Source organism: Streptomyces sp. NPDC015171 (genome assembly GCF_043079545.1).
GTDB lineage: Bacteria > Actinomycetota > Actinomycetes > Streptomycetales > Streptomycetaceae > Streptomyces.
The window spans coordinates 21,008-77,681 of record NZ_JBIBUO010000004.1 but is presented as its reverse complement, the minus strand read 5'-3'; the positions used below and the strand labels follow the sequence as shown (position 1 = coordinate 77,681).

52 protein-coding genes and 1 tRNA gene (1 of these 53 only partly in view) are annotated in these 56,674 nt (G+C 71.2%); 28 read left to right on the top strand and 25 right to left on the bottom strand.

Going from position 1 to position 56,674, the window contains the following annotated elements:
- The 3 genes in view from ACF073_RS12530 to ACF073_RS12520 are tightly spaced (each overlapping or abutting the next) and all read left to right on the top strand, a layout consistent with a single transcriptional unit that may run on beyond the window.
- On the top strand, positions 1-692 hold the 3' portion of the coding sequence (locus ACF073_RS12530; protein WP_392069086.1) for an ATP-binding cassette domain-containing protein. The gene continues 82 nt to the left of window position 1, outside the view; the window shows 692 of its 774 coding nt (coding positions 83-774); its start codon lies beyond the left edge, outside the window; the stop codon is at positions 690-692.
- The gene (locus ACF073_RS12525) at positions 689-2,026 is read left to right on the top strand and encodes a hypothetical protein (protein WP_392069084.1); all 1,338 of its coding nucleotides are present in this window, start codon (positions 689-691) and stop codon (positions 2,024-2,026) included. Before ACF073_RS12530 ends, ACF073_RS12525 begins: the two co-directional genes overlap by 4 nt.
- Positions 2,023-2,625, top strand: a complete 603-nt coding sequence (locus tag ACF073_RS12520; RefSeq protein WP_392069082.1) for a hypothetical protein — start codon at positions 2,023-2,025, stop codon at positions 2,623-2,625. The genes ACF073_RS12525 and ACF073_RS12520 overlap by 4 nt, the downstream gene beginning before the upstream one ends.
- Positions 2,626-2,780: 155 nt before the next feature.
- Here ACF073_RS12520 and ACF073_RS12515 read toward each other — a convergent pair whose 3' ends face one another.
- Complete coding sequence (locus tag ACF073_RS12515) at positions 2,781-3,317, bottom strand: HNH endonuclease (protein WP_392069080.1); 537 nt, start codon at positions 3,315-3,317, stop codon at positions 2,781-2,783.
- A gap of 315 nt (positions 3,318-3,632) precedes the next feature.
- Between ACF073_RS12515 and ACF073_RS12510 the strand changes: the two genes are divergently transcribed.
- Positions 3,633-4,742, top strand: coding sequence for a mechanosensitive ion channel family protein (locus ACF073_RS12510; RefSeq protein ID WP_392069078.1), 1,110 nt, complete (start codon positions 3,633-3,635; stop codon positions 4,740-4,742).
- A 97-nt stretch (positions 4,743-4,839) separates the two neighbouring features.
- Here ACF073_RS12510 and ACF073_RS12505 read toward each other — a convergent pair whose 3' ends face one another.
- Entirely contained in the window at positions 4,840-5,526 is a 687-nt protein-coding gene (locus tag ACF073_RS12505; RefSeq protein ID WP_392069076.1) for a hypothetical protein, read from the bottom strand.
- A gap of 328 nt (positions 5,527-5,854) precedes the next feature.
- Between ACF073_RS12505 and ACF073_RS12500 the strand changes: the two genes are divergently transcribed.
- From ACF073_RS12500 to ACF073_RS12435, 14 genes are all read left to right on the top strand, one after another.
- Positions 5,855-6,682 carry a hypothetical protein gene (locus tag ACF073_RS12500; protein WP_392069074.1) on the top strand — a complete coding sequence of 276 codons (828 nt, stop codon included), beginning with the start codon at positions 5,855-5,857 and terminating at the stop codon, positions 6,680-6,682.
- Between the two features lie 236 nt (positions 6,683-6,918).
- Positions 6,919-8,130 (top strand): ROK family protein, encoded by a 1,212-nt coding sequence (locus ACF073_RS12495; RefSeq protein WP_392069071.1) that lies wholly within the window; start codon positions 6,919-6,921, stop codon positions 8,128-8,130.
- Positions 8,131-8,202: 72 nt separating this feature from the next.
- On the top strand, positions 8,203-9,546 hold the full coding sequence (locus tag ACF073_RS12490; protein WP_392069069.1) for an ABC transporter substrate-binding protein: 1,344 nt from the start codon (positions 8,203-8,205) through the stop codon (positions 9,544-9,546).
- Positions 9,546-10,487: a carbohydrate ABC transporter permease gene (locus ACF073_RS12485; protein ID WP_392069067.1), complete on the top strand. Its 942-nt coding sequence runs from the start codon at positions 9,546-9,548 to the stop codon at positions 10,485-10,487. Before ACF073_RS12490 ends, ACF073_RS12485 begins: the two co-directional genes overlap by 1 nt.
- Before the next feature lie 2 nt (positions 10,488-10,489).
- Positions 10,490-11,383: a carbohydrate ABC transporter permease gene (locus ACF073_RS12480; protein WP_392069065.1), complete on the top strand. Its 894-nt coding sequence runs from the start codon at positions 10,490-10,492 to the stop codon at positions 11,381-11,383.
- Between the two features lie 7 nt (positions 11,384-11,390).
- Positions 11,391-12,656 (top strand): 6-phospho-beta-glucosidase, encoded by a 1,266-nt coding sequence (locus tag ACF073_RS12475; protein WP_392069063.1) that lies wholly within the window; start codon positions 11,391-11,393, stop codon positions 12,654-12,656.
- Positions 12,647-13,639 (top strand): N-acetylglucosamine kinase, encoded by a 993-nt coding sequence (locus tag ACF073_RS12470; RefSeq protein ID WP_392069062.1) that lies wholly within the window; start codon positions 12,647-12,649, stop codon positions 13,637-13,639. Before ACF073_RS12475 ends, ACF073_RS12470 begins: the two co-directional genes overlap by 10 nt.
- Positions 13,640-13,816: 177 nt before the next feature.
- Positions 13,817-15,271, top strand: a complete 1,455-nt coding sequence (locus tag ACF073_RS12465; protein ID WP_392069060.1) for a hypothetical protein — start codon at positions 13,817-13,819, stop codon at positions 15,269-15,271.
- A gap of 14 nt (positions 15,272-15,285) precedes the next feature.
- On the top strand, positions 15,286-16,317 hold the full coding sequence (locus tag ACF073_RS12460; protein WP_392069057.1) for a glutamate ABC transporter substrate-binding protein: 1,032 nt from the start codon (positions 15,286-15,288) through the stop codon (positions 16,315-16,317).
- A 41-nt stretch (positions 16,318-16,358) separates the two neighbouring features.
- Positions 16,359-17,639: a hypothetical protein gene (locus ACF073_RS12455; RefSeq protein WP_392069055.1), complete on the top strand. Its 1,281-nt coding sequence runs from the start codon at positions 16,359-16,361 to the stop codon at positions 17,637-17,639.
- The gene (locus ACF073_RS12450; RefSeq protein ID WP_392069053.1) at positions 17,636-20,125 is read left to right on the top strand and encodes a tetratricopeptide repeat protein; all 2,490 of its coding nucleotides are present in this window, start codon (positions 17,636-17,638) and stop codon (positions 20,123-20,125) included. The genes ACF073_RS12455 and ACF073_RS12450 overlap by 4 nt, the downstream gene beginning before the upstream one ends.
- 3 nt (positions 20,126-20,128) lie before the next feature.
- Positions 20,129-21,451 (top strand): PP2C family serine/threonine-protein phosphatase, encoded by a 1,323-nt coding sequence (locus ACF073_RS12445; protein ID WP_392069051.1) that lies wholly within the window; start codon positions 20,129-20,131, stop codon positions 21,449-21,451.
- 121 nt (positions 21,452-21,572) lie between these two features.
- Complete coding sequence (locus tag ACF073_RS12440) at positions 21,573-22,916, top strand: VWA domain-containing protein (RefSeq protein WP_392069049.1); 1,344 nt, start codon at positions 21,573-21,575, stop codon at positions 22,914-22,916.
- Positions 22,917-22,974: 58 nt separating this feature from the next.
- A complete protein-coding gene (locus ACF073_RS12435; RefSeq protein WP_392069046.1) occupies positions 22,975-24,708 on the top strand; it encodes an FHA domain-containing protein in 1,734 nt (577 codons plus the stop codon).
- Positions 24,709-24,746: 38 nt separating this feature from the next.
- Here the strand turns inward: ACF073_RS12435 and ACF073_RS12430 are convergent, their stop codons facing one another.
- Positions 24,747-25,724 carry a methyltransferase domain-containing protein gene (locus ACF073_RS12430; RefSeq protein ID WP_392069045.1) on the bottom strand — a complete coding sequence of 326 codons (978 nt, stop codon included), beginning with the start codon at positions 25,722-25,724 and terminating at the stop codon, positions 24,747-24,749.
- Positions 25,725-25,845: 121 nt separating this feature from the next.
- Here ACF073_RS12430 and ACF073_RS12425 point away from each other — a divergent pair, with 121 nt between their 5' ends.
- Positions 25,846-26,250 (top strand): globin, encoded by a 405-nt coding sequence (locus ACF073_RS12425; protein ID WP_392069043.1) that lies wholly within the window; start codon positions 25,846-25,848, stop codon positions 26,248-26,250.
- 69 nt (positions 26,251-26,319) lie between these two features.
- On the opposite strand, the gene ACF073_RS12420 is transcribed toward ACF073_RS12425, so the two are convergent.
- Genes ACF073_RS12420 through ettA form a run of 3 tightly spaced genes read right to left on the bottom strand, consistent with a single transcriptional unit; the run spans position 26,320 to position 29,081 of the window.
- A complete protein-coding gene (locus ACF073_RS12420) occupies positions 26,320-26,997 on the bottom strand; it encodes a hypothetical protein (protein ID WP_392069041.1) in 678 nt (225 codons plus the stop codon).
- Positions 26,994-27,410 (bottom strand): acyl-CoA thioesterase, encoded by a 417-nt coding sequence (locus ACF073_RS12415; protein WP_392069038.1) that lies wholly within the window; start codon positions 27,408-27,410, stop codon positions 26,994-26,996. Before ACF073_RS12415 ends, ACF073_RS12420 begins: the two co-directional genes overlap by 4 nt.
- Before the next feature lie 6 nt (positions 27,411-27,416).
- Entirely contained in the window at positions 27,417-29,081 is a 1,665-nt protein-coding gene (gene ettA, locus ACF073_RS12410; RefSeq protein WP_392069036.1) for an energy-dependent translational throttle protein EttA, read from the bottom strand.
- A gap of 252 nt (positions 29,082-29,333) precedes the next feature.
- On the opposite strand from ettA, the gene ACF073_RS12405 reads away from it, so the two are divergent.
- The 4 genes from ACF073_RS12405 (at position 29,334) to ACF073_RS12390 (ending at position 32,303) form a co-directional block, all read left to right on the top strand.
- Complete coding sequence (locus ACF073_RS12405; protein ID WP_392069035.1) at positions 29,334-29,723, top strand: hypothetical protein; 390 nt, start codon at positions 29,334-29,336, stop codon at positions 29,721-29,723.
- 268 nt (positions 29,724-29,991) lie between these two features.
- On the top strand, positions 29,992-30,345 hold the full coding sequence (locus ACF073_RS12400; protein ID WP_392069033.1) for a WXG100 family type VII secretion target: 354 nt from the start codon (positions 29,992-29,994) through the stop codon (positions 30,343-30,345).
- Positions 30,342-31,610: an RNase A-like domain-containing protein gene (locus ACF073_RS12395; protein ID WP_392069031.1), complete on the top strand. Its 1,269-nt coding sequence runs from the start codon at positions 30,342-30,344 to the stop codon at positions 31,608-31,610. The genes ACF073_RS12400 and ACF073_RS12395 overlap by 4 nt, the downstream gene beginning before the upstream one ends.
- Positions 31,611-31,631: 21 nt before the next feature.
- A complete protein-coding gene (locus ACF073_RS12390) occupies positions 31,632-32,303 on the top strand; it encodes a contact-dependent growth inhibition system immunity protein (RefSeq protein WP_392069029.1) in 672 nt (223 codons plus the stop codon).
- Between the two features lie 153 nt (positions 32,304-32,456).
- Here ACF073_RS12390 and ACF073_RS12385 read toward each other — a convergent pair whose 3' ends face one another.
- From ACF073_RS12385 to ACF073_RS12370, 4 genes are all read right to left on the bottom strand, one after another.
- The gene (locus tag ACF073_RS12385; protein WP_392069028.1) at positions 32,457-33,893 is read right to left on the bottom strand and encodes a Cys-Gln thioester bond-forming surface protein; all 1,437 of its coding nucleotides are present in this window, start codon (positions 33,891-33,893) and stop codon (positions 32,457-32,459) included.
- 369 nt (positions 33,894-34,262) lie between these two features.
- Positions 34,263-34,739: a single-stranded DNA-binding protein gene (locus tag ACF073_RS12380; RefSeq protein WP_392069026.1), complete on the bottom strand. Its 477-nt coding sequence runs from the start codon at positions 34,737-34,739 to the stop codon at positions 34,263-34,265.
- A gap of 315 nt (positions 34,740-35,054) precedes the next feature.
- Complete coding sequence (locus ACF073_RS12375) at positions 35,055-37,592, bottom strand: GTPase (protein ID WP_392069024.1); 2,538 nt, start codon at positions 37,590-37,592, stop codon at positions 35,055-35,057.
- A 3-nt stretch (positions 37,593-37,595) separates the two neighbouring features.
- On the bottom strand, positions 37,596-39,203 hold the full coding sequence (locus tag ACF073_RS12370; protein WP_392069022.1) for a dynamin family protein: 1,608 nt from the start codon (positions 39,201-39,203) through the stop codon (positions 37,596-37,598).
- 321 nt (positions 39,204-39,524) lie between these two features.
- Between ACF073_RS12370 and ACF073_RS12365 the strand changes: the two genes are divergently transcribed.
- A tRNA-Arg gene (locus ACF073_RS12365) sits at positions 39,525-39,600 on the top strand.
- A 175-nt stretch (positions 39,601-39,775) separates the two neighbouring features.
- Here ACF073_RS12365 and ACF073_RS12360 read toward each other — a convergent pair.
- The 12 genes from ACF073_RS12360 to ACF073_RS12305 all read right to left on the bottom strand — a co-directional run bounded on the left by ACF073_RS12360 (position 39,776) and on the right by ACF073_RS12305 (position 47,389).
- Positions 39,776-41,170, bottom strand: coding sequence for a tyrosine-type recombinase/integrase (locus ACF073_RS12360; RefSeq protein WP_392069019.1), 1,395 nt, complete (start codon positions 41,168-41,170; stop codon positions 39,776-39,778).
- Entirely contained in the window at positions 41,170-41,370 is a 201-nt protein-coding gene (locus ACF073_RS12355) for a helix-turn-helix domain-containing protein (protein WP_356131060.1), read from the bottom strand. Before ACF073_RS12355 ends, ACF073_RS12360 begins: the two co-directional genes overlap by 1 nt.
- Positions 41,367-42,734, bottom strand: coding sequence for a replication initiator protein RepSA (gene repSA, locus ACF073_RS12350; protein ID WP_392069017.1), 1,368 nt, complete (start codon positions 42,732-42,734; stop codon positions 41,367-41,369). The genes ACF073_RS12355 and repSA overlap by 4 nt, the downstream gene beginning before the upstream one ends.
- Positions 42,735-42,861: 127 nt before the next feature.
- Positions 42,862-43,179, bottom strand: a complete 318-nt coding sequence (locus ACF073_RS12345) for a SpdD-like protein (protein WP_392069015.1) — start codon at positions 43,177-43,179, stop codon at positions 42,862-42,864.
- A 24-nt stretch (positions 43,180-43,203) separates the two neighbouring features.
- A complete protein-coding gene (locus ACF073_RS12340) occupies positions 43,204-43,359 on the bottom strand; it encodes a hypothetical protein (protein WP_101417603.1) in 156 nt (51 codons plus the stop codon).
- Between the two features lie 12 nt (positions 43,360-43,371).
- On the bottom strand, positions 43,372-43,563 hold the full coding sequence (locus ACF073_RS12335) for a mobile element transfer protein (protein ID WP_356131067.1): 192 nt from the start codon (positions 43,561-43,563) through the stop codon (positions 43,372-43,374).
- A 1-nt stretch (position 43,564) separates the two neighbouring features.
- A complete protein-coding gene (locus tag ACF073_RS12330; protein ID WP_392069012.1) occupies positions 43,565-43,759 on the bottom strand; it encodes a hypothetical protein in 195 nt (64 codons plus the stop codon).
- 20 nt (positions 43,760-43,779) lie between these two features.
- A complete protein-coding gene (locus ACF073_RS12325; RefSeq protein ID WP_392069011.1) occupies positions 43,780-44,466 on the bottom strand; it encodes a DUF2637 domain-containing protein in 687 nt (228 codons plus the stop codon).
- A complete protein-coding gene (locus ACF073_RS12320; protein ID WP_392069009.1) occupies positions 44,466-44,669 on the bottom strand; it encodes a hypothetical protein in 204 nt (67 codons plus the stop codon). Before ACF073_RS12320 ends, ACF073_RS12325 begins: the two co-directional genes overlap by 1 nt.
- 84 nt (positions 44,670-44,753) lie before the next feature.
- Positions 44,754-46,112: an FtsK/SpoIIIE domain-containing protein gene (locus tag ACF073_RS12315; RefSeq protein WP_392069007.1), complete on the bottom strand. Its 1,359-nt coding sequence runs from the start codon at positions 46,110-46,112 to the stop codon at positions 44,754-44,756.
- A 2-nt stretch (positions 46,113-46,114) separates the two neighbouring features.
- On the bottom strand, positions 46,115-46,471 hold the full coding sequence (locus ACF073_RS12310) for a hypothetical protein (RefSeq protein WP_392069006.1): 357 nt from the start codon (positions 46,469-46,471) through the stop codon (positions 46,115-46,117).
- Between the two features lie 138 nt (positions 46,472-46,609).
- A complete protein-coding gene (locus ACF073_RS12305) occupies positions 46,610-47,389 on the bottom strand; it encodes a GntR family transcriptional regulator (RefSeq protein WP_392069004.1) in 780 nt (259 codons plus the stop codon).
- 18 nt (positions 47,390-47,407) lie between these two features.
- Here ACF073_RS12305 and ACF073_RS12300 point away from each other — a divergent pair, with 18 nt between their 5' ends.
- Positions 47,408-47,872, top strand: coding sequence for an NUDIX hydrolase (locus ACF073_RS12300; protein ID WP_392069002.1), 465 nt, complete (start codon positions 47,408-47,410; stop codon positions 47,870-47,872).
- A gap of 272 nt (positions 47,873-48,144) precedes the next feature.
- Here the strand turns inward: ACF073_RS12300 and ACF073_RS12295 are convergent, their stop codons facing one another.
- From ACF073_RS12295 to ACF073_RS12285, 3 genes are all read right to left on the bottom strand, one after another.
- Complete coding sequence (locus ACF073_RS12295) at positions 48,145-49,803, bottom strand: ATP-dependent endonuclease (protein WP_392069000.1); 1,659 nt, start codon at positions 49,801-49,803, stop codon at positions 48,145-48,147.
- Positions 49,804-50,046: 243 nt separating this feature from the next.
- Positions 50,047-50,409: a DUF5958 family protein gene (locus ACF073_RS12290; protein WP_392068998.1), complete on the bottom strand. Its 363-nt coding sequence runs from the start codon at positions 50,407-50,409 to the stop codon at positions 50,047-50,049.
- 232 nt (positions 50,410-50,641) lie between these two features.
- Positions 50,642-52,681, bottom strand: coding sequence for a TerD family protein (locus tag ACF073_RS12285; RefSeq protein ID WP_392068997.1), 2,040 nt, complete (start codon positions 52,679-52,681; stop codon positions 50,642-50,644).
- A gap of 292 nt (positions 52,682-52,973) precedes the next feature.
- On the opposite strand from ACF073_RS12285, the gene ACF073_RS12280 reads away from it, so the two are divergent.
- The 3 genes from ACF073_RS12280 to ACF073_RS12270 form a co-directional block, all read left to right on the top strand.
- The gene (locus ACF073_RS12280) at positions 52,974-53,477 is read left to right on the top strand and encodes a hypothetical protein (RefSeq protein WP_392068995.1); all 504 of its coding nucleotides are present in this window, start codon (positions 52,974-52,976) and stop codon (positions 53,475-53,477) included.
- A gap of 353 nt (positions 53,478-53,830) precedes the next feature.
- Positions 53,831-54,250, top strand: coding sequence for a hypothetical protein (locus ACF073_RS12275; RefSeq protein WP_392068993.1), 420 nt, complete (start codon positions 53,831-53,833; stop codon positions 54,248-54,250).
- Positions 54,247-56,674, top strand: a 2,428-nt coding sequence (locus tag ACF073_RS12270) for a tetratricopeptide repeat protein (RefSeq protein WP_392068991.1), incomplete at its 3' end; no start/stop codon positions are given. The genes ACF073_RS12275 and ACF073_RS12270, both read left to right, overlap by 4 nt.

The following is a 56,674-nucleotide window of genomic DNA, read 5'->3' as shown; positions in this document are numbered from 1 at the left end:
CCGGTGTGCACGGGCTGCTCGGTCCGAACGGCGCCGGGAAGACCTCGCTGATCCGGGTGCTGGCCACGGTGGCGCGGCCGGACGCCGGCCGGGTGGAACTGCTCGGCGAGGACACCGCGGGCCACCGCGGCCTGGCCGACGTGCGGCGCCGGCTGGGCTATCTGCCGCAGGAGTTCGGCTACTACCCGGGATTCACCGTGCGGGAGTTCGTGGCGTACGTGGCCTGGCTGAAGGAGATGCCGGCCGCGCTGGTGCCGGCGGCCGTGGAGCGGGCGGTGGCCCGGGTCGGCCTCGCGGACCGTATCGACGCGAAGGTCCGGACGCTGTCCGGCGGCATGGTCCGCCGCGTCGGCATCGCGCAGGCCGTCGTCAACGACCCCGCCGTGCTGCTGCTGGACGAGCCGACCGCCGGACTCGACCCCGAGCAGCGGGTGGAGTTCCGCGAGCTGCTGCGCGAGCTGGGCGCCTCGGCGACCGTGGTGGTCTCCACCCACCTGGTGGAGGACGTGGCCGCCGCCTGCACGGAGGTCACGCTGCTGGACGTGGGCCGGATCGCCTACCGGGGCACGCCCGAGACGCTCACCCTGCTCGGCGAGGGGTCCGACGGGCCCGGCGACCACCCGATCGAGCGCGGGTACACGGCGGCGCTGCGGGCGCACCGCGGGCGGCGTGCGGGGACGGTGGCGCGATGAGCCCCGTGACCGGGAGGAAGGCGACCGCGCGTGCGCCGCACCCGCTGCGGGCCGAGGCCGTACGCGGATTCGCGCCCTGGGCCGGCGCGGCGGTGCTGCTGACGCTCGGCGTGACGCTGGCCGCGACGGCGGACCGCTGGCAGGGCGGCTGGGCGGAGACCGCGGCCGAGCTGCACACCACCCTGCTGATCGCCTTCCCGCTGGCGCTGGCGGCGGGCTGCTGGCAAGGCGGCCGGGAGCGGCGGCGGCGCACCGCTGAGCTGTGGGGGACGACCGTACGGCCGCCGCTGACCCGGCTGCTGGTCCCGGCCCTGCCCGTCGCGCTCTGGGTGAGCGCGGGCTATCTGGTCACGGTGGCCGCGGCCCTGCTCGCCACCTGGCCCTACGCCCAGGGCGACGTCCCCCGCCCGGTCCTGCTGCCGGGGGACACGGTGGCACTGGGCGCCGGCGCGCTGGCCGGGCACGTGGTGGGGCGGATCGTGCCCTCGCGGCTGGCGGCCCCGCTGCTGGCGATGGCCGGCTATCTGGGGCTCGGCACCCTGGCGGCCGACGGCGGGCCGTCCGTCGCGCGCCCGCTGAGCCCCGCCGCGCTGGTGCAGGCCGGCGAGGTGCCGGTGTGGTGGCAGCCCTGGGCGATGGCGGCGTGGACCGCCGGCCTCGCCTGCGCCGCCGCCCTGGGGTACGCGGCCCGGCGCCGGGTGACGGCCGTGCTGCCCCTGGCCGCCGCGCTGGCCGCGGGCACGCTGCTGGCGCAGACCGGGGACGGGCTCTGGCACGCCGACCCGCTCGCCCGCCGCCAGGTGTGCGACACCTCGACCACCCCGGCGGTGTGCGTCAACGCCCGGTACGCGGGGATGCTCCCGCAGGTCAGGGATGCCCTGTCCGGGGTGACGGGCAAACTGCGGGGGGTACGGAACCTGCCGGCGCGGTGGGAGGACCGGGAAGGGGGCTCCCGCCCGGACGAGGCCCAGCTGCCGATGCTGACGCCGATCGGCTGGACGGCGGTGCGGGGCCGGCTGACCGATCCGGCGGAGTTCGCGTGGGAGGCCGTGGGGGCGCTGCGACTGCGCGGCGACTGTCCCGACGAGCGGCTGACCGACCGGGTGCTGCGGGCGGACGAGGTGGTGGCGCACTACCTCGCGCCGATGCCCGGGCAGCAGGAGCACGACGAGGCGTACGCCCGGGGCGACGCCGCCCACCGCGCCGAGCTGCGCGCGCGCCGCGCCGCGGCGGCCCGGTTCGCGGCGCTGACCGGGAAGGAGCGCAGGGCATGGCTTTCGGCCTACTTCGGGGCCCGCGACCGCTGCGACGACAAGGGGGTGCCTGCCCTGTGACCGGGATCCTCCTGTACGCCCGCTCCCGCGCGCTCCCCGCGACCCTGGCCGCGCTCGCCGGCACGGCGGCCTTCGCCGTGTGGGCGGCGGGGCGGCTGGACGCCTGGCTCGACCCCGACCGCCGGGTGCCGATCGTCGCCCTCGCGCCGCTGCTGGCCGCGGCGGTGATCGGGACGAGCCTGTACAGCGCCTCGGACGAGCTGGACCGTACGGCCGTACGACCGTGGTGGCCGCGCCGGCTGGCGCAGCCGGCCGGTCTCGCCGTCCTGGCGGCGCTGCTGCTGTCCGTGGCCGTGCTCGGCCACGCGGAGACCTTCGGGCCGCCGGCCATGATCCGCAACACGCTGGGCTGTACGGGCCTCACCGCCGCGGCGGCCGTCCTGCTGGGCGCCCGGCTGAGCTGGCTGCCCGCGTTCGGCTATGTGACCGCCGTGTACCTGGGCTCCGCCGCGCCGCACGGCCGCGCGGAGACGGTGTGGGCGTGGCCGATGCAGCCGGGCGGACAGCCGGGCGCGTGGGCGGCGGCGCTGGCGGCGTTCACGCTGGGCACGGCGCTGTACGCGGTACGCGGCGCCCGCCCGGAGGGGCCGCGCGGCTGAGTCCCGGGCGGGTCCTGCGCTCCCTGTCGTGACACGAGTCCCGTGGCACTGGTCACGTGGTACTGAAGCCATGGCGCGAAGCCGTGGAAACAGATGCCTTGGAAACAGCTGCCGTGGAAACAGCTGCCGTGGGCACGAAACACACAAGCCCGGATCTAGGCGGAGACGCCGTCGATCCGGGCCAGAGCATCGTCCGCGCCGAACGGCTGCAAGTACGGCAGCCAGCGCGGATCCCTATGCCCGGTGCCGATGATGCGCCAGGCGAGCCCCGAGGGCGGAGCCGGTTTGTGCCGCAGCCGCCAGCCCAGCTCCACCAGGTGGCGGTCGGCCTTGACGTGGTTGCAGCGGCGGCAGGAGGCCACCACGTTGTCCCAGCGGTGCTGTCCCCCGCGGCTGCGCGGGATGACGTGGTCGACGCTGGTTGCGATGCCACCGCAGTACATGCACCGGCCCCCGTCCCGGGCGAAGAGCGCCCTGCGGGTCAGAGGAACGGGCCCCCGGTAGGGAACCCGGACGAATCGCTTGAGCCGGACCACGCTGGGTGCGGGGACTGTGACGGTCGCGCTGTGCATAAAGGCGCCGGATTCCTCGAGGGAGACGGCCTTGTTCTCCAGGACGAGGACGAGCGCGCGGCGGAGCGGTACGACGCCGAGCGGCTCGTACGACGCGTTGAGGACCAGGACATGCGGCACGGGGGCCTCCTTGGGCGTCGGCGGCGCGTGGCTCGCGCCGGGACGATCTGCAGTCAGTCTCCCCTCATGCCTGGTGGAAGCGCCACCATGTCCCGGTAACGGGCTGGGAGTGTTTTCGACCACACCTGATTCATCCCCCGGCGCACCGCCTGTTCAAGCCCGCGTGAGTCGTGTCTCTCCTGACCGTCTCCTGTGCGGAACCGCGGAGGGCACACACAATGCCCCGTTAGTGTGGTTGTCCTGTCCGCCCGGTGACCTTTTCGTGACCTTGACCGCCCGCCGGTGCGGACCGCGCAGCACCTGGAGGTACCTGCCGTGTCGTCCTCGCCCGCCGCCCTCCTGGCCGCCGGTGCATCGCCGTCCCCGTCGCCCTCGCCGTCGGAGTCGACTCCGGCCGTGCCGAGCCTCCAGGACGCCCAGGAGAGCGCGACGAACGCGGCGAGCTGGGTCGAGCAGAACTGGTCGACGTGGCTCGCGATGGGTCTGCAGATCCTGCTGGTCGTGGTCGTGGCGGTGGCGCTCAGAGCGGTCGTGCGGCGGGCGATCACCAAGCTGATCGAGCGGATGAACCGCACCGTGCAGTCCGCGGACGGCGGCGCGCTGGGCGGCCTGCTGGTCAACGTCGAGCGCCGGCGGCAGCGGGCGGCGGCGATCGGCTCGGTGCTGCGGTCGGTGGCGAGCTTCCTGATCCTCGGCACGGCCGCGCTGATGGTGCTCTCCACCTTCAAGATCAACCTGGCGCCGCTGCTGGCGTCGGCCGGTGTCGCCGGTGTGGCGATCGGTTTCGGCGCGCGCAACCTCGTCACGGACTTCCTGTCCGGCGTGTTCATGATCCTCGAGGACCAGTACGGCGTCGGTGACGTCATCGACGCGGGTGTGGCCACCGGCGAGGTGATCGAGGTCGGGCTGCGCGTGACCAAGCTGCGCGGTGACAACGGCGAGATCTGGTACGTCCGCAACGGCGAGGTCAAGCGGATCGGCAACCTGTCGCAGGGCTGGGCGACGGCCGGGGTCGACGTGACCGTGCGGGCCCATGAGGACCTGGACAAGGTGAAGGCCACGCTGGACGAGGTCGCCGAGCGGATGGGCAAGGAAGAGCCCTGGAACGAGCTGCTGTGGAGCCCGATCGAGGTCCTCGGCCTCGACTCGGTCCTGATCGACTCCATGGTGGTCCGCGTCACGGCCAAGACGATGCCGGGCAAGGCGCTGACGGTGGAGCGGGAGCTGCGCTGGCGCATCAAGCGGGCGTTCGACGCGGCGGACATCCGCATCGTGGGCGGTGAGACGACCCCGGAGGCCATGTCCGCGGCCGCCGATCCCACGGCCGCGGTCGCCGCCCCCTCGGCCTTCGCCAACGCGGATTCCCCGCAGACGAGGGCGACGGCTCCGATAGTCCCGCAGCAGCCGGTGCCGCCGGTCAAGTAGCCGAGCGGGCGGCGCGGCGGTCCGGCACGCGCGTCCGCCCCGCCGCGCACCGGCCGGTGCGCCTCACCGGCCGGGGTTCCTCACCGGCCGGGGTTCCTCACCGGCCGGTGAGCGGACCGCAGGCCAGCCGGTACGCCTCGCGGAGCCACGGCTCCTTCCCGGGGTCCGTGCCGCAGGCCAGGCTGTCGCCGTGGACGGGCCCGAGCCAGGTGGTGACGCTGCCGTAGTGGTCGCCGTCCGGGCAGGTGACGGTGAAGCTCGCGTCCACGGTCCGCACGGCCTCGGCGGTGGCGAAGCGGCCGGCGCCGTGGAAGCGGGTGCGCTCGGGGGGCCGGGCATGGCGGGCGGTGTCCTCGCCCGGAGCCGTCAGGTCGTCCGTGTCGTAGCCGAGGTGCCGCGCGAGCGAGGCCAGCACCCGCCGTTGCGCGAGGTGCGTCCCGCTCGTGCGGACGCGGGCGACGACCGAGCGCACGGGAACGTCCCGGAAGGTGGTCCATCCGTCGTCCTCGCCGAGCGCCACCACCGGGGAGAGACCGGTCAGCTGGGTCCGCTGCCGCACCGCGCCCCAGCGGAGGGCGCCGGAACCGCAGGAAGGCGGCACGGAGGAGGGCGAGGCCGAGGACGGCACGGAGGGCGAGGCCGAAGGCGCGGCGGAGGGCGAGGCGGAGCGCGTGCCCGGCGCCGCCGCCCGGACCTGGCGCGGCTGCGCCGTCATGCACGCCACCCCCACCACGGCCGCCACCAGCAGCGTCCCCAGCACCGGCGCCGCCGGACGTCTTCTCACTTCGGCTCTCCCAGTCTCGCCGTCCGGCACAGCGCCACGCACGCGCCCGCCCCGCGCTGCCCCGGCATACCGGTCAGCCCCTCGTCCGCGTGGAGCCGTCCGCCCCCGTGCCGCCCGTCCGGCCCGTCCATGGAGTTGTGAATGTAGGCCCTGTGACCAGCCGGAACCACCTCCGTGACGCACTCGTGACGCGCCCGCCGGCCCTGCTCGTCTTCACAGGAACCCCGCGTTTCCTCCGCACCCCGTGATCCTCTAAGGTCACCTGCACAACGGGCCCTTGCTCTGGAGCGCGACATCGCCCGGGGGCCCGTCTCGAATGTGGGGAAACATGCGCAAGCTCGCCATAGGCACCGCCCTGTCCGGTGCCCTGGCCCTCGCCGGCCTCGCCGCGCCCGCCGCGTCCGCGGCCGGCACGCCCGACCTCAAGTTCTCCGGCGTCACCGTGAACAACGGCAAGCCCGTCGTGGTCGGCGCCACCAAGGCGGTGAGCGTGCCGGTGTCGTACACCCTGACCCGGCCGAAGAACCTGGTCATCGACCAGGAGAAGACCCTGCAGGCGGTGATGCTGTACCGCGGCACCCTGCGGTCGCTCGACAACGACCTGGGCCCGGACACCCCGCCCACCTGCAAGACGACCGCCACGACGGACACCACGGTCACCGAGAGCTGCACCGAGAAGATCGCCGCCGCTCCGGACCAGTCGCTGTACGAGGCCGCCGACGCCGGCACCTGGAAGGCCGCGGGCGTCTTCGCGCACAGCGACGGCAGCGTCTCCGACGACTACCTGCACAGCGAGAACGACGTCACCATGTGGGGCAACCTCGCCTCGGTGAAGGTGCAGCGCGCCGCCCAGCTGACCGCGGACGCCGCCCCGGAGCCGGTGAAGAAGGGCAGGACGCTCACCGTCAGGGGCAAGCTGACCCGCGCGGACTGGGCGACCGGCCGGAACACCGGCTACAAGGGCCAGAAGGCCGTGCTGCAGTTCAAGGCGGACGGCGGCGCGTACACGAACGTCAAGACGCTCACCTCCGGTACCGGGGGCGCCCTGTCCACCACGGTGAAGGCGGCGAAGAGCGGCACCTACCGCTTCGTCTTCGCCGGTACGGCCACCACGGCGGCGAAGACGTCCGCCGGTGACCACGTGACGGTCAAGTAGCCGCCGACGCGGTCGGCGAGGGCCGCGCGCGCCCTCGTCCCCACGCCCCCGAGGTAACGAGTCTGTTGCCTCGGGGGCGTTGTCTATTGACGCCCCCTTCGTCCTCGGCTTACGTTCCTCCCACCCGAATAGGAAACTTTCCTAACAGTGATCTTCGGGCGCCCGGTGATCAAGACTGGACGTCATGCCCAGGTCGCTGAAAAGCTGAGTGGCTGGAAAGGCAGGTGTCGACCCCCATGGCAGGAACCGCCGGTACGCCGGGCACCCCGCGCGTCCTGCGCGCCATGAACGACCGCGCCGCCCTGGACCTGCTGCTGGAGCACGGCCCGCTGTCCCGCACCCGGATCGGCAAGCTCACCGGCCTGTCCAAGCCCACCGCCTCCCAGCTGCTGGCGCGACTGGAGGCGGCCGGACTCGTCCGGGTCACCGGCACCAGCGAGGGCCGGCCGGGCCCCAACGCCCAGCTGTACGCGGTCAACCCCGGTGCCGCCTACGCCGCCGGGCTCGACGTCACCCCGCACCGCATCCGCGCCGCCGTCGCCGACATCACCGGCCGCACGGTCGGCGAGTACGAGCTGCCCACCCCCGGCCGCCGTCCGGCCCAGCCCGTCGTCCAGCAGGTCACCGACGCCCTCGACGGCGCCGTCAAGGCGGCCGGACTCGCCCGCTCCGATGTGCACCGGCTGGTCATCGGCACCCCCGGCGCCTTCGACCCGGGCACCGGGCGGCTGCGCTACGCCTCCCACCTGCCCGGCTGGCACACCCCCGCGCTGCTCGACGAGTTGGCGGCGGCGCTGCCGGCACCGGTCGAGTACGAGAACGACGTCAACCTCGTCGCCCTCGCCGAACAGCGGCTCGGGGCGGCCCGCGGCCACGCGGACTTCGTGCTGCTGTGGAACCAGGAGGGCATCGGCGCCGCCCTGGTCCTCGGCGGCCGGCTGCACCGCGGCTGGACCGGCGGCGCCGGCGAGGTCGGCTTCCTGCCGGTGCCCGGCACCCCGCTGGTGCGGCAGGTCACCAAGGCCAACAGCGGCGGCTACCAGGAGCTGGCCGGCTCCCAGGCGCTGCCGAGGCTGGCCCGTGAACTCGGCGTCCCGGACGTGCCGTCGGGGCCGTACACCGAGGCCGCCGCGGAACTCCTGGCCCGCGCCGCCGACCACGCGGGCGGCCCCCACCGGGAGCTGCTGCGGGCCTACGCCACCCGGCTGGCCATCGGTCTCGCCTCGCTCGTCTCCGTCCTCGACCCCGAACTCGTCGTCCTCAGCGGCTCCGCCCTGACGCCCGGCGGCGAGGTGCTGCGCGGCCTCGTCCAGGCCGAGCTGGAGGAGCTGGCCGCGGCCCGGCCGCGCCTCGTCGTCGGCGACGTCCGCGAACACCCCGTTCTGCGCGGCGCGCTGGAGTCCGCGCTCGCCGCCACCCGCGACGAGATCTTCGACACCTCGCGCTGAGCCCCGCCGCACCCCGGCAGCACGGCCCCGCTTCCACCCCGTTCCGTCCACCCGTCCCTGGGAGACCTCGCCATGCCCGAAGTCATACCATCGCTCGCCCGAAAGACGGCTTTTGCCCTGACCGCGTCGCTGGCCCTGCTCACCACCGCCTGTACCGGCCAGTCCGGCTCCGGCGCCACGGACGACGCCTCGCGGGACACCACGATCAACTTCTGGCACGCCTGGAGCGCGCCGAACGAGGTCCAGGCGGTCAAGTCGCTGGTCGCCGGCTTCCAGAAGACGCACCCCAACATCCACGTGAACATCGTCGGCAACATGACCGACGACAAGATCAACCAGGCGCTGCGGGCCGGCGGCGACAAGGCCCCGGACGTGATCTCGTCCTTCACCACCAACAACGTGGGCAAGTTCTGCTCCTCGGGCGCGCTGGTGGACCTGAACCCCTTCTTCGAGAAGTCCGGGATCGACCCCGAGACGACGTTCCCGAAGCCGATGAACGAATACACCCGGTTCGACGGCAACCGCTGCACGGCTCCGCTGCTCGGCGACGCGTACGGGCTCTACTACAACAAGACGGCGTTCGAGAAGGCCGGCATCAAGCGCCCGCCGAAGACCTGGTCCGAATTCACCGCCGACGCGAAGAAGCTGACGATCTCCCAGGGCGACGGCTACCGGCAGCTCGGGTTCATGCCGAACTACCACGGCTGGGAATCCACCACCGAGCACCTCTTCGCCCAGTTCTCGCCGACGTACTTCGGCAAGGACGGCAAGTCGAGCCTGGCCTCGGACCCCGCCTTCGAGAAGGGGTTCACGCTCCAGAAGAAGCTCGTGGACGAACTCGGCGGATTCCGGCGGCTGGAGAAGTTCCGGGCCACGCTCGGCGACGAGTGGGGCGCACGGCACCCCTTCCACACCGGCCAGGTCGCCATGCAGCTCGACGGCGAGTGGCGGCTCGGCATGGCCGAGGAGGCCAAGCCGAAGTTCGAGATCGGGGTCGCCCCGCTGCCCGTCCCGGACGACCAGGCCGACCAGTACGGCAAGGGCTACATCACCGGCACCATCACGGGCATCGCCGCCACCAGCCACAAGCAGAACGCGGCCTGGGAGCTGGTGAAGTACATGACCACGGACACCGACGCGGTGGTCGGCTTCGCCAACGACATCCACAACGTGCCCTCGACGCTGGCCGCGCTGAAGTCCCCGAAGCTGAAGTACGACCCGCGCTTCAAGACCTTCCTGGACATCGCCGCCAACCCGCACTCGACCACGACCCCCGCCTCGATCAACGGCGGTGTCTACCTGGTGACGATCCAGCAGTTCGGCTACGACTACGAGAGCGGCAAGGCCACCGACCTCGGGGCCGGGCTGAAGAAGACGGCCGCGCAGATCGACACGGACATCGCGCAGGCGCAGTGATGAGCACCGTCACCCTCGCGGCCAAGCGCCGGCGCTCGGCGCTGCGCACGCTCGCCTTCATGTCCCCGTGGCTGATCGGCTTCGCGGTCTTCTTCGCCTACCCGCTGATCTCCACGGCCTACTTCTCCTTCATGCACTACGACGGTTTCCGGCCGCCCGAGTGGAGCGGCGGGAAGAACTGGACGTACGTCTTCGCGCACTACCCGCTCTTCTGGCCCGCCCTGCGCAACACGCTGTGGCTGGTCGTGATCATGGTGAGCCTCCGGGTGCTCTTCGGGCTCGGCGTCGGCCTGCTCATCACGAAGATCAAGACCGCCACGGGCGTCTTCCGCACCCTGTTCTACCTGCCGTACCTGGCCCCGCCGGTCGCGGCGACGATGGCCTTCGCGTTCCTGCTCAACCCCGGCACCGGACCGGTCAACTCCCTGCTGGAGAAGACCGGTCTGCCGGCGCCGGGCTGGTTCAACGACCCCGCCTGGTCCAAGCCGGCGCTGACCCTGCTGGCCCTGTGGGGCGTCGGCGACCTGATGGTGATCTTCATGGCCGCGCTGCTCGACGTGCCGGCGGAGCAGTACGAGGCGGCGGAGCTGGACGGCGCCTCGGCCTGGCAGCGCTTCCGGTACGTGACCCTGCCGAACATCTCCCCGATCGTGATGTTCGCCGTCGTCACCGGCGTGATCCAGACCATGCAGTACTACACCCAGCCGCTGATCGCCGGGAAGGTCGCCTCCGGGGTGATCCAGGGCGCCGGCACCCAGTTCGAGCCCGGCTACCCCGACAAGTCCACGCTCACCCTTCCCCAGCTCGTCTACAACCTCGGCTTCCAGCGTTTCGACTACGGCTCGGCCTGCGTGGTGGCGCTCGTGCTGTTCGCCCTGTCGATGGCGTTCACGGCCCTGCTGATGCGGCGCCGGGGCGGACTGATCCAGGCAGGTGACTGACCATGACCCAGGTACTGGACCGGCCCGTGAAGCCGGCGCCGCCCCTCTCCGCCGCCGAGCACACCGCCCGCCGCAAGGCGCTGCTGGAGTGGATCGCGGTCCACGCGCTCGGCGTCGCCGCCGCGCTGTTCTTCACGCTGCCGTTCGTGTTCGTGTTCCTGACCTCGCTGATGAGCGACAGCCAGGCACTCAGCCGGGACCTGATCCCGCACACCTGGGAGTGGGGCAACTACCGCAAGGTCTTCGCCACTCCCGGCTTCCTGACCTGGTGGAAGAACACGCTGATCTACGCCGGCCTGGGCACCGTGCTGACCGTGGTGTCCTCGGTCCCGGTGGCGTACGCGCTCGCCAAGTTCCGCTTCCGGGGCCGCAATCTCTCGCTCATGCTGGTCATCTCGATGATGATGCTGCCGCCGCAGGTGGTCGTCATCCCGATGTACCTGTTCTGGGCGAAGCAGCTCGGCCTGTCCGGCACGCTGTGGCCGCTGATCGTCCCGATGGCGTTCGGGGACGCGTTCTCCATCTTCCTGCTGCGCCAGTTCCTGATGACGATCCCGAACGAGTACCTGGACGCGGCGCGGGTCGACGGCTGCGGCGACCTCAGGACCCTGCTGCGGGTCGTGCTGCCCATGGCCAGGCCCGGCATCGCCGCCGTCGCCCTGTTCCAGTTCTTCTACGCCTGGAACGACTACTTCGGCCCGCAGATCTACGCGTCCGAGAGCCCCGGCGCCTGGACCCTGTCCTACGGCCTCGAGTCCTTCAAGGGCGCCCACCACACCGACTGGAACCTCACCATGGCCGCGACGGTACTGGTCATGGCCCCCGTGATCCTCGTGTTCTTCTTCGCCCAGAAGGCGTTCGTCGAGGGCGTCACTCTCACCGGAGTAAAGGGTTGATCTGGCTATGAAACTCACCGTGGTCGGCGGAGGTTCGACCTACACCCCCGAACTCATCGACGGCTTCGCGCGGCTGCGGGACACCCTGCCCATCGAGGAACTCGTCCTCGTCGACCCGGCCGCCGACCGCCTGGAGCTGGTCGGCGGCCTGGCCCGCCGGATCTTCGCCAGGCAGGGCCACCCCGGCCGCGTCGTCACCACCTCCGACCTGGACGCGGGGGTCGACGGCGCCGACGCGGTCCTCCTGCAGCTGCGCGTCGGCGGCCAGGCGGCCCGGGAGCAGGACGAGACGTGGCCGCTGGAGTGCGGCTGCATCGGCCAGGAGACCACCGGCGCCGGCGGCCTGGCGAAGGCCCTGCGCACGGTCCCCGTGGTGCTCGACATCGCCGAGCGGGTGCGCCGCGCCAACCCCCGTGCCTGGATCATCGACTTCACCAACCCGGTCGGCATCGTCACCCGCGCCCTGCTCCAGGCCGGACACCGGGCGGTCGGCCTGTGCAACGTGGCGATCGGCTTCCAGCGGAAGTTCGCGGCCCTGCTGGGCACCACCCCCGCGCACGTGCATCTGAACCATGTGGGCCTGAACCACCTCACCTGGGAAACAGGTGTGCGCCTGGGCGGTCCGGAAGGCGAGAACGTGCTCCCCGGGCTGCTGGCCGAGCACGGCGACGCGATCGCCGACGACGTCCGCCTCCCGCGCCCGCTGCTGGACCGCCTCGGCGTCGTCCCCTCGTACTACCTGCGCTACTACTACGCGCACGACGAGGTCGTGCAGGAGCTGCGCACCAAGCCCTCCCGCGCCTCCGAGGTGGCCGCCATGGAGCGGGAACTGCTGGCGATGTACGGCGACCCGGCCCTGGACGAGAAGCCGGCCCTGCTGGCCAAGCGGGGCGGCGCCTTCTACTCGGAGGCGGCCGTGGACCTGGCGGCGGCGCTGCTGGGCGGCGGGGGAAGCCCGTACCAGGTGGTGAACGCGCTCAACAAGGGCACGCTGCCCTTCCTGCCCGACGACGCGGTGATCGAGGTGCAGGCCGCGGTCGGCCCGGCGGGCCCGGTCCCGCTGCCCGTCCCGGAGCTGGACCCGCTCTTCGCGGGGCTGATCGCGAACGTGACGGCGTACGAGGACCTGGCCCTGGAGGCGGCGCTGCGCGGCGGCCGGGACCGCGTCTTCCGGGCGCTGCTGGCGCACCCCCTGATCGGCCAGTACGCGTACGCCGACGCCCTCACCGACCAGCTGGTCGCACACAACCGGGAGCACCTCGCGTGGGCCTGACCGCACCTGGATCCCTGACGGTCCTCGCCATCGACGCGGGCAACAGCAAGACCGACGTGGCCGTGGTCACCGCCGCGGGCGAGGTGCTGGCCACGGCACGCGGCGGCGGCTTCCGCCCGCCCGCCGTGGGGGTCGCCGCGGCGCTGGACGCGCTGGCGGACCCGGTGGCCCGGGCGTTCGCGGACGCCGGGGTCGACACGGTCACCCATGTCTCGGCCTGCCTCGCCAACGCCGATCTCCCGGTGGAGGAGGAGCAGTTGGCGACCGCGCTGCACGCGCGCGCGTGGGGCACGTCCGTGGCGGTCCGCAACGACACCTTCGCGATCCTGCGGGCCGGTGTCGCCGAGCCGCGCGGGGTGGCGGTGGTGTGCGGGGCCGGCATCAACTGCGTGGGCATGCGCCCGGACGGCCGCACCGCCCGCTTCCCGGCCATCGGCCGCATCTCCGGTGACTGGGGCGGCGGCTGGGGGCTCGCGGAGGAGGCCCTGTGGTACGCGGCCCGCGCGGAGGACGGCCGCGGCGAGCCGACCGCCCTCGCCCGCGCCCTGCCCGGGCACTTCGGCCTGCCGACCATGTACGCCCTCATCGAGGCCCTGCACCTGGAGCACATCGACCACGACCGCCGGCACGAGCTGGCCCCGGTCCTGTTCGCGACGGCGGCGGACGGCGACCCGGTGTCCCGCGCGCTCGTCACCCGGCTCGCCGAGGAGGTCGCGGTGATGGCCACGGTCGCCCTGACCCGGCTCGACCTCCTCGCCGAGCAGACCCCGGTGCTGCTCGGCGGCAGCGTCCTCACCGCGGGCCACCCGCTGCTGAACGACACCGTCCACACCCTCCTCGCGGCCCGGGCCCCCAAGGCCGACGTCCGCCTGGTGAGGGCGAGCCCGGTGCTGGGCTCGGCCCTGCTCGGCCTCGACCGGCTGGAAGCGGGGGCCGGGGCCCAGGCGCGGGCCCGGGCGTACTGGGAGGACGGGACGCCCTGACCGGCACCGGGGAACCGATCCCCCGTCACCAGCGTGTTCCTTCACAGGGGGTGGTGCGCCCGCAGCCACGCGCCCCCGGACGCGCTGCGATCCGATCAAGATCCAGCGAAGGCCGGTGCGGATGTCAGTGCGGGCGGTGATACTGGGCGGCGAACGGATGACCATGGGGGAGGTCGAGTGACACACCCGCCGAAGAGCAGCACGGCGCCACCGGCCGGGTCCGCCGGTGCCCCCGGCATCCCCGCCGGGCCCGGCATCCCCGCCCAGCCCGGCGTGCCCGCCCGGCCCGGGGCCGCGGGCGCCGCCGTGCCGCCCGCGCGCCGGACCGCCTTCGCCGAGGGCGTGGAGCGGGTGCGGGCCGCCGCCACGACCGAGCCGGGGCGGCTGCGGATCATCGGGGCCGTGCTGGCGCTGCTGGTCATCGCGTTCGGGGCGGTCACCGCCTGGCAGACCAGCGCGCGCTCGGCCGCCGCCGACGACGTGCTGCACAGCAGCCAGCCGCTCAGCTCGGGCGCGGCCGGCATCTACCGGTCGCTGGCCGACGCCAACACCGCCTCCTCCAGCGGATTCCTGGCGGGCGGCCAGGAGAACGCGGCCTCCCGCGACCGGTACGAGAAGGACATCCGCACCGCCGCCTCCGGCCTCGTCACCGCCGCCGCCAACGCCGAGCCCGGTTCGGCCTCCGAGGCGACCATCGCCAGGCTGAACCGGCTGCTGCCCGAGTACAAGGGCCTCATCGAGCGGGCCCGGACGTACAACCGGCAGGGCTATCCGGTCGGCGGCGCCTATCTGCGGTACGCCAACGAGAAGATGCAGAAGGAGATGCTCCCGGCGGCGGAGGACCTCTACACCACGGAGAACCGGCGGCTCGACGCCGACTACGCGGACGCGACCCCGTACCCGTGGGCGGCGATCGCGCTCGGGCTGCTCGCCCTCGCCGGGCTCGGCTGGGCCCAGCACCGCACGTACCGGCGCACCCACCGCGTCCTGAACCACGGCCTGGTCGCCGCCTCCGCCGCGACCACCGTCGCCCTGCTCTGGCTGGTCGTGGGCCACGCGGTCGCCCGGTCCGGGCTCGACGGCTCCTACGACCACGGGATCCGTTCGCTCAACGTGCTGCACGACGCCCGGATCGCCTCCCTGAAGGCGCGCGGCAACGAGAACCTGAGCCTGGTGGCGCGCGGCGCGGAGACCGTCACGGTCGACGGCGAGCCCTACGACGCCTACTACTACGACTTCGACAAGGACATGTCCGTGCTCGGCAAGGGCCTGACCGAGGCGGCCCGGCTCGCCGACGACCAGGGGGGCACCGCACCGGTCAAGGCGGCCCAGGGCAACATGGCCGTGTGGAGACAGCGCCACGCCTCGGCGAGGGCCGAGGACGAGAACGGCAACTACCAGCAAGCGCTGGACAAGGTGATCGGGGCGAAGGGCGCGACCGGCGAGTGCTTCGACAGCGTCGACCGCAATCTCGCCCGGGCCATCGACCATGAGCAGGCCGAGTTCCAGCGGGCGGCAGGTGACGGGCGGGGCGCCATGACCGGACTGTCCGTGGGCGCGGCGGTCCTCGCCGTGCTGGCCGCGGCCGGCGCCGTCGCCGGTATCGGCCGCAGACTTTCGGAGTACCGGTGACAGGGGGCAAGGCGATGTACGTGAACCGTGCACGGACCTCCCTGCGGGGCTGGGGCGGAGTCGCCGCGATGGCGGTGCTGTGCGCGCTGGCGCTGGCCTGTGTCCTGCTGCTGCCGTACACCCAGCGCAGCCCGGCCGGCCCGGACCGGGCGGCGCAGAGGGCCGCCACCGGCGTCCAGGTGCGCGCCGACGCGTGCCAGGACGCCGAGGCGCACCAGCGGACGCTGGCGCCGTCCGGTGCCGACGGCCCGACCATCGACGCCATCAAGGCCCGTACGGGCGCCAAGCGCAAGCTGATCGTCGGCGTCGACCAGAACAGCTACCGCTGGGGCTACCGCAACCCGAACACCGAGGGCGCCCGCCTTGAGGGCTTCGACATCGACCTGGTCCACCGCATCGCCGAGGACATCCTCGGCGACCCGGACGCGGTGCAGTTCAAGGCGATCCCGACCAGCCAGCGCATCCCGGCGATCGAGGACGGGCGCGTCGACATGGTCGTCCGGACCATGACGATCACCTGCGACCGGCTGCGCCAGGTCGCCTTCTCCGCGCCCTACTTCAAGACCGGGCAGCAGGTCCTCGCGCCCAAGTCGTCCCCGGTCACCGGCTACAACGGCACGCTGGCGCACAAGAAGGTCTGCACGGCCGCCGGTTCGACCGCGTACGCCAAGCTGGACGCCGACCGCAAGGCCGGGCGGCTGCCCGCCTCCACCGACCTGTCCACCACCGTGGCGAACCAGCTCGACTGCCTGGTCCGGCTGCAACTCGGCGAGGTCGACGCGGTGGTGACCGACGGCGCGCTCGCCGCGAGCCAGGCCGCCCAGGACCCGACGGTCGAGCTGAAGGGCGAGGCGTTCACGACCGAGTACTACGGCGTGGCGATGAAGAAGGACGCCGACGATCTGGTACGCCGGGTCAACCGTGTTCTGGTGGACTACCGCGCACACGGCTGGCAGAAGTCGTACGACGACTGGCTGTCGGCCACACTGGGCGAGGACGCGGCCGCCTCGAAGCCGCCCGCACCGCAGTACCTGCGCGGCAGTTGAGCCGTACCCGACCGGAACAGACAGCAAGCGAGAGGTGATCGATGGGCGTCACGGACCCCGCCGGGCCGGTGATGGACCGGGACGAGGTGGACCGTGCGCTGGCGCGGCTCGGCCAGGAGCACGAGGCGATCGAGACCTCGCTGCTGGCCCTCCAGGACCACGCGGGCCGCAGACTCCTCGAAGGTGCCGAGCTGACCGGCGTGACCGGGCAGCGCTGGCAGACCACGGAGACCCGGATCACCCTGCTGTGGGCGTACTTCGACGCGTACACCGCCGCGCTGCGCGGCGCCCGCGAGATCCGCGCCCGGCGCCGCTGGTCCAGCCGCGAGGACCTGGCGGAGCTGACCGAGCTGCTGCGCGGCGAGTCCGTGACCGTCGCCGGCGGCGACAGCGGTCGGCTGAGCGAGACGTTCTCGCTGTCCGCGCTGGTGGACCGGATGAACGAGCTGTACGCGACCAGCCTGGACCTGATCGTCGCCGCCGACGCGGTGTGGTCGGCGCTGCCCGCCCGGATCGATTTACTCGCCGCGGAACTCCAGCGCACCCGGGGCCTCGCGCACTCCGTCGGGGTGCGTCCCGGCGAGCACCCGGCCGGCGACGACCTGGAGCGGATCACCCGCACGCTGACCAGGCTGCGCGCGGACGTCGTCTCCGACCCGATCGCCTTCTGGGTGCCGGCCGAGGGCAGTTCGGCGCCCGGCGGCGGACGTCCGGACACGGCGGTCTACGACCGTGAGGCGCGCGCCCTGGAGGACGTGCGCCGGGAGATCGACGCCGTGCTGACGGTGCGCCAGGACGCGGAGGCGCGGCTGATCCGGCTGCGGGACGTCCTCTCGCGCGCGGACCGCACCCTCGCCGAGGCCCGCACCGCGCGCGGCGAGGTGCTGGCGAAGATCGCCGCGACCGAGGTGCCGGTGGTGAGCGGGCCGCCGACCGCGCTGCAGGAGCAGCTGGCCACCGCCGCCGAGTACCGCAGGCAGGCCCAGTGGCACCGGCTCTCCCCGCTGCTGGAGTCGCTGGAGCGCAAGGCGGAGGACGAACTGCTGCGCGCCCGCGAGTCACTGACCGCGGTCACCGCGCCGCTCGCGGTCCGCGCCGAGCTGCGCGGCCGGCTCGACGCCTACCGGGCGAAGGTCGCCCGGCACGGCCTCGCCGAGGACCCGCTGCTGGTCGAGCGGTACGACGCGGCCCGCCGCATGCTGTGGAGCGCGCCCTGCGACCTGCGCGTGGCCGAACAGGCCGTGCTGCGCTACCAGCGGGCGGCGGCCGAGGCGCTCGGCGGCGCGAGCGCGCCCGAGGACCGTAAGGGGGACCAGTCATGAGTCAGGCGGGGCAGACCTGTCAGCGGCCGGGCTGCGAGGGCGCCTACGAGGACGTCGGCGGCGGCGAGCTGTACTGCGACACCTGCGGTCTGGCGCCCGTCGTCGCGGCCGGGGGTCCCCCCGCCGGCGGCGGCGCGGTGGGTTCGCTGCCCACCGGGGTCACCAAGGGCTCGGCGGACGCCGGCAGTTCCCGCAGCTCGCGCAGTTCCCGTACGTCCTCGCAGTCGTCGAAGTCGCGCCGCTCGGTCTCCGGGCGGCTCTCCCGGTCGGCGTCGGGCAGGTCCACGGGCCGCTCGGTGTCGGTGCGCAGCTCGGGTTCCTCCTCCGGCACCTCCACGCGCGGCCGGCTGGGCGCCGGCCTGGTCTCCGTGCCGCAGGTGCCGCGGCCCGACCCGCGCGCGATGGTGCTGGAGAACCCGGAGGTGCCCGAGCGCAAGCGGTTCTGCTCGCGGTCGGACTGCGGGGCGCCGGTGGGCCGCGCCCGGGGCGACCGGCCGGGCCGCACGGAGGGCTTCTGCACCAAGTGCGGGCACCCGTACTCCTTCGTGCCCAAGCTGCGCGCCGGGGACATCGTGCACGGCCAGTACGAGGTCGCGGGCTGCCTCGCGCACGGCGGCCTCGGCTGGGTCTACCTCGCCGTCGACCGGGCCGTCTCCGACCGCTGGGTGGTGCTCAAGGGCCTGCTGGACACCGGCGACCAGGACGCGATGGCCGCCGCGATCTCCGAGCGGCGCTTCCTCGCGGAGATCGAGCACGCCAACATCGTGCGGATCTACAACTTCGTGGAGCACCTCGACCCGCGCACCGGCTCCCTCGACGGCTACATCGTCATGGAGTACGTCGGCGGCAAGTCCCTGAAGGAGATCGCCAACGCCCGCCGGGCGGCCGACGGCCGGCGCGACCCGCTGCCGGTGGAGCAGGCGTGCGCGTACGGCATCGAGGCCCTGGAGGCGCTCGGCCATCTGCACAGCCGCAACCTGCTGTACTGCGACTTCAAGGTCGACAACGCCATCCAGACCGAGGACCAGCTGAAGCTGATCGACATGGGCGCCGTGCGCCGGATGGACGACGAGGAGTCGGCCATCTACGGCACGGTCGGCTACCAGGCGCCGGAGGTCGCCGAGACCGGCCCCTCGGTGGCCAGCGACCTGTACACGGTGGGCCGCACCCTCGCGGTGCTGGCCTTCGACTTCCAGGGCTACACGACGGTCTACGCCGACTCCCTGCCCGACCCCGACACCATCGACGTCTTCCACCGCTACGAGTCCTTCTACCGGCTCCTGGTGCGGGCCACCGACCCCGACCCGGCCCGCAGGTTCGCCTCCGCTCAGGAGATGGCCGAGCAGCTGACGGGTGTGCTGCGGGAGGTCGTCTCGCTGCAGACCGGGCAGGCGCGGCCGGCGCTGTCGACGCTGTTCGGGCCCGAGGTGAAGGTCACCGACACCGAGCTGTTCCCGCTGCTGGACGGGGACGTGTCGCTGCTGGGCGCGCGGCAGCCGCGCAAGGGCGGCCGGCCGGCCGCTCCGGCGCCCCTCCCGCAGTCCCTGGTCAGGCCGGTCGGCACGGCCGCGGCGGCGCTCGCCCTGCCGGTCCCGCTGGTCGACCCGGGCGACCCGGGCGCCGGCTTCCTGGCGGGTCTGCTGGCCTCCGCGCCGGCCGAGCTGATGAGCGCGCTGGCGGCGGCGCCCGAGCAGACCGTGGAGACCCGGCTGCGGCAGATCCGCGCCCTGCTGGAGAGCGGCGACCACGGGTCCGCGCTGATGTCCCTGGCCGAGCTGGACGAGGAACGGCCCGACGACTGGCGGGTGGTGTGGTACCGGGGCGTGGCCGCCCTGGTGACCGGCGACTTCGAGGGCGCCGCGCTCGCCTTCGACGCGATCTACGACGCCTTCCCCGGGGAGGCGGCGCCCAAGCTGGCGCTCGGCGTGTGCGCGGAGGTGCTGGGCCAGCTGGACAACGCGGCCGAGTACTACCGGCTGGTGTGGACGACCGACCCCAGCTTCGTGAGCACCGCGTTCGGGCTGGCCCGGGTGCAGCTCGCGGCCGGCGACCGCAGCGGCGCCGTACGGACGCTGGAGTCGGTGCCGGAGGCATCCATCCACTACACGGCCGCCCGGGTCGCCGCCGTCCGGGCCCGGCTCAGACAGCGCACGGCGAGCGCGGGTGACGTACCGTTCCTGGACGACCTGACGGCCGCCGCCGGTCAGGTCGAGGCACTCCAGGCGTACGGTCTGGATCCGGCACGGCGCGAGCTGCTGTCGGCGGAGGTGCTCGGCTGCGCGCTGGACTGGATACTCTCCGGGGGTCAGGGCACCGGGCCCGCCGCCGGAGGGCGGGTGCTGCTGGGCAGCGGTCTGGACGAGCGGGGTCTGCGCTTCGGCCTGGAGCGCGCCTATCGCACGCTGGCCCGGCTGGCGCCCGGCGGCGATGAGAGGATCGAGCTGGTGGAACGGGCCAACCGTTACCGCCCCCGAACGTGGGTGTAATCGATGTCGCAGATGCCCCAGCAGGCCGCACTCCCCAAGTGCCCGAGCTGCGCGGAGCCCGTGGAGTCGGGTGATCTGTTCTGCGGAGCGTGCGGATACGACCTTTCGGTGGTGCCCGCGCCGCCGCAGGACCATCCGACGCTCACCATGAACGGCTCCGACGCGCCCGGGGACGGCGTGGCCTGGCCCGCCCCCGAGCCGGCCGGCTCCGGCGCCGCGCCCGCGGCGCATCTGCCGGCGGACCTGCCCGGCACCGACTCGGGCGGCTCGCCGCTGCACGGGCACGAGCCGGGCCCCGAGGCGTCCGCCGGTTCCGGGGTGCGCTTCGACCGCCCGTCGGAGCCCGACGAGTACCCGCTGCAGGCACCGGACCCGCGGCTGGCCGCCGGTGCCGGCGCCCCGGCCGGGCCGGCGCAGGTCTGTGTGGCCTGCCGGGCGGGCCGGGTGGACGGCGACGGCTACTGCGAGAACTGCGGGCACGCCCAGCCGCGCGAACGCGACCATGTGGAGCGGGAGACGGGCCCGGTCGCCGCGGTCAGCGACCGCGGGCTGCGCCACCATCGCAACGAGGACGCCTTCTCCGTCGGCCACACCGCGCTGCCCGACGGCACCCCGGCGGCGCTGGCGATCGTCTGCGACGGCGTGTCCTCCGCGACCCGCCCCGACGACGCCTCGCTCGCCGCCTCCCAGGCGGCCGGCGACACCCTGCTGGCCGCGCTGCCGCGCGGCACGCATCCGCAGCAGGCGATGCACGAGGCGATCGTCGCCGCGGCGCAGGCCGTCAACGCGCTCGCCGAGGAGCCCGCCACGGCCCGCGAGCACGCCCCGCACCAGAACGCGCCGGCCTGCACGATCGTCGGCGCGGTGGTCACTCCGGGGCTGCTGGTCGTCGGCTGGGTCGGCGACAGCCGGGTCTACTGGGTGCCCACGGACCGCACCGCGCCGCCCGCCCGGCTGACCGAGGACGACTCCTGGGCCGCGCAGATGGTCGCCGCGGGGCTGATGAGCGAGGCCGAGGCGTACGCCGACGAGCGCGCCCACGCGATCACCGGCTGGCTCGGCGCCGACGCCTACGAACTGGAGCCGCACACCGCTTCCTTCAAGCCGGACCGGCCCGGCGCGGTGGTGGTGTGCACCGACGGGCTGTGGAACTACGCCGAGACGGCCGAGGAGTTGGGCGAGATCGTCCCGCCGGACGCGGCGGCCCGCCCGCTGCACAGCGCCCGGGTACTGGTCGGGCACGCCCTGGACGGCGGGGGCCACGACAACGTAACAGTGGCGGTCCTGCCGTTCCCGGCGCCGTCGCAGGGGGCAGGATCGGCCTGAGAGCCGTACCCCGCGGGGACGGGGATACGGAACGGGGAAGCGGTGGCGGACCGGTGGGGACCGGTCCGCCCACAGTCATCGCCTCGCTTCGGCGGGGTGTCCGAGGGGGATGCGATCAAGCATGGCCAATTTCGCGAAGCCGAACGTGCCGCGGTTCTCGGTGGACGTCTACCAGAACGAATACCTGCCCGAGGGCGGCAGCGAGGTCAACGCCGTCGTCACGGTGACCGCGACCGGCGGCGGCACCCTCGGCAGCGCGGTCTCCGCGCCCGGATACGCGGCCGGGGGCCCGCCCTCCGCGGCGGTGGCGCTCATGGTCGACTGCTCGGGCTCCATGGACTACCCGCCGACCAAGATGCGCAACGCCCGCGACGCCACGGCCGCCGCGATCGACACCCTGCGTGACGGCACCCACTTCGCGGTGATCGGCGGCACGCACGTGGCCAAGGAGGTCTATCCGGGCAGCGGACGTCTCGCGGTCGCCGACGCCGTCACCCGGGACCAGGCCAAGCAGGCGCTGCGCCGGCTGAGCGCGGGCGGCGGTACGGCCATCGGCACCTGGCTGCGTCTCGCCGACCGGCTGCTGTCCGCGGCGGACGTGACCATCCGGCACGGCATCCTGCTCACCGACGGCCGCAACGAACACGAGTCGCCGGAGGATCTGCGGGCCACGCTGGACGCCTGCGCCGGGCGTTTCACCTGTGACGCGCGGGGCGTGGGCACCGACTGGGAAGTGAAAGAAGTCACAGGGGTCGCCTCCGCGTTGCTCGGCACCGCCGACATCGTCGCCGACCCGGCCGGCCTCGCCGCGGACTTCACGCGGATGATGGAGACGGCGATGGGCAAGGAGGTCGCCGACGTCGCCCTGCGGGTGTGGACACCGCTCGGCGCGACCATCCGGTTCGTCAAGCAAGTCGCCCCGACCATGGCCGACTTGACCGGCCGCCGCACCGAGGCCGGGCCGCGCGCCGGGGACTATCCGACCGGGTCCTGGGGCGACGAGTCCCGCGACTACCACGTGTGCGTGGCGGTCCCGCCGGCCGGGCTGGGCCAGGAGATGCTCGCCGCGCGGGTCTCCCTGGTGGTGCCGCAGCCGGACGGTTCGGCGCAGAACCTCGGCGCGCAGGGGCTCGTCCGCGCCATGTGGACCGACGACATGGCCGCCTCCACCTCGATCAGCCCCCAAGTCGCCCACTACACCGGGCAGGCCGAACTGGCCCAAGCCATCCAGCAAGGGCTGGATCTGCGCAAAGCGGGCGATTTCGATGGAGCAACGGCCAAACTGGGGCGCGCGGTTCAGCTCGCGAGTGCCTCGGGGAACGCGGATACTGCGAAACTGCTTGCGAAGGTGGTGGACGTGGTCGATGCCGCGACAGGTACTGTGCGGTTGAAGACGAGGGTCGCGGAGGCGGACGAGATGACTCTGGAGACCCGGTCCACCAAGACTGTTCGTGTGAAGAAGTGACCCCTGGAAGCGATTCGAGCGATCCAGACCGACCCTTAGGAGAAGGGGAAGCACCGACATGCCGACCTGCCCGAACGGACACCAGTCGGGTTCCGACGACTGGTGCGAGGTCTGCGGTCACCGCATGGCCGGTGCCGTACCTCCGCCCCCTCCGCCCCCGCCCGCCGGCGGCTACGGATTCCCGCCGCCCGCCGGCCCCGGCGGTCCCGGTGCACAGGCCGGCGGCGGACGCCCGCCGGCCGCCGGGCACGAGCCGGAGCTGTGCCCGCAGTGCCGTACGCCCCGCGAGGGCGGTGCGCCCTTCTGCGAGGAGTGCCGGTGGAACTTCCTGACCAACACGGCGACCTCGTACACCCCGGCCGCCCCGCGCCCGCAGCAGCCGCGGTTCCAGCCGCCGAGCGCGACGTACGGCAGCGGTGACGCGTACGAGTACCAGGGCTCGCGGCCCTCGCAGATGAACCGGCCCGCCGAGCCGATCCCGTCGTTCGGCAGCGAGCCGTCGGGGCCGACGCCGTTCGGCGGCGAGCGCGCTCCGGCCGGCCCGCCGACCTCCCCCGGCCCCGCGGGCCGGCCTCCGTTCGGCGGCGGCGACCAGCGCCGGCCCGGGCCCCCGCAGGGCGGCCCCCCGCAGGGCTTCGGCCAGGGGCCGGGCCAGGGCCAGGGTCCCGGCCAGGGCCATCAGGGTCAGCATCAGGGCCAGGGTCAGGGTCAAGGTCCGGGCCAGGGCTACCAAGGCCAGGGTCCGGGTGCCGGCGGCCAGGGTCAGGGTCAGGGTGGTCCGTCGGGCTTCGGCGGCGGCCAGGGTCCGGGTGGCCCGTCCGGCTTCGGCGGCGGTCCGGGTCAGGGTCCCGGCGGTGGTCCGTCCGGCTTCGGCGGCGGTCCCGGCCAGGGACCCGGTCCCGGTGCCCCCTCCGGCCCGTCCGGTTTCGGCGGCAACCCGGGGCAGGGTCCCGGCGGTCCCGGTGCGCCCGCGTTCGGGCGGGAGCCGGGCGGTCCCGGTGCGCCCGGTCCGTCCGGTCCGTCCGGTCCGTCCGGTCCCGGAGGCTTCGGCGATCCCTCCCGTCAGGTACCGCCGCCCGCGGGTCCCGGCGGTGCCCCGCAGGCGTTCCAGCAGTCCGGGGGCGCGGCGCCGCCCGCGTTTCCGCGGGAGACCGGCCGGCCCCCGGCGGGCGGCCCCTCCTTCGGCGGCGGTGACGACGACTGGGTGATCTCCCCGCCCTCCTCCGCCGGCCCCGGCGGCCCGGGTCAGGGCCCAGGTCAGGGACCGGGTCAGGGACCCGGCGGCCAGGGCGGCGGATACGGCTACCCGCAGCCCGGCGCCGGCCAGGCGCCGCAGGGACCGGGCGGCTTCCCCCCGGCACCGCAGGCGCCCCAGGCTCCGCAGCGGACCACCTGGACCGCGACCATCGGCCCGGACCGCGAGTACTTCATGGCGATGATGCAGCGCTCCGGCCCCGAGGCCGCGGGGCTGAACCTGCCCGCGTACTCGCCCGAGCAGCAGCGCACGCTCAGCGGCAACCAGGTCGCCATCGGCCGCCGCCGGCACTCCACCGGCGACACCCCCGACATCGACCTGGCGGTGCCGCCGGAGGACCCGGGCGTCTCGCACCAGCACGCGGTGCTGGTGCAGCAGCCGGACGGCAGCTGGGCGGTCGTCGACCAGAACTCGACGAACGGCACCACCGTCAACATGTCGGAGGAGCCGATCCAGCCGTTCGTACCGATCCCGCTCCAGGACGGCGACCGGGTGCACGTGGGCGCCTGGACGACGATCACCGTCCGCCGCGGCTGACCGAGGCCACCGCAGGACCGGAGGACGTCACCGGACGGCTACGGGAGGGGCCAGGCGTACGGCCCCTCCGGGTCGTCCAGCCACACCCGGGCGTGCCGGCCGCGGACCGTGACGCCGTAGCGTTCGCGGTCCGGCCGGCCCTCGCGCACCCAGAGCGCGTACGCGTCCAGCGGATCGAGGGCGGCCCGGGTCAGCCCGAGCAGGAAGCGGAACGGCTCCTGCTCGCGGGCCCGGTCCGGCAGCCCGGCCAGGCGGACGCCGTCGGGCTTCGCCCGGCTCTCGCCGCGCAGCGGCACGAAGAAGGCGGGCCTGGGCAGGAAGCGGCCCTCGGCGTGCTCCGCGTCCCGCACGGTCAGGGCGAGCAGGCCGGTGGCGAGCGGGGTGAGGACGCGCGCGCCGGGGCGGCACTGGGCGAGCCAGGCGCGCGGCACCGTGGGCGGTTCGCAGGTGGCGATGATCCGGTCGAAGGGGGCGCGTTCCGGCACCCCGCGCGCGCCGTCGCCGGTGACCACGACCGGGCGGTGACCTGCCGCCGCCAGGTGCCGCCGGGCCGACTCGGTGATCTCCGGTTCCAGGTCGACGGTGGTGACGAGGTCGTCGGCGCCGAGGCGGTGGGCGAGCAGGGCCGCGTTGTAGCCGGTGCCGGCGCCCACCTCCAGGACCCGGTCACCGTCCCCGACCCCCAGGGCGACCAGCATCCGTGCCATCAGGGAGGGCTGGCTGCTGGAGGAGAGCAGCTCGCCGTCGCGCAGCCGGGTCGCCAGCGGGGCGTCCGTGTAGGCGCCGCACACCCAGCGCTCCCTGGCTCCGGGCTCGGGGCTCTCGCCCCAGCGGCGTTCACAGCCGCCCGGTCCGGCGGCGTAGTAGTACGGCAGGAACAGGTGCCGGGGCACAGCGGCGAACGCCTCCCGCCACACCGGGTCCCCGCTCCACACCCCTTCGGCGTCGATCTCCCGCACCAGCGCGGCCCGCGCCGCGGCGGCGAGACGCTCGATCCCGGCGTCGTAGGCACCCATGGATCCACAGTAGGGGCGCCGGTCCCCGGCGGAACCTCGGCGGACCGGGGCGGACCGGGGCGGACCTGGGTACGGTCCTAAGTCCGCAGTCCTCGGTCACCCGGTCTGAGACCATGGAGCCGTGAATGAGATTCGGCGCGGCACGCTTCAGGAGCAGACCTTCTACGAGCAGGTCGGCGGGGAGGAGACCTTCCGTCGGCTCGTCCACCGTTTCTACGAGGGTGTCGCCGAGGACCCGATCCTGCGGCCGATGTACCCGGAGGAGGATCTGGGCCCGGCCGAGGAGCGGCTGGTGCTGTTCCTGATGCAGTACTGGGGCGGCCCCACCACCTACAGCGAGAACCGCGGCCACCCCAGGCTGCGCATGCGGCACGCCCCGTTCACCGTGGACCGCGCGGCGCACGACGCCTGGCTGCGGCACATGCGCGCGGCCGTCGACGAGCTGGGCCTCTCCGAGGAGCACGAGCGGACGCTGTGGAACTACCTGACGTACGCCGCCGCCTCGATGGTGAACACCGCGGAGTGAGCCCGCCGGGCCGGGCCTGTGCGCGCGGCCCAGGTCCCCTCAGCGCCGCTCAGGCCGGCTCGGCGCGGCTCAGCGCACGCTGAGCCCGAAGGCCCCGAGACCCGTCTGCCGCACCGCCACCGAGCCGTACGGCGTACGCAGCCGCAGCCAGGACCCCGACGAGAACAGCCCGGTGTCCGCCTGCCCGGTCCCGGGCCGCAGGAAGCCGAGCGACTGGGCCGCGTGCACGGCCCGCACCGGCAGCCGGGTGCCCTTGATCTGCCGGGACCAGATGTCCCTGCCGATCCCGTCGAGCTCCGCTCGGGTGCGCCGGTCGGGATCCAACTCCTCGCTGCGCGCGCGGAATTCGGCCACCGCGGCGGCGACCGTGGCGCGCAGCGCGTCCGGCGCCGGCAGCCCGGGCTCGGGCCGCCAGCCGGCGCGGGGCGGCAGCACACCGGCCCACGGCGGTCCCGTGACCGCGGCCGGGACGGCGGCGGTGGCCGCCCGCTCGTCCACGGACTCCAGGAACTCACCGGCGGAGACGGTCACGTCGAGGGTGACGTCCAGCCCGTCCTCGTACGGCTTCGCCAGCCCCACGGCGCGGACGGCCAGCACCTCGAAGGAGGGCGGCCGGCCGAAGACGGCGAGGGCGGTGCCCGCCGCCTGCAGCCGCACCGCGGCCCCACGGTCGTAGTGGAGCAGCCGGGAGAGGAAGGCGGCGAGGTCGGCCGCCTCCGTCTCGTCGGCCAGGTGCAGCACCGTCATGCGGCGACGGCCTCCTCGTCGGCGGCCTCATCCTGGTACTGCTGGAGGAACTCGCGCTCCTCCGCGGTGATCCGGCGCGGCCGCTCGGTCTGGAAGTCGAACGGCACGACGACCGTCGAGGCCCTCACATAGACCAGGTCGTCGTCCTTCACCTCGTAGGCGACGGTGAAGGACGCGGCCCGGATCTCCGTGATCCACAGCTCGATGTCCACCGGGTGGTGCCGGTGGGCGAGCTGCCTCTTGTAGTCGATCTCATGGCGTGCCACCACGGACCCCTGCTTGAACTCCTTGTCCGGACGGAACAGGAAGTTGATGCGGGCCTCCTCCAGGTAGCGGACGAAGACCGCGTTGTTGACATGGCCGTAGGCGTCCATGTCGGACCAGCGCAGCGGGCAGCGGTACAGGTGCCGCAAGTTCGATCAGCCCCGGGTCAGCTTCTTGTAGGTGGCGCGGTGCGGACGCGCGGCATCCGGACCGAGCCGCTCGATCTTGTTCTTCTCGTACGACTCGAAGTTGCCCTCGAACCAGAACCACTTCGACTCACCCTCGTAGGCGAGGATGTGCGTGGCGACCCGGTCGAGGAACCACCGGTCGTGGGAGACGACGACGGCGCAGCCCGGGAACTCCAGCAGGGCGTTCTCCAGGCTGGACAGGGTCTCGACGTCGAGGTCGTTGGTGGGCTCGTCGAGGAGCAGCAGGTTGCCGCCCTGCTTGAGGGTCAGCGCCAGGTTGAGGCGGTTGCGCTCGCCACCGGACAGGACGCCGGTCGGCTTCTGCTGGTCCGGGCCCTTGAAGCCGAAGGCGGACACGTACGCCCGGCTCGGCATCTCGACCTGGCCGACGTTGATGTAGTCGAGCCCGTCGGAGACGACCTCCCACAGCGTCTTCTTCGGGTCGAGGTTGGCGCGGGTCTGGTCGACGTAGGAGATCTTGACGGTCTCGCCGACCTTGATGTCACCGGAGTCCGGGGTCTCCAGGCCCTGGATCATCTTGAACAGCGTGGTCTTGCCGGCGCCGTTCGGGCCGATGATGCCGACGATGCCGTTGCGCGGCAGGGTGAAGCTCAACCCGTCGACCAGGACCTTCTCGCCGAAGGCCTTGTTCAGCTTGTCGACCTCGACGACCACGTTGCCCAGGCGCGGGCCCGGCGGGATCTGGATCTCCTCGAAGTCCAGCTTCCGCATCTTGTCGGCCTCGGCCGCCATCTCCTCGTACCGCGCGAGACGGGCCTTGGACTTGGCCTGGCGCCCCTTGGCGTTCGACCGCACCCACTCCAGCTCTTCCTTGAGCCGCTTCTGCCGCTTGGCGTCCTTCTGGCCCTCGACCTTGAGGCGGCTGGCCTTGCTCTCCAGGTACTTGGAGTAGTTGCCCTCGTAGCCGTGCAGACGGCCGCGGTCGACCTCGCAGATCCAGCCCGCGACGTTGTCCAGGAAGTACCGGTCGTGGGTGACCGCGACGACGGTGCCCGGGTACTTGGCCAGGTGCTGCTCCAGCCAGTTCACCGACTCGGCGTCGAGGTGGTTGGTGGGCTCGTCGAGGAGCAGCAGGTCGGGCTGCTCCAGCAGCAGCTTGCAGAGCGCGACGCGGCGCTTCTCACCACCGGAGAGGTTGGTGACGGGCCAGTCGCCGGGGGGGCACCCGAGGGCGTCCATGGCCTGCTCCAGCTGGGCGTCCAGGTCCCACGCGTTGGCGTGGTCCAGCTCCTCCTGCAGCTTGCCCATCTCGTCGAGCAGCGCGTCCGAGTAGTCGGTCGCCATCAGCTCGGCGATCTCGTTGAACCGGTCGAGCTTGCCCTTGACCTCGGCGACACCGTCCTGGACGTTCTCCAGGACGGTCTTCTCCTCGTTCAGCGGGGGCTCCTGCAGGAGGATGCCCACGCTGTAGCCCGGTGACAGGAACGCGTCACCGTTCGACGGCTGCTCAAGCCCCGCCATGATCTTGAGCACGGTCGACTTACCGGCACCGTTCGGACCGACGACGCCGATCTTCGCCCCCGGCAGGAAGCTCAGGGTGACGTCGTCGAGGATCACCTTGTCGCCGTGCGCTTTGCGCGCCTTGCGCATGGTGTAAATGAACTCAGCCAAGAGAAACCGTCCGGCAGCTTGAAATCTGGCAGTGGGCAGATACACCCCATCTTGCCTGACCGCCACCCCCGGATGGAAACCCGTCCGACCGGTGAGAGCCGACCTCGGGCTTTCCGGACGCCTCCGTGACGCCCCGCTCGCTGTCGGTCGCCGTCCGGCGGGCCGCGGGCTCGGACCGCTCACGCGGATACTCAGGCGAGGCTGAGTACCGGCGCCCTGGTTGGCGGCACAGCGGGCGGCAACCCTGGGGGCATGCGTTCAGAACGTGGAAAATTCGCTCCCCAGCTGCTGTCGGCCATCGTGCTGGCCGGGGTCTCGCTGGCGGTATGGGCCGCCTGGCTGGGCTGGGACCAGCAGCGTGACGTGCACCCGGACGGCTCCACGACCGGCCCGTACGCGGCGTGGCAAGTGATCGGACTGGCCCTGACCCTGCTGGCGCCGGTGTGCTGGGCGGCCTACCGCCACTACACCGTGGGCACCGTGCTCGGCACCACGGCCGGCCTCACCGCAGCCGCCTTCTGGGACTGGTCGGACGACTCCACCGGACTCTTCATGGTCGGCGTGGGGCTGGTGGCACTGGGCAGCCTCGCCGCGACGGCCGTCGTATGCGGAGTGATCACCGCCGCACACCGGGACCGCTGAAGAGACCGATGAATCCGACGAGGAGAAAGACAAGGACGGCGCCCTGCTTGCGGGCGCGACCGCCGGGGGCACCGGCCCGCGCTCTGATGATCGACAGCAGCTGAGGCGCAGGCCCGATGGCGCGCGCCACTCCATCGCCTGGTGACGCACCACACGTCACATCCCCCGGCCCTTTACTCGGTCTTTGTGCAGCTAACAGTCGTGAACTGTCGATCATTAACTAGGGTCGAGCATCCAGGTAACAGAGGGGGAGGGGAGACGCCAAGTCATGAGTGACAGCGGCGAGATACTCGACATCAAGATCGCCGATCTCAAGGCGACAGCACCCCGCTTCCAGCACCAAAGCGTTGCGCTTGCACACGCGCTCACCAAGTTGAAGCACGGACTTGCCGCAGCCGGGTCGCCGTGGGGTGACGACGAGCAGGGCGAGAAGTTCCACAAGGCGTACGGCCCACACGTCCGGCAGATCGAGCAGTCCACCCAGATCCTGGCCACCGGCCTGGCCAGTATTCACGAGGCCATGGTCGATATGGCCGACGGGCACATCGACAACGAAGAACTGATCCGCAGCATGTTCAGCCGAATCCGCGTCAGTCACGACACCAAGGACTCCGACAAGTGAGTGTCGCGGACAAGGCCCGCAAGGTCGTCCAGGACATGACGGGCATGTGGTGGCCGGACGCGGACGAGGACGGGCTGCGGGCGGCCGCGAAGGTCTGGAGGGCCTTCGCCGACGACATCGACGACGTCACCTCCGGCGCCAACAAAGCAGCTCGCTCCATCATCGAACACAACAAGGGCGAGGCCATATCGGCCTTCGCCGACCCGTACTGGCGCCGCTACTACCACGACGGGCGCGGCTGGCTGAAGGACCTGGCCGACGCCGCCCGTGACATGGCCAAGGCGCTGGACGCCTACGCGGACGCGGTCCACGGCGCGAAGAAGAAGCTGGAACACGAGCTGGAGATCGTGGGCGCGACCCTGGTCGCCGGCACGGCCCTGGCCATCTTCACCGCGGGCATATCGGAAGGTGCGGCGGTCGCGGCTGCGGCCACGGTCGCGGACCTGGCCGCCGGCTTGGGCGTGGCGGTGACCGAAGAGATCGCCGCCATCGCGGGCACCACCCTGACAACCGCGGCCTTCGCGGGCGTCGAATCCATTACCGTCAACCTCGCCGTGACCCAGCCCGTCTCCATAGCCCTCGGCGAGCAGAACGGCGGCCTCAGCCTCGATGAGGCTCGCCAAGCCGGTGCGGACGGCGCGGTACTGGGCGGTGTTCTCGGCGGTGCCGGAGCCACGGTTCGGGCCGCGCGCAACGCGGGCGGCTTCACGGAACTCCTCGGCGGTGTCCGCCTGCCTAGTCTCGGTCCCGTGCTAGCCGTGCCCGAGAGCGCGGGCCCAGCCCTCGACGATCTCGGTCTTCTCATCAAGGGAGACGGGGAGACCAACGCCTGGCCTCGCAGCAAACGCAGGGGACGGGTGAACCCCCAGTACCGAGCGGACGTCGCCGGCGACGAGGGCCTGAACGGGGCCCACACCCTGGCCAAGCACGTCAAAGTCACTACACGAGAGCTACGCGCGCGACTGCGAGCAGAGCCCGAACGGGAAAGAGTCTCGCGATACATCGACGAGGCATCGGCCCAGAAGCACACAGACGGTGTAGTGCTCAAGCGCCAGAAGGAGATCGACGCGTGGCTCGCGAAGAACAAGAGCCGGAAACTTGAGCTCGAAGCCCACTTCGACGAGCAGACCGGCTTGAGTCTGTCCCGGGAGAACTTTCGCAACGGGCTGCCGCCCGAGTGGGTCAAGGGCGCACGAGTGATCCTTAAACGCGATCCGTCAGCTGACATGGGCTACCGCGTCCTCACGTCCTATCCCGTCCCCTAGCACCGACAGATCCGAGCAACGATGACACCGACGGATGATCGATTCCACGAGCTCCGCAGGCTCCTTCAGGCCTACGAGCAGCCGGGCTACGGCTTCGACGACACGCTGGAAGCACCGGGACCGGCGCTGAGCGCGTACCTCCGAGTGGCCGCCTTCGCCCCCGAGCGTGCGACAGCGGTCGTGCGGGAGATCCAGGAACTCCTCGCGGCCGGCCTGTTCAGCGATGAGATCGCCGATCACGTCGAGCTGCTGCCCCACATCCATCCTCCACAGGGTGTCGGCGTCGAGGATTGCCTGCGTGTGATCCAGCAGCACCTTGAACGCTTCCTGGCAGCTCCTCCGCAGCCCCGGCCCGCGGTTCGGCCCACGATCTCCTGGGAGTGGCGTGAACGCTTCCCGGCGCTGGCCCATTTGCTCGGCGGGTACTTCTACCAGGACAGCCTCCGGTTGGAGTACGGCTCGCACGCGGAAGCGGTCGACGATTACCTTGCCGGAGAACCGGACGAGGATCTCAAGACGGCCGCAGCCGAGATCAGCGATTTCCTGGCCCTGAACCAGGCAACCGACGAACTGCGCGAGGCTCTCGCCGTGCTCGGACTCGAGGAGCCCCCTCCGGCCGGAGTCTCTCTGCGGCAGTGGCTGACGGACCTCAAGGGTCTGATCGAACACCACCTGCGTCAGGGCACGGCCTGACGCAGGCCGCAGCCCGCTCCGCGCTCAGATCCATCCTCCACGGCCTGGACGTGACCTCCGCCGGTCCCACCGCCTCCGGCATATCTCCGTACGGACGTGGGTCCCGGGGCACCGGCTGCACGGGCCCGGAAATCGCCTGACCCGGTGCCGGTGTCATTCGCCGGGCTGGGTCTCCTTGCGTCGCAGCACGACCAGGACCGCGCCGCCGATCACGACCAGGCCGATGGCCACTCCGGCGATCATGGGGGTGATCGCGGAACCGCCGGTCGCGGCCAGGTCGGTGCTGTCCACGGTCTCGCCGCCCACCGTGGCGGGGCTGGGCTCGTTGCGGAGCTGGGCGTCCTGCGTGGTGATCGCCCCCTGGGTCTTGCAGTCCAGGACGCCGGTGACGCGGTGGCTGAAGCCGTGCGGGCCGGTGATCGTGAAGTCGTAGGCCTGGTCCTCCTGGAGCGGCACGGTCACCGTGCGGGTCGCGCCCGCGGGGACGGTGTGCTCGGCGCCCATCAGCTGGAAGGTGAAGGGCTGGTCGCCCTTGTTGGCCGTGGTGATGTCCACGCCGCCCTCGGCGCAGTTCTTGCGGTCCGACACCGCCGGTATGGCGCCCTGCTCCGCCCAGCCCGCCGTCGCGGTCGCGGAGACCGTGGACTCGCTGGAGCCGGCCAGGATCTGGGTCTGGCTGCGGCTCTCGGAGGCGAAGGCCCGGCCCACCGGCACGGTCGTCGACGCCTGCACGGTCAGCTGGGCCGTGCCTCCCGCGCCGCCGGGAGCACTGACGGAGTCCTCGCCCGCGTCCTCGGGGATGTCGAAGAACAGCTGGCTGCCGTCCTTCGCCGTGGTCATCACCTTGCCGGTCTTGTCGGTGATCCGCACCCCGCTGGTGGCCGCGTCGGCCGGCGGGACCACCGCGACCGCGGCGGCGTTGGTGTGCACGGTCACCGGTCCGATCAGCTCGCCCGGCCGCCCGGAGACGGCGGGCGGGTCAAGGGTGAGCGAGGCCCGCGGCTCGCCGGCGCCCCGGGCGCTCTTCTCCAGGTAGTCGGCGAGCTTCTCGGCCCGGGGGTCGACGGCGTCCACCTCGGCGCCGTCGGAGTAGCGCCAGATGGCCACCTGGGTGCCGGCCGCGGCGTCCTGCTCGGTCAGCCCGCTCGCGCCCGCCTGCCGTGCGAGGGAGGCGAGGTCGTTGACCTGGGGGTAGGAGTGCTGCAGGATCCAGCGGATCCGGCCCGCGTCCTTGTTGGTGCCCAGCGAGGTGCCGCTCCAGGGCGTCTCCTGGTATCTCGCGCCCCGCTGGGTCGGGTTGTGCAGGTCGACGCAGTACGTCTGCAGGGCGCCGCCGCCGTCCACGGACATCTCGAACAGCCCGGCGGAGACCCGCTGGTCGCCGCCGTCCCCGTGGATCACGGCCTCGCCGTAGGTCTTCAGGCCGTTGATCGTGGCCGCCGCCCCGCCCTGGGTCTGCGGTGCCCCTTCGGCCACGGCCGTACCGGCACCGGACAGCACGCCGGCCGTCACCAGACCGGACACCGTGGTGACGGCGGCCAGACGGGCCGTTCCGGTGGACCGGCGGAACCCAGAGAACGCAGCAAGCACAGAATTCCCCTTCGAGCAGGACCCATTGGACGTGGGGGGACGGTCCCACCAGCAGAATCGGCAGCCCCTAGGGGCACGCCCGGCATCCTATGGATCAGCCGGAGCCCGACCCGCCGGTCGGATCATCCGATGGCCGATCCGATCCGCAATCGTTATCGCCGAGACCGTCTGTGAGCTGGCGATATCGATAAATCAACCGGCGCGTACAGCGTCTTCGGGCGATGGGTACAGGGTGTTCACATCAGATCGGCGGCCCGTGGCACGTCCGGTCGGGGGCCGGCGGCAGGTCCGGTCGGGAGCCGGTGGCAGGCCCGGTCGGGGGCCGGCGGCGGCGACGTCGCGCGCGCCGCCGGCGCATGGCTTCTGACGTCAGGTCACCGCCACTGCGTCCCGGTCCTGTTGGGCCGCATGCCCGTCCTGCGGGTCCGCCGGGCGCGGTGTCTCCCAGGCCGGTTCCGGCCGGTTCGCCGCCGGTGGGCCCTCCTGTTTGGCCGGGCGCTGGAAGAGCGCCGTACCCCGCGACAGATCGTGGCCGATCGCCACGGCGTCGATGTCGGCGGAGGCCCACTGCTGCTGTCCCTCACGCCCTTCCGTGCGCACCTTCAACCGGCCCTGGACCACGACCGGCTGCCCCACCTCCACACACGCGCCCACGTTGACCGCGAGCTGGCGATTGGCCCACACCGTGAAGAAGTTGGTGTGCCCGTCCGTCCAGGCGCTCTTCTCCCGGTCCCAGTACCGCGCGGTCACCGCCAGCCGGAACCGGGCCGACGGCCCCGTCGCCGCCTCCCGGTACAGCGGCTGGGTCGCCACATTGCCCACCACACAGACGATGGTCTCGTTCATGTCCTCGCTCCCCTCCCCCGGCCGTCCCCTGCCGGCCGGGCGGACACGCGTACGGGCCCGTCCCGTACGGCTGCGTCTGCCGTGCCGGCGCGTACGACTGCCGTACGCGCCCGCACCGCCCGCCGATCGCCCGCACCGCCCGCCGTGTCTCCGGCCGGACCCGCCGTGCGATCGCCGTGACCTCAGACTGCCTCCGCCGGGCCGAGCCCGCCGAGCGCTGTGGACGACCCCTCGCCTGTGGAGAACTCCGCCACCCGCACGAGTGACCCCCGTCCCCGCGCCTGTCCCCTCACCCCCACCCCGCCGGCCCTCCGCTCACCTCGCCCCGGCACCCGCCCCGGAGCGCATGACCTTGCCGTACTGCTCCCGCACCTCCCGGTACCGCAGCAGTTCCGACGCCAGCGGATCGAGCACCCGGGCCCGGCCGCAGCTCGCCGCCGCCTCCCGCAACCGCCGCTCCGCGTCCTGGCCGTACCGCCGCGCCGGCCCCCGGGCCGCCATCCGGCACCCCCACTCCACCAGCGGACCGCCCACGATCCCGCAGACCATCAGCAGCACCGGAACGCCCAGGTTGGGCGCCATCACCCCGGCGATCTGCCCCACCAGCCACGCGCCGCCCACGATCTGCAGCAGCGTCATCGCCGCCTGCACCAGCACGGCCACCGGCCACCAGCCCGGCCGCGGCGGGCGCCCCGGCGGCAGCCCGGCTCGCGCCGCCAGCACGTCCAGCGCCTCGGACAGCCCCTGGGAGCCGCGTACGGCCGCCTCGCGCACCGCCTGGGCCCAGGGCACGGGCAGCCCGGCCGAGGCCCGGTCCGAGACCGTACGGACCGCCTGTTCCACGCGCTGGCGGGCGGTGGCCTCCTCGTCCGCCTGGGTGCGCACCTGGAGCCGGCCCGTCGTGGACTCGCCGCGGCCCTGGTACCAGCGCCACAGCCGCAGCCACGGCGTGCCGCAGGCCCGGTTGGCGTTGCGCAGCCAGGCCCGCTCGGCGGCCTCGCCCGCCGCGGTCGCCCCGACCGCGTCCGCGAGCCGCGCGGCGAACTCCTCGCGCGCCTCCTCGCTGAGACCGGACCGCCGCGCGGTCGCGTACACCGGCCGCAGCTCGGCAGCGGCGGCGTCCACGTCCGCCGCGACCCGGCGGGCCGCGGCGCCGCGCTCCGCGACGAACTGGCCAAGTGATTCGCGCAGTTCACCGACGCCCTCGCCGGTGAGCGCGGAGAGCGCGAGCACGGTGGCGCCCGGTTCGCCGTACTCGCCGAGCGCGATGCCGTCCTCGTCCAGCAGCCGCCGCAGATCGTCCAGGACCTGGTCGGCGGCCTCGCCGGGCAGCCGGTCCACCTGGTTGAGGACGATGAACATGATCTCCGAGTGTCCGGCCATCGGCCGCAGATAGCGCTCGTGCAGGACGGCGTCGGCGTACTTCTCGGGGTCGACCACCCAGATGACCGCGTCGACCAGCTTCAGGATCCGGTCGACCTGTTCGCGGTGCTGTACGGCGGCGGAGTCGTGGTCGGGCAGGTCGACCAGGACCAGCCCGCGCAACTGCCCCTCCCCGTCGGGCCCGTGCACCGGACGGCGGCGCAGCCGGCCCGGGATGCCCAGCCGGTCGATGAGGCCGGCCGCGCCGTCGCTCCAACTGCACGCGATGGGTGCGGCCGTGGTCGGGCGGCGTACGCCGGTCTCCGAGATGGCGACTCCGGCCAGCGCGTTGAACAGCTGCGACTTGCCGCTGCCGGTGGCTCCGGCGAGAGCGACGACGGTGTGCCGGCCGGACAGCTTGCGGCGGGAGGCGGCCTCGTCCAGCACCCGGCCCGCCTCGGCGAGCGTCTGGCCGTCCAGGCGGGTGCGGGAGAGCCCGACGAGTTCGCGCAGGGCGTCGAGGCGGGAGCGCAACGGGCCGTCATACGCCAGTGGGGCCGGGGTGTGGCCGCTCGGCCCGCGGTGCGCGGGCTCCGCGGCGACGGCGCGCTCGGTGGCGAGGGCGGCGGCGTTGGCCTCGGTGACGCGCCGTGCGATGAGACCGTCGTCCCAGGTCTCCGCGGAGTCGCCGTCGAGGTCGGATCCGGAGTCGGGGCCGGTCCCGGTAGTGGCAGTGGCGGCCGTATTGGCCGTATTGGCGGGTGCGGCCTTCGGGGGCGTGGCCTCGGCCTCGGGGCGGGGCTTGGAGGGGTGGAACTTCGGGGCGTTGGGCTGCGGGGAGTAGTGCGAGCGGGGGACCGGGACGGCCTCCTCGGCGCCGGCGCTCTGCCCGCGCGCGGGGCGCTCCCGTTCGGCGGCTGCGTCCGGCACGCGCGCGTGACGTTCCCGGTCGGGGCCTTCGCCCTTCTCGCCCGCCTCGCCCTTCACGCGCTCGCGGCGCTCAGCACCGGCGTCCGCGCCATCGCCACCGCCCTCGCTCCCGCCCTCGTCCCTGCCTCCGCCCCCGCTCTCTTTTACGTCCGTACCCTCGTCCCCGCCCAGGTCCCGCCCCTGGCCCTCCTCCGCGTCGGCAGCCGCACCCCCGCGCCCGCCATCGCCCGCACCCTCGCTCCCGCCCCCGCCCTCGTCCTCACCCGCGCCCGCGTCCTCGTCCCCGTCCGAGGTGTCGGCAAGGCTGGCGGAGAGGTTGTCGGCGGCCGGGCGGGGTTCCCCTGGGCGATCGATCCTGGGGCTGTCCGCGGCACGGGGCTTCTTCACGAGGCTCAGGCGTGCTTCCGGGACGCTGCCGATGCGCTCGGCGCTGTCCCTGGCCCCCGAGCCGGCGTGACCGCTGTGCTCCATGGACCCGGTGTCGCCGCTGTCGCTGCCGTGGTCGATGCGCCTCATGTGGTCGGTGTGCTCCGTGTGGTCCTGGTCAGTGACGGCGGTCACCGGTCACCTCTCCTTCTGCAGTACGGACAGCGCGGCGATGAGTTCCGCCTGGGGGTCGGGGCGGACGTCCAGGGCGTCGAGCGGGGCGAGGCGCCGCTCGCGTTCGGCGTGCATGACACGGTCCACGTGCTCGCCGAGGAGCCGTCCGGCCCGGTCCCGCAGCCGCAGCGCGCCATGGGCGCCGAGCCGCTCGGCGAGCCCCTCGCCGGCATTGCGCGCCCGGCGCCCGCCCAGCACCGCCGTGGCGACGACGGCGGCGACGACCTCCCCGTCGGGTGAGCCGGTGCGGTCCAGCACCCGTACCTCGTCCTCGGCGTACTCCTCCAGCTCGCGCCGCCAGCGCCGGGCCGCGAGTCCGATACGGTGCTCGGCGTTCTCCAGGGAGGTGTCGCGGCGGGCCAGTTCCGGGGCGCCGGCCGCCGGCTCCTGCCGCCAGGCGTCGTCGACACGCTCGTCAGCGGCGGTGACGGCGCACAGCAGCAGCGCTGCCAGGCTCTCCACCAGGGCGTCCAGCAGTTCCCCTGCGGTGCAGTCCAGTGGGAACGCACGCCAGCGTTTGAGGGCGTCCCCGGCGAGGACGGCGCCGGACTGGAGGCGGCCCCGCACGCGCGCGTGCTCGCCGTCGTAGGCGGCGTCCACGGCGGAGGTGAGCCGGAGGGCCGCCGCGTGCTGGGCGGCCGCGGCGCCGGCCAGCTCGGGCAGGCGGAACTTGAGCGAGTCGAGGACGCCGTGCGCCGTGCGGGTGATGGCGTACTGCCGTGCGGCGGGATCCTGGGCGTGCTGGGTGAGCCAGCTCTTCAGGGAGGCGACGGCGGTGGCGGGCAGCAGGCCGGCGCCCCAGGCGGACTCGGGCAGCTCGGGCACGGTGAAGCGGGGTACGTCGCCGAGCCCGGCCTTGGTGAGCAGGGCGGCGTACTGCCGGGACACCTCGGAGACGACCTGGTGGGGCACCCGGTCCAGGACGGTGACCAGGGTCGCGTTGTACTCCTTGGCGGTGCGCAGCAGATGCCAGGGGACGGCGTCGGCGTAGCGCGCGGCCGTGGTGACCATGATCCAGATGTCGGCGGCGCAGATCAGTTCCGCGGCGAGGACGCGGTTGTCCGCGAGAAGAGAGTCGATGTCGGGGGCGTCGAGGAGGGCGAGCCCGCGCGGCAGCGTGTCGGCGGTCTCGACACGCAGGACGCGCGGGGGCTCCTCCTCGGTGAGCAGCAGTTCGTCGGTGGGGTCGTCGTGGGGCACCCACACGCGGGTCAGCTCCGGGAGTACACGCATGCCGCTGAACCAGTGATGATCCTCCGGATGGCAGACAAGGACCGGCGTCCGGGTGGTCGGCCGGAGCACGCCGGCCTCGCTCACCCGGCGGCCGACGAGTGAGTTGACCAGCGTCGATTTGCCGGCGCCCGTGGACCCGCCGACGACGGCCAGCAAGGGCGCCTCGGGGTGTCGCAATCGGGGTACGAGGTAGTCGTCGAGCTGTGCGAGGAGTTCGTCGCGGTTGGCACGCGCGCGTGGCGCCCCGGCCAGGGGCAGCGGAAAGCGTGCGGCGGCGACACGGTCGCGCAGAGCGGAAAGTGTGTCGAGCAGCTGAGGCCGTACGTCCAAGGTCACCACATGCGAAGAATGCCCAATTTTAGGGGAATTCTGAAGCATATAGACATGTCTGCGCGCCGACGGAACAGAAAGGATGGAAGGGACGACCGGGACACGGGCCCAGTCCAGGCATAACGAGTACACAACACCCGGTGCGACAGGCGCCAAAAGCGGTGCACGATTCGTACCTGCCTGCGATTATCAGGACCGCTTCACCGAACCTCCACATCGAGCCACGGAGGCGAAGCGACAGGGTCAAGGAACCGGGAGCCCTATCCTTGTCCCCGGCAACGTCACGGATCAGCCCCCACCAGGGCACCACGCACGAGGCCACACCACCCGGCCCCCGTAGCTCAGTGGATAGAGCAGGCGCCTTCTAAGCGCTTGGCCGCAGGTTCGAGTCCTGCCGGGGGCGCCAGGCATCGCCCTCCCTCACGGGAGGGTTTTTTGCTGGTCAGGGCGGGTGCGGGGCGGCACGGCGAAGCCCCGGACGCCGTCTTGGTGATCAAGGTCAGACTCCGGGGCTGTACGGCTGTTACCGGGTTTTCGCGGGTGGCTGTGTCGAATACGTGTCGAAGTTCTGGGCCGCGTGGTCAGCTGGCGGACGGCCGCTCGGGGAGATCTCCGGCAGCTTCAAGCCGCCGCTTCAGGTCGGGCAGCTGTCCATCGATGCAGCGGGCGTAGGTGGCCAGGAGCACGGCGACGCTGTTCCCGGCCCACTCCGCCACCTGAGCGGGCGGGATTCCATCGTTGAGCCACTTCGTCAGGCGCGTGTTCCGGTTGTCGTAGACGCGCCGCCCGGTGGGCGACTCGAAGACGTGCGGGGGCAGCACGGCCTTACGCGCGCTGCGCCACGCCCGACGGATGACGGAGCCGGCGAGGATGCCGCCGTACTCGCCCTGGAACAGCAGATCACCCGGCTGAAGCTGCTCGTCTGCGATGTGCTGCCGCAGGATCCGCGTCAGGGCCGGATGCCCCGGCACAGTGCGCGTCTCACCCTCGGCACGGCCTTTGAGATCGCGTCGCTCGTGGATCTCCCCGGTGTCGGTCCACTGCTTCCCGACCTCCGGAGTCGCCGTGTGGATCAGCAGCTCGCACCACTGGTCGCCGGCGTCGGGGGCGGGCAGGGTCACGTCCTCCACGCGCATGGCGACGGCTTCCTCGGGCCGAGGGCCGCAGTAGTACAGCGTGGCAAAGAAGGCGTGGAGCCGCTTGCCACCGCGCGGCCGGCGCCGTATCCAGTCGAGGATCGCCGCCGCCTGCTCCGGATTCAGCAAGGACCGCTTGTCCACGGCGTTCGTGGTCTTTGTGACCGCCGTCGACATCTTGCCCTTGGGAAGGGGGTTGACCCGAAGAATGCGCCGCCGGATCGCGTACTTCATGGCGACGTTGAGGATCCGGCGGTTGCGTTTACGGGACCAGGCCGCCGCTTGCTTGCCATCGAGGCGGGTGTCGATGGCTTGCAGGACCTGGTCGACCTGCTCCGGATCCTCCCAAGCCGAGACGGGCAGGGAGGCTCGCTCGACCCACTTCAGGATGGCCACCACGTCTCGGGGTGCGTCCGGGCGCCGGTTCGTGTTGAACGCCCATTCGCGAAGAGCCGTCCGCACGGCCGCAGGTGCGAACTGGGTGGGCTTGGCCCGCATCAGGGCGATGGTCGTGGCGGTCAGGGTCTTGGCGATGTTCTTGCGACTGTTGCCTCCGAGCTGGGACCAGCGGGCATCCACGTACTCGACGGCGAACTTGTACCAGCTCATGGCAGCCGACTTGGAGCGATGAGACACCGGGAGACCCGTGGCGACGACGAAGGCCTCGCCCTTGCCCGTGGCCCGGATGAGTTCCGAGCGGAAGCCCTCGGCGAGCGCGACGGTGTTGAAGGGCTCACGCCAGCGCTTGCCCGCGACGACCCAGCGCACTGTGTACGTGGTCTTCCGGGCGCCCTTGTAGGTGAGGATCTTGTAGATCTTCACGTCGTACGTCGTCTCCATCAGGCGGCGTCCTCACGATCGTCGAGCCAGTGATCGAGGTCGCTCCGCCGGATCCGGAGGTCGCCGTTCGGGAGCTTGATGCAGCGCGGCGCACGGCGCTTCGCCCGCCAGTCGTAGAAGGTCGAGCGGGAGATAGCCAGTTCCTCGCAGACCTCCGCGAGGGTGAGCATGGTGCGTCGTGGCCGGATGGCCGTGGTCATTCCGTGCTCCCTTCGCTCAGGAGGGCGTCGCGGGCGGTCTCGCGGCTGGTCTGGAGGTCGCGGGCGATGGTCTCGGCGAGGGCGGCTTCGCCCGGCGTGTGGCCGTGGCCGGCGTACTGCCAGTCCGCCAGGACGAGGACGGTGTCCGGCTCGCGGTCGTCGAGGCCGAGGACGGATGCCTCTTGGGCGGCGCGGTAGTCGGCGCGTTCCTGGCGGAGGGCGCCGAGGGTGGTGGAGTAGGTGCGGGACTTGGACGAGAAGTGCCCGCGGAAGCCGAGCATGTGGGCCCAGACCCAGAGACGCCGGTCGGGGTAGAGGCTGTCCAGATCGCGGCACGCGGTGATGAGCCGGCGGGTGTGGTCCGGGACCTGGTGGCGGTCGAGTTCGGCGAGTTCGCCGATACGGCGGTCCAGGGTGCCGGTGTTCTCGGCGGCTTTGGTGGCGTACTTGGCGACGTACGAGGCGACGGCCTGTTCGGTGATGTCGGAGCCGTCCCCGAAGGCCGTGACCGGGCGGACGTCGAGCTGTCGGCCCCAGCGGAAGGTACGGGCGGGTTCGTCACCGGCAGCCGGGACCGAGACGGAGGTGTACGAGTGCACTGCGGCGGCACGTACGGCGTCCGTGAGGAGGTCGACCGTGGCCCAGGCGGGCGGGGGCGTCCCGGGCCCCTCCGGGCCGTCGAGGCGTACGACGGCGTGGAAGTGCAAGGCGCCGCGCTTCTGGAACTCGGCGACCTTGCCGTACGAGACGCGGAGGTGTTCGGCGAGTTCGCGGCGGGGCAGGCCCGCGCGGGCGGCGAGTTCGCGGCGGAGTCGCGTGGTGAAGCGCTGCCAGAGCTGCCCGGCGTGGTTGTTGAAGAGCACGGCGCCCGCGTAGTCGTAGCTGTCCGGATCGAGCGCGGTGCCCAGCTCCGGAGCGTCGGGCGCGTGCGGGGTGCCGCAGCGGCAGGTGCCGTGATCGGGACGGTTGTGGACCGGGCCGAACGAGGGGGCCGTGAGGGTAGCGAAGACGCGCTGGTGATCGCGGACGGTGGCGGGAATGTCGCGGCGGTCATCTCCGGCCAGGCCGGCGCGGATCAGGTGGTACGTGTCGCCCGCGTAGGTCCAGGCGCAGGACGGGCAGCGGGAGGCGCGGCGGTTGCCGCAGGCGAGGCGGAGGCGTCCGCCCGGCTCCTTCTCGGTGGAGTAGTGGTGCAGGGTCTCGCCGGTGGTCTTGTCCTTGTGGAGGACCCAGCCGGTGAGGTGGATCGGGTCGGAGCAGCCGCCGGTGCGACGGATCTGGTCCTCCCAGCGGGCGTAGTCCGAGGCCGAGGCCACGCGGAGCACGTCCCCGAGAGTGATCGGGTCAAGCAATGTGTCGGGCATGGGCGCACTCGGTGTCGCGGCTGAGGCGCGGTGGGTCATGCTTGGTGTTCCTTCCGGTTGCAAGATCGGACAGGGACGGCGCCCGGGCGGCGGATGCTTGGCGGTATCGAGGCCGCCCGGGGGCCGGTCAGCGACGCTTGGCGTCGGAGGCGAGCAGGGAGCGCAGGACGACCGCGCAGACGGCGACCGAGGCGCCGGTGACGGCGACCGCCAGGAGCAGGGAGACCAGGACGGCTCCGAGCACCAGGACGACGGCCGTGCCACCGCCCACGAGGGCGAGGACTGTGCCGGGGGTGAGGTGGACCGTGGGCCGGGACGGCGTCGGAGCCGTCGAGGCGACCGGCGGGGTGCCCGCGTTCGGGGTGATGGCGGTCGGCTCGACGACGGCCGGCGGTGTGCCGAGAGCAGTCGGCGTGGGCATGGTGGGGATCTTCGGGCGGAACATCGGTCTTCTCCTCTCGCGGGCTGGTTACTTGACGAGGGCGTTGATGGCCGGGGCGAGGACGCTGTCCGCCAGGAGGAAGCCGCCGAGCAGGAGGACGGCGATGAGCCAGGCGGGCGGGCGGATGAGCTTGACGCCGAGGTAGCCGACGACGAGGAGCGCGAGCCAGAGCGGAACCTGCATGGCGGATGTCTCCTAGCGGATGCGGCAGCGGTGGGTACGGGCGGCGAGCTGGGCCGCGGACTGGCTGGAGTAGTCGGCGGACCAGCCGCAACCGTCGGAGCTGCACACGGCGGCGTGCTTGGTCTGGCCGTTGCGGTCGCGGTGCGTGCCGATCTGCACCGGGCCGATGCGCATCACGGAGTGGAAATGGTCGCGGGCAGGCATGTCAGTCGGTCTCCTCTCGGGTCGTCGCCGGGGCGGGGAAGCCGGCACGGATGTCGGCAGCGGTGGCCGGGTCGGCGGTGAGGCGGGCGGCTTCCTCGGCGAGCAGGTGGGCGGGGAAGGGCCGGTTGGCGGCGGCCATCTCACGGGCGCCGTCGAGGTAGTCGGAGGCGGTCAGCTCGGCCGGGTCACGGATCACTGGTCTTCCTCTCTCGCCGATCAGGCGAGGTGGGAGGCGATGGCGTCGGCGAGGTGGGGCGGGACGCCGAGGCGGGAGCGCAGGGTGTCGGGGTCGATCGGGGCCCCGGTGCGAGCGCGGTACTCGTCGGCGACTTTGCGGGCGTGGTCGACCAGGACGGCAGGGACCTGAGGAGCGGGGGCCGGGGCGGGAGCTTGGTCCGAAGGGGCGGGGGCCGCGTCAGGGTCGGGCACGGCTTCTGTGGCCGAAGCGGCTTCGGCGTCCGGTGCCTGCTGCTGGGCTGGGGGCTCGGCGCCCTCCGCCTCCGCGACGGGTGCCGACGGCAACGGCTTCGACTCCATAGCCGACGAGTGAGCGAGGAGCGTGCCGCCGAGGAAGGCAAGAGCAGGCCATCCGGCGATGCCGAGGCGGAGCAAGGCGGGCGGGTCGGTCAAGTCGAGGAACCCGGCGGTGGCGACGTTGGCACCGAGCGAGGCGCAGAGCGCGACCAGGAACCAGCACCAGGCCAGCTGGGACGGGCCCTCACTGCGCAGACGCCGCCAGGCGGCCACCAGGAGCAGGTCGACGCTGACCGGGTAGGCCCATGCCTTCCACCCGTTCTGTCCGGCGGCGGAGGCCAGGTCATGCAGGTGAGCGAAGGACAGGGCGCCAGCAATGACGGCTTGGACCAGGACCGCGTCGACGCGGAGGCCGTGACGGGCACCCATCAGGAGTCACCCGGGTAGGCGGGGCCGCCGTCGGGGTCGTAGCCGTCCGGGAACACGCCGGGCGGCGGCTCGGGCAGGGAGGCGGCGAGGGACGGACTGACGGCTTCGACGAAGTCGAGGTCGGCGCCGTTCGTGTCTGCGTAGAGGGCGAGTTGACCGAGCAGGAGCACGGTCCGGGCGAAGTCCTCGCAGTTCGGGCACACGGCGGGATCTCCCTTCTTTGAGCATGGCGGGGTAGGGACTTGGCGCGAAGGCGGTCGCGCCGACCAGTGGGGATGAGAGAGGGATCAGACGGTGGCCGAGGGAGCAGCCTTGGCCAGCGACATGGGAGCGGCAGCGGAGGCGGAGAAGACGGGCCGGAACGGAGCCAGCTCGGGCAGGTTCGGGGTCCGGTCGGCATGCCCGTTGCAGATGTTCACGGCCTGCCTGAGCGACGTATGTGGGGCGCGGATGCGGTGCCACCCTCCGGACGAGTCGCCCGCGATGGCGAGCCCCCGCATCTCCGCCGGGATCTGGATGGCGGCGAGGACGGCGTCCGGGGCGATGTCGCCGAAGGCCATGTTGGCGGAGGTCTCGTCGTTGACGCGGTGTGCGGTACGGCCGGTGAGCTGGGCTCGGAGCATGGTGATTCCTTTGCCGAGTTCGGAGCCGAAGCGCTGCCCGCAGATTTCGAGGTAGATGCCGGCCGCTCGGCCGAGCTGGGCGAGGCGGACCAGGGCGGTGATGATGCGGTCCCGGCGCTTCTCCTGCTCCTTGTTGGCGTACAGAGCGAGTTCGGCAACCTCGTCGACCAGGACCACGACCGGGGTCGGGCGCAGATCGGCCGACAGGTCCCAGATGTCGGCGGCGATCTCCGCGTCCGGCACGTCCGCGGCGATGCGCTGCTGAGCCCGGATGACCTGATAGATGCGCTCCATCCGGATCACGAGGGCATCTAGCACGTCGGCAGCGGTGTCGGGGTTGTCGGCCAGCGCGGAGAACCGGCGGGCCAATGGGAACAGCTCAACCCCCTGCTTGCAGTCGATACCGACGAGGGCGACGTCCATCGGGGCGAGTCCGGCGACCAGGTTGCGTTGGTAGACGGACTTGCCGGACTCCGTGGCTCCGAGGGTGAGGGCATGGGGTATCGCCCGGTAGTCGCGGTAGTGCACCGAGCCGTCCTGCCTCAGGGCGACCGGTACCCGCATCGGCCGGGTGTCGGTCTTGGCCGGCATCTGCACCCGCTTGAGCACGTCGTAGCCGGTCATCCGCACCTCCACGACGCCGGAGCGCAGCTCCCGCGAGGTCACGCCGTACATCGAGAAGGAATGCCGGAGCCGGTCCGAGGCCGCAGCGATATCGAAGGCGTCCTGCCCAGGCCGGAGCTTGAGCCGCAGGACCAGGCCGGTACGAGTCGGCCGCAGCCGCAGAATGCGCGGGGCACGTGGTCCCGGTATCGGCCGGTTGGTGGCACGGGCGAGGGCGAGCCGCCACCGCGCGGGCGGAACGGTCAGCCCGCACGCGTCCATGACGGAGCCGTACCGGACCAGGACCCGCACCACGGCCAGCGTCACCCCGAAGGTCAACCAGTACCAGGCGGGGCGCCGCCACCGCAGAACACCTACGGCGGCGGCGACCAGCACCAGGGCGACCGTTAAGACGGTCATGATCAGGCCGCCTTGGGCCTTGCGGCGGCGTCGGCGAGCGAGGTGACCGCGACCGCGCGGAACGCGATGCCGTGCCGCTTCTGGCCGTTGAAGTCGTTCTCCCAGGACCGGGCGATCAGGCCGGTGAGCGCGACCGGCGTGCCCATGGCCAGCTCGCCGGTGATGCCGGGTTCCGGGACGGTGATGGAGAGGATCTCCACCTCCTCGTTCGCCGCGAACATCACGTCGACCGTCATCAGCTTGGCCCCCGTCTCGGCGTCCGTGGCGATCTCACCGGTACGGCGGTCACGGACCTTGACCTGCGGAGACTTGGCGACCATCACAACGGCGCCGGAGGTGTCAACGGGGATCTGACGCACAGAAATCACTCCTCTATAGATGCTGGACTCCGCCACTCATGTACATGAGTGACAGGAAGAACAGTGCCTGACTCCTATACATGAGTCAACCCGCCACGGAGAAGAACTCGTGACGGGTGGCAGAGAGTTGAGTGCGCGTCAGTCGACGGCAGGGATCCGGTACTCGAAAACGAACTGGTCAGCAGCCATGAGGGTGTCGCACACCTCAACCACGAGACCCGCGGTCGTACGGGCTTCCCGGATCAGGTGAACCACGGGTGCCCCCGGGCTCAGCGCCAACTCTGAGGCCTCCGCCTTGGAGGTCGGCCGCGCTTGCAGTGTCTCGACGAACTCCGCGAACTCGTGTCCGTGTTCTTCGAGTCGGGCGTAGATGCCACCGCCGCCGGGGTTCTCGGCGAACAGCTCCGGAATGTCCTTCACGACGCCCCAAGGCAGATACGACGTCGCGGTCTCGACCGGGGTGCCGTTACGGAAGTAGAGACGCCGGCGAGCCAGCACCTGCGTACCGGCTGGGATCCCGAGTCGCCGGGCGGCGTCCTCCGGCGCCTCCATGGGCCCGATGTAGAGAACGCTGACCTTTGCGGCGGCGCCGGACTGGGCGGACTCCGCGAGGTACGCCGCCTGCCCGCCCTGCCGGAGCGAGCGCCGGAAGCGGTCGGAGGAGCGGTGCCGCACAGGAGGCCGGTTTTTCACGATCGAGCCCTTGCCGTGCCGGGTCTCGACCAGTCCACTGGCCCGCACCTCGACCATGGCCTTACGGATCGTCCCGCCGGACACGCCATAGCGCTCGACCAGCTCAGACTCACTCGGCACCATGTCGCCAGGCTTGAGAACCCCTGCCCGGATCTGTTGCACGATCTCGTCCGCGATCTGCACGTACCGAGGTCCGGACCCGACCCCTCCAGCCGCAGTTCCCATAGTCCTTCCCTGCCTCCTATGCTCCTCTACATGAGTCAATCACAGGAAGCAAGGCCGTCCCCCTTGCACTCCGTGTCCGTGGCCGGAGTGGTGGTACGCGAGGACGGCCGCCTCCTGGCGATCCGCCGAGCCGACAACGGCACCTGGGAGCTCCCCGGCGGCATCCTCGAACTCGACGAGACTCCCGAGGCCGGCGTAGCCCGCGAGGTTCTGGAGGAGACAGGCATCCACGTCGAGGTGGACGAGCTGACCGGCGTCTACAAGAATCTCACCCGCGGCATCGTGGCCCTGGTCTTCCGCTGCAAGCCCTCCGGCGGCACCGAGCGCACTTCGAGCGAGTCCACGGCGGTTTCCTGGCTCACGCCCAACGAGGTCAGCGAGCGCATGTCCGAGGTGTTCTCGGTCAGGCTTCTGGATGCCTTGGACGGCAGCGGTCCCCACGTACGCAGCCACGACGGCAAGCGCCTCATCGCAGCGGGATAAAACCTTCTCTCCTTCATCAAGGCGGCTCGCTCCGCTCACCGCGCGCGGCCCGGCCCCCGGCCGGGCCTGCGCTCCTGTCTCCGCCCCGCTCCAGCCCGGCCGGCGCCCGGGCCGCACACTGAAGAATCGATTAACGCGAGATCCTCTGAACGGGCACGCTTCGATGCCAAGGTCCGAAGGGGACCTGCACTACGCCCCTCGGATCACGTGGATTGCGCCGATACTTAGAGTCACATTCCGCCTGCCCCAGACCCCGGCAAAACTACGCGCTGCTACTCAGGATCGTTAAGACTCTTTTCCAAAGCGCAGAATAGAGAATCGAGACTGGTGGCCTGCTGCGAGTGAAAAGCGCCTTTCGGGTTAGCGGCAATAGCCCTTGCAACGATCCCCTTTGCGTTCAATTCAGCCTCCCTGTCGAAAATTTTCCCTTGCCGACGAAAGGTGCCATCGAGGCGCGTGCTCCATTTAGCGCGACCCTTTTTGAATTCATCAACATCTAGGGATACGCCAAAAAATCCCTCTACCTTCGCTTTGTACAGGTTGACAGGAATGAGGTCTTCAAACTCAGATTCTTTCATTGAACGCACGGTCGCATACGTCTCCTCGTGCACAGCGAGTAGGCCGGCTTCTTTCGCTCGACTTCCCGCCTCTCGGCCAGCTTGGTCATGATCCAGAAAGACGTGGTACTTACAAAGCTGTTGCCTCAAACCATCCAACTTGGGCAGCAGATTACTGACGCCTCTTACCTGTTCAATCGCCAAGGACCCCGAGGAAAGGTGCCGGGCAAGTGAAGGACGATGCTCGGCAATCAACGAACTGAGCGCGAGACAATCATTTTCACCCTCTACAACCAGAACCACATTGGCTGACGCAAGATTATCTGAGGCCCGCACACCCAATACTTCTCTGAGCTCAGAAAGTGTTTTCGCTGGGCGTGCTTCATTGGCGTGAACGATCACATTTTTGGAGATATGAAATCGATCAACCAGAAGCGGACTGTGTGTGGAAACGATGACCTGGCTTCGCCCTCCCCCTGTAGCTGCGATATCGTTGACTACCTGACGCAGCCCGTGTACTGCTTTTGGATGCAGATGCGCTTCTGGCTCCTCAATCACAAGGACGGTTGCCTCTCCTTGCCTCTTAGATATCGTCCTTGTGGGGGTTCTTGCAGCGGAGAGAGCGGCAAGGCTTTGCATTCCATGCCCCTTATCCCGCAAATCAGTTTCCACGCCGTCGTCCACCATGACCCGAAGAGTATCTACGATACCGCTCAAGAAATCATCCGGCGAGAATTCGATCCGAGCGCTCTCGACCTCCGGCAAGAAACTCTTCATGGTGCTGCTTAGGGCTTCACTCACAGGCTCCAATGAGCGACTAAGCGCCTCTGTCAGCCGGAGGGTCAGATCTCTGTACTCCGCGCGCCTTAGAACTCTTTGAAAATCTCTCGCCACTAGATCCCGAATTACGCGAGTGGCGTCGTCTGCTGTCCTCGCAGCCGCGATGTACTCCACTTGGATATAGCGCTGAAAAAGTCTGCGCATCGCTAATCCGTCGAGCGCGGCAGACGGACTGCCAGACTGCACTTTCACGCTGCCCCGACGACCCTGCAAAGTGACCCTAATTTGCAGCTCTCCCCGCCACGTTGGAGGCTTATAAAATCTCGTATGGTCGAGCCCGTCATTTTCGGTGGATGTACTAGACTCTTCACCAGCTAGCCAGTAGTCAATAGTGGTGACCCCGTCAGGCTCGCCTTGCAGGCTCTTCGGATAATCGTCGTACCAATTGTAAAAATCGGTAAGGCGCGACCTGGAGGATTCCATGAATTCGCCACTGGTGCTAATCGGGATGCGCTCCAGGATACGTCCGCCGAGCGCAAACGCCCGAAGCAGGTTTGATTTTCCTTCATTATTGGGACCAACTACTACCGTCACATCCCCCAAGTTAATCCTTGGAGTTTGCAGAATGGACCGGTAATTCTGCACCGCGAACCCATTAATTCTCACACCCACCCCCATTGCGAGCCGAACAACCGTTATAGCATAAGAGGGCTACGCCGCTCATGGGTTAGGTTACTTTGTATCTTTTGGCTGGCCGGTCGTACCTGGCTTCGGCCCAGAATAACCAGCCGATAGCGTGGCTCGCACCGGTGGGGGTGCAGCGAGGCACACGCGCACCTAGGCGGCCGGCTCCCCCGCCGTCGTGGCTGACTGTCGTCGGCTGAGGTGCATACGGGCCCATCGATGGTGCCGACCGTCAGTTGAGCGCGGTGCTGGCGTGTGGGTGGGGCGGATGCCGGAACGCGCGATGCTCTCCGGCACATCCTCCTGGCGGGCGCGGGCCTGTCCGCAGAACAGGACCAGTGCGTGAAGAACTTTGCGCCGGTCGTCCTCCGGGAGGCCCTCGAGCCACTCGACGCCCTCGGCCGTGGATCTGAGCCTTTGGGCGAGCTCGTTCAGGATCACCGTGTGCGCGTACAGCACCAGATCCGGGGCTCCCAGCTCTGCCAAGGGACCTTCGAGGTGAAAGGGCCGTGCCATACGCGTGCCAGATCGTGCGGGGAACCACGGGGAACAGCGGAGACCGGCCACAGGTTCGACCAGGGCTCCAACGGCGCCCCGCCGCAGATCAGCGCAGCAACTGCCGCTAGAAGGCCCAAGCTTCCCAAGCTCAGGGCGCTCATCCCGTTTCCGCCGACACGGCCTCTGGATACGAGCCTTCTGGCCAGTTGCACGTGAACCGTGGCCGCGTGCAACTGGCCATGGCCGGGGGTCATCCCAATCCGGCACGTTCCTTCGCCGATGCTTGCCGGGGCGTCGGGTGGTCCAGGTGGACTACCACGGTGGTGTAGAAGCGGTGCACAGCGTCGTCGACGCTCCGGATGAAGCCGGATTCGGCGTTACCTCGGCTGCTCCCCATGCTCTTGAACAGGGACAAGCGGAAGCCAGTGATGTGGGTGTCGTTGTTCTTCGGGAGCATGTCCGCCGGCTCCGGGCGGAGCCGTTCCAGCGTGCCCCGTGGCCCCCCGGACTCTCCTTCGACCAGGGTTTCGATGTGGAGGTCTGCCGGTGCCTCGGCCAGGCGGCGGATGAGGCGTTTGGCCCACGTCAGCGGGTATCCCTGCTCGGGCGCGGGGATCTCGATGGAGGTGCGGAGCTTGCCGGTGCGCAGGTCGGCGCTGATCGCCAGAATTCCGGGCGCGCCCTCGATCCGGAGCTCGGCCTGAAGTCTGCCGTCGAGGCAGAGCTGATCGGCCAGGCGGCTGCGGCGTGCTTTCGGATCGGCTCCACGCTTGGCGCGCTGGACGGGCAGTACCTTCTGCCCGAGCTCGCCACCGAGGCTGAGGCAGATCTGGCGGATGAGCCGCTCCCAGCTCTCGACCACGTCCAAAGCGCGCGGGTCGCCCTGGCACAGGGTTTCGTCGTCTATTCCGTTGCGTACGGGGACCCAGGCCGATCCCATGTTCTGGAAGCCGTGGCAGCCGGAGTTCTCATGTCGCAGGTAGTGCAGCAGTTCCTGGAGCAGCCAGGCATGTGCCTTGTCTCCGACGCCCTCGTGCCGGATCAGCATCTGTGCCTGGCGGGTGACTTCGGCCCAGGACAGGTGCCAGAGAGCCACCTTGTGCTTGCGCCGGCCGTCGATCTTGACGTCGACGAGCGGGCTGCCTTCAAGCGCAACGTCGTTCGACAGTGTGATCACGGCCTCGTAGCCACGGCGTGCGGCGATGTCCACGTATGCCTGCACCTGCTCGGGCTTGAGGTCGTTGCCGTTGGTCTTGGTCTCCACCAGCGCGGTCCACAGTTTGCCTGCCCGCTCGACACGGATCACCCCGTCGGGGCGTCGCGGTGTATCGCCGTGCGGCAGGGAGACCTCGGTAAACGTCTCCATACGGCCCGCCGGTGCTCCGAACGCCGCCGTGAGTCTCCGGCCGAACTCCGGCACCTGCGCCATCACCGACAGCAGTACGGACGTGGCACGCATCTCCCGGTCCCGGTCACTCTTGAGCACCGAAACCGGAAAGAGCCTCGCCTGTTTCCAGGACTCATTGTCCGCCAGAGACTTCCTAGCCACCCGGGGCACCGTGACCTTCTTCTTCGCGGTGCGAGGCCGCGCCCCCTTTTTCGGCCCCACATCGTCGCCAGGCGGGCGGGGAGCCGGAACAGGGCCTGGCGCAACTTGTTGTCCCTGCTCAGCGGCTGGAGCCGGAACTGCCGTTTCGGCCTGCAGGCTGCTCTCTGCGCCATTCAGCGCTTCCTCTGCGCCCGCGTCGTCATCGATGTCCACGCCGAAGTCAGTCGCCAAGCCGGCCAGACCGGTGTCGTAGCCCTGTCCGACGGCACGGAACTTCCACTCTTCCCCACGCCGGTACAACTCGCCGAAGATGATCGCGCTCACCGTGCTGGCGTCTTCGATGGCGAACCTCAGGAGGCTCTCGCCGCCCCCGTCGGCCAATGTCACCTTCAGATCTTCCAGCTCCCCGAAGCCGGCTCCCTCGTAGCGGCTTGCCGCCACGACGATCCGGTCGATGCCGGAGGGCACCGCGGCCAAGTCGAAGCTGATCCGGTCCTCGTCGCCGCTCTCCGTCGGCGTCTTCCCCAGCAGTTGCACACTCCCGTCAGGGGCAACGGGGTTGTTGTAGAAGTAGAAGTCGCCGTCACTGCGTACCTTGCCGTTCGCATCCAGCAGCAGGACGGAGACGTCCGCATCGCCTTCGCCGGTCGGGCTGACCCAGCTCAAACTGACGATCACCGATCCGGCGTTCTCACTCAGGGCTCCCAGCGCCACGTTCGAGCCCTTGACCATCTCATGCATGAAGCCCCCCAGATCTCGCAACTCGGGTACTTGGCTGCCCCCACCCGGGCCGCCCACCCCGCGCCGTCGGCGTGTGACGTACGGCACAACGAGAGACTGTAGTACCCGATGAAGGGACCGTGGGAGCGTCCGAAAACAACAAGCGGCGAGAACCGATTGCCAACAGAGCAGCTCGCCCAACACAGTTGGAAGGCGCGTGGGGCTTGGCAAGGCTGTCACACGCAGTGTTGTACAAAGGCACCCCGCAACTGACCATGGCTCACGGCACTTCCAGAAGCATGAAGGAGAGCCCATGGCGGACAAGGAAACGGCGATCCGTGCCCTGGCGCAGCTCGCCGACCACGTGCACTGGGTACGGCAGTGGCCCGATAAGCCGACGTGGCGCGATCGGCTCCGCCGATGGGCGGACCCCGAGTCCTACCGCTTCGACCGGACTGCCGCCCCTCCGAGACCCTGGATCGACCGCCCCGCCGGGCACTATGAGCGGACAGGTTGGCGCATCCGAGCCGCCTATTTCAGATCCGACCTGGCTTTCGAAGTCGAGTACGTGGTCTGCGATCTTTGCCAGATCGGCTGGGTGGAATCTCCTCACTCCTATGAGGGCTACAAGCGCTGCGGCCTCGCCTCAGCTGCCCTCCGGTCTCTGCGCCACGCCTACCCCGGAGTCCAGTGGCACACAGGGGGCGGGCACTTCCGCGAGTCCGAGCCCTTCTGGGATTCCGTTAGCGTGGACGTTCCCGGCGGCTATACCCAGCAGGAAAGGTGTGAGCACGTGGAACCGTGGCGAGCGCAGTGAGCGTGAGCGCGAACCGACTCCAGGAGCCTCAGGTGAATCAGTCTGGTGACTGCGTACCGCACCACAGCCGCACCAGAACGAGTGGGGAACAGCGGGGAATTACGGTGAAAGTAAGCGCCGTCGACGAGGCAACAGTCCGACCGTTTGCCCAGGTCAGCAGCCAAGCTGACCACGAATGATCGCAGCTTCCCAAGCTGAGGGTGAGCCCTGCCTACGGCATCGGTCACCCCGGTCCAGGTTCTCTCATCTGGTCGATGGTGGAACCGCTCGGGGTGGCTTGGGCGTTTGGGCTGTGTGAGTGGGGGTTGTGTTCTTAGGCTGGGTCACCTGTAGCCAGAAGACCGGGGGGTCAAGTGAGCACGGAGATTGTGCAGTTAGTGGAGCAGACGGGGCCTTATCTGTCGACTGCGGTGAGCGCGTACGGGGTGGCGGTGTTCTCCCGGGCAGAGAGCGCGGCGGTGGATGCCACGGCGAATCTGGGGCGGCGGATCCTGCAAGCGGTGTGGCGCCGGCGTGGCGAGCAAGGCCGGGCGGAGCTGGAGGCCGCGGTCCAGGACGCGGCCGAAGCGCCGGACGATGCGGACGCGGCAGCCGCTGTGCGCCAGCAGATCAAGCGCGCTCTGCGTGAGGATGCCGAGTTGCTGGCCGAGCTGGCCCGGATGCTGCCCACGGGCGCGGAGACGGTGAACGTGACGGCGTCTGGCGAGCGATCGATCGCCGCGAAGACCATCGGCACGGCCGTCACCGGAGACCACACGACGATCCAGCCATGACAGACGGTGCGGTAGCCGGGGGCGGCGGTCTGCAGGCGACGGGTGCGCGGTCCATGGCGGTGGGCGGCGATGTCGGTGTGGCGATCACCGGGGACGGGGCCCGGGTGGTGATGCTGCCGGCCGAGGCGGTGCGCTGGGCCAGGGAGGTGGAGGCGCCGCCGGGAGCTGGGAATCTGCCCGGGTCCGCGTCCGGGGTGTTCGTCGGACGTCAGGACGAACTCGCTGAGCTGCGCCGGCTGCTGGCCGACGAGGGGGAGGCCGCCGTCACGCAGGTCTCGGGGGTGCGGGCGGTCCATGGGCTGGGTGGGATCGGCAAGAGCACGCTCGCTCTGCACTACGCCCACACCTTCCGGCGTAGGTACACGCTGGTGTGGTGGATCAACGCCGCGAGCACCGAACAGATCGTCACCAGCCTGGCCGCTCTGGCTGTGCGGTTGTGCCCGCAGTGGGCGGCATCTGCGGGGGTCCAGGAGCGGGCGGCGTGGGCGATGTTGTGGCTGCAGTGGCATCCCGGCTGGCTGCTCGTGTTCGACAACGTCGAAGACCCCGCCGACCTGCGCCACTACCTCGGCACTCTCCCGGACGGGCAGCACCTCGCCACCAGCCGCACCGCGACAGGCTGGCACACCATCGCCCCCACCATGTCCCTGGGCCTGCTGGATGCCGAGGCAGCCGTGGACCTGCTGTGCACCCTCGCCCTCGGAGCAGAGCATGTCCCCACGCCGGCACAGCGCGCGGGTGCCGCAGACCTTGCCGCCGACCTCGGCTACCTGCCGCTGGCGCTGGAGCAGGCGGGCGCCTACCTGTTCGAGACCGGAACCTCGCTGGCCGACTACCGGAAGATGCTGGGACGCGTCATGGATGCGTCCACGGGCGGGATCGACCCTGAACGCACTATCGCCCGCATCTGGCACCACACCCTGGCCGCCGTCGAACGCCGCAACCCGCAGGCTGTCACCCTGCTGAATGCCATGGCCTGGCTGGCCCCCGCGGGCATCCCCCGCACTCTGCTCGCCCCGCTCTGCCCCGACTCGCTCGCTCTCGGCGAGGCCTTGGGCACGCTGTACGCCTACAACATGATCGCCTACAGCGCCGACCGCCAAGCCATCAGCGTCCACCGTCTCGTGCAGATTGTCCTGCGCCACCAGCCCGCCGACTTCGACAGCTACCTGCCCGGCCGGCGAGACGCCGAACACCTCATCCAGCACGCCACGTCGGGCGGGGACACGGACACCTTTCAGTGGGAACAGCTCCTGCCTCACGTCGTCGCAGTCGCCGACTCCACACCGTTCCATAGCCCGGCATCGACCGACACCGCCAACGTCTATCAGGCCGTCGCCCAGTATTTGTCCTGGCAGGGACGCGACGCCCACACCATTCCCCTGCGCACTGCCGCCCTAGCCCACTGCGAGCAGGTCCTGGGCGACACCCACCCCGACACCCTGACCAGCCGCAACAACCTCGCCAGCGCCTATGAGTCGGCGGGGGACCTGGGACGGGCCATCGCTCTGCACGAGGCCACCCTCGCCCAGTGCGAGCAGGTCCTGGGCGACACCCACCCCGACACCCTGACCAGCCGCAACAACCTCGCCTACGCCTACCTGGCGGCGGGGGACCTGCAACGGGCCATCTCCCTGTTTGAGGCCACCCTCGCCCAGTGCGAGCAGGTCCTGGGCGACACCCACCCCGACACCCTGACCAGCCGCAACAACCTCGCCGGCGCCTATGAGTCGGCGGGGGACCTGCAACGGGCCATCCCTCTGTACAAGGCCACCCTCGCCCAGCGCGAGCAGGTCCTGGGCGACACCCACCCCCAAACCCTGACCAGCCGCAACAACCTCGCCAGCGCCTACCAGGCAGCCGGGGATCTGGGACGGGCCATCCCTCTGTACGAGGCCACCCTCGCCCAGTGCGAGCAGGTCCTGGGCGACACCCACCCCGACACCCTGACCAGCCGCAACAACCTCGCCAGCGCCTATGAGTCGGCGGGGGACCTGAGGCGGGCCATCGCTCTGCACGAGGCCACCCTCGCCCAGCGCGAGCAGGTCCTGGGCGACACCCACCCCCAAACCCTGACCAGCCGCAACAACCTCGCCTACGCCTATGAGTCGGCGGGGGACCTGAGGCGGGCCATCCCTCTGTACGAGGCCACCCTCGCCCAGCGCGAGCAGGTCCTGGGCGACACCCACCCCGACACCCTGACCAGCCGCAACAACCTCGCCGGCGCCTACCGGGCGGCGGGGGACCTGCAACGGGCCATCTCCCTGTTTGAGGCCACCCTCGCCCAGTGCGAGCAGGTCCTGGGCGACACCCACCCCCAGACCCTGGCCAGCCGCAACAACCTCGCCTACGCCTATGAGTCGGCGGGGGACCTGAGGCGGGCCATCCCTCTGTACGAGGCCACCCTCGCCCAGCGCGAGCAGG

What these genes read in the sequence shown, in the direction of transcription:
- ACF073_RS12355 (WP_356131060.1), bottom strand. Translation starts at nt 41,370, where the DNA reads ATGACCACGGCCATCCGGCCACGACGCACCATGCTCACCCTCGCGGAG.
- ACF073_RS12335 (WP_356131067.1), bottom strand. Translation starts at nt 43,563, where the DNA reads ATGCCTGCCCGCGACCATTTCCACTCCGTGATGCGCATCGGCCCGGTG.
- ACF073_RS12300 (WP_392069002.1), top strand. Translation starts at nt 47,408, where the DNA reads ATGCTCCTCTACATGAGTCAATCACAGGAAGCAAGGCCGTCCCCCTTG.
- ACF073_RS12485 (WP_392069067.1), top strand. Translation starts at nt 9,546, where the DNA reads ATGAGCACCGTCACCCTCGCGGCCAAGCGCCGGCGCTCGGCGCTGCGC.
- ACF073_RS12360 (WP_392069019.1), bottom strand. Translation starts at nt 41,170, where the DNA reads ATGGAGACGACGTACGACGTGAAGATCTACAAGATCCTCACCTACAAG.
- ACF073_RS12525 (WP_392069084.1), top strand. Translation starts at nt 689, where the DNA reads ATGAGCCCCGTGACCGGGAGGAAGGCGACCGCGCGTGCGCCGCACCCG.
- repSA (WP_392069017.1), bottom strand. Translation starts at nt 42,734, where the DNA reads ATGCCCGACACATTGCTTGACCCGATCACTCTCGGGGACGTGCTCCGC.
- ACF073_RS12420 (WP_392069041.1), bottom strand. Translation starts at nt 26,997, where the DNA reads ATGACGGTGCTGCACCTGGCCGACGAGACGGAGGCGGCCGACCTCGCC.
- ACF073_RS12445 (WP_392069051.1), top strand. Translation starts at nt 20,129, where the DNA reads ATGTCGCAGATGCCCCAGCAGGCCGCACTCCCCAAGTGCCCGAGCTGC.
- ACF073_RS12480 (WP_392069065.1), top strand. Translation starts at nt 10,490, where the DNA reads ATGACCCAGGTACTGGACCGGCCCGTGAAGCCGGCGCCGCCCCTCTCC.
- ACF073_RS12345 (WP_392069015.1), bottom strand. Translation starts at nt 43,179, where the DNA reads ATGTTCCGCCCGAAGATCCCCACCATGCCCACGCCGACTGCTCTCGGC.
- ACF073_RS12290 (WP_392068998.1), bottom strand. Translation starts at nt 50,409, where the DNA reads ATGGCACGGCCCTTTCACCTCGAAGGTCCCTTGGCAGAGCTGGGAGCC.
- ACF073_RS12285 (WP_392068997.1), bottom strand. Translation starts at nt 52,681, where the DNA reads ATGCATGAGATGGTCAAGGGCTCGAACGTGGCGCTGGGAGCCCTGAGT.
- ACF073_RS12495 (WP_392069071.1), top strand. Translation starts at nt 6,919, where the DNA reads ATGGCAGGAACCGCCGGTACGCCGGGCACCCCGCGCGTCCTGCGCGCC.
- ACF073_RS12305 (WP_392069004.1), bottom strand. Translation starts at nt 47,389, where the DNA reads ATGGGAACTGCGGCTGGAGGGGTCGGGTCCGGACCTCGGTACGTGCAG.
- ACF073_RS12490 (WP_392069069.1), top strand. Translation starts at nt 8,203, where the DNA reads ATGCCCGAAGTCATACCATCGCTCGCCCGAAAGACGGCTTTTGCCCTG.
- ACF073_RS12455 (WP_392069055.1), top strand. Translation starts at nt 16,359, where the DNA reads ATGGGCGTCACGGACCCCGCCGGGCCGGTGATGGACCGGGACGAGGTG.
- ACF073_RS12340 (WP_101417603.1), bottom strand. Translation starts at nt 43,359, where the DNA reads ATGCAGGTTCCGCTCTGGCTCGCGCTCCTCGTCGTCGGCTACCTCGGC.
- ACF073_RS12280 (WP_392068995.1), top strand. Translation starts at nt 52,974, where the DNA reads ATGGCGGACAAGGAAACGGCGATCCGTGCCCTGGCGCAGCTCGCCGAC.
- ACF073_RS12450 (WP_392069053.1), top strand. Translation starts at nt 17,636, where the DNA reads ATGAGTCAGGCGGGGCAGACCTGTCAGCGGCCGGGCTGCGAGGGCGCC.
- ACF073_RS12400 (WP_392069033.1), top strand. Translation starts at nt 29,992, where the DNA reads ATGAGTGACAGCGGCGAGATACTCGACATCAAGATCGCCGATCTCAAG.
- ACF073_RS12435 (WP_392069046.1), top strand. Translation starts at nt 22,975, where the DNA reads ATGCCGACCTGCCCGAACGGACACCAGTCGGGTTCCGACGACTGGTGC.
- ACF073_RS12500 (WP_392069074.1), top strand. Translation starts at nt 5,855, where the DNA reads ATGCGCAAGCTCGCCATAGGCACCGCCCTGTCCGGTGCCCTGGCCCTC.
- ACF073_RS12460 (WP_392069057.1), top strand. Translation starts at nt 15,286, where the DNA reads ATGTACGTGAACCGTGCACGGACCTCCCTGCGGGGCTGGGGCGGAGTC.
- ACF073_RS12315 (WP_392069007.1), bottom strand. Translation starts at nt 46,112, where the DNA reads ATGACCGTCTTAACGGTCGCCCTGGTGCTGGTCGCCGCCGCCGTAGGT.
- ACF073_RS12390 (WP_392069029.1), top strand. Translation starts at nt 31,632, where the DNA reads ATGACACCGACGGATGATCGATTCCACGAGCTCCGCAGGCTCCTTCAG.
- ACF073_RS12430 (WP_392069045.1), bottom strand. Translation starts at nt 25,724, where the DNA reads ATGGGTGCCTACGACGCCGGGATCGAGCGTCTCGCCGCCGCGGCGCGG.
- ACF073_RS12325 (WP_392069011.1), bottom strand. Translation starts at nt 44,466, where the DNA reads ATGGGTGCCCGTCACGGCCTCCGCGTCGACGCGGTCCTGGTCCAAGCC.
- ACF073_RS12405 (WP_392069035.1), top strand. Translation starts at nt 29,334, where the DNA reads ATGCGTTCAGAACGTGGAAAATTCGCTCCCCAGCTGCTGTCGGCCATC.
- ACF073_RS12475 (WP_392069063.1), top strand. Translation starts at nt 11,391, where the DNA reads ATGAAACTCACCGTGGTCGGCGGAGGTTCGACCTACACCCCCGAACTC.
- ACF073_RS12440 (WP_392069049.1), top strand. Translation starts at nt 21,573, where the DNA reads ATGGCCAATTTCGCGAAGCCGAACGTGCCGCGGTTCTCGGTGGACGTC.
- ACF073_RS12380 (WP_392069026.1), bottom strand. Translation starts at nt 34,739, where the DNA reads ATGAACGAGACCATCGTCTGTGTGGTGGGCAATGTGGCGACCCAGCCG.